Origin of the sequence: Collinsella aerofaciens, assembly GCF_039836695.1 — a bacterium.
GTDB lineage: Bacteria > Actinomycetota > Coriobacteriia > Coriobacteriales > Coriobacteriaceae > Collinsella > Collinsella aerofaciens_BD.
On record NZ_JBDPAC010000019.1, the window covers coordinates 1 to 45,785 of the forward strand.

47 protein-coding genes and 1 riboswitch are annotated in these 45,785 nt (G+C 59.1%); of the genes, 39 read left to right on the forward strand and 8 right to left on the reverse strand.

What is annotated here, in order from left to right; genetic code table 11:
* The first annotated feature begins 168 nt into the window (after nucleotides 1–168).
* Nucleotides 169–1,560 (forward strand): ATP-binding protein, encoded by a 1,392-nt coding sequence (locus ABG996_RS08490; RefSeq protein ID WP_347479598.1) that lies wholly within the window; start codon nucleotides 169–171, stop codon nucleotides 1,558–1,560.
* A gap of 295 nt (nucleotides 1,561–1,855) precedes the next feature.
* Here the strand turns inward: ABG996_RS08490 and ABG996_RS08495 are convergent, their stop codons facing one another.
* Entirely contained in the window at nucleotides 1,856–1,981 is a 126-nt protein-coding gene (locus ABG996_RS08495; protein ID WP_255360338.1) for a hypothetical protein, read from the reverse strand.
* A 258-nt stretch (nucleotides 1,982–2,239) separates the two neighbouring features.
* On the opposite strand from ABG996_RS08495, the gene ABG996_RS08500 reads away from it, so the two are divergent.
* On the forward strand, nucleotides 2,240–2,974 hold the full coding sequence (locus ABG996_RS08500; protein ID WP_347479596.1) for a 3'-5' exonuclease: 735 nt from the start codon (nucleotides 2,240–2,242) through the stop codon (nucleotides 2,972–2,974).
* Between the two features lie 75 nt (nucleotides 2,975–3,049).
* On the forward strand, nucleotides 3,050–3,217 hold the full coding sequence (locus ABG996_RS08505) for a hypothetical protein (RefSeq protein WP_270225394.1): 168 nt from the start codon (nucleotides 3,050–3,052) through the stop codon (nucleotides 3,215–3,217).
* On the opposite strand, the gene ABG996_RS08510 is transcribed toward ABG996_RS08505, so the two are convergent.
* A complete protein-coding gene (locus tag ABG996_RS08510; protein WP_270225393.1) occupies nucleotides 3,214–4,041 on the reverse strand; it encodes an abortive infection family protein in 828 nt (275 codons plus the stop codon). The two genes, ABG996_RS08505 and ABG996_RS08510, sit on opposite strands and share 4 nt — an antisense overlap.
* 484 nt (nucleotides 4,042–4,525) lie before the next feature.
* On the opposite strand from ABG996_RS08510, the gene ABG996_RS08515 reads away from it, so the two are divergent.
* Genes ABG996_RS08515 through ABG996_RS08540 form a run of 6 tightly spaced genes read left to right on the forward strand, consistent with a single transcriptional unit; the run spans nucleotide 4,526 to nucleotide 13,764 of the window.
* Nucleotides 4,526–4,732 carry a hypothetical protein gene (locus ABG996_RS08515; protein WP_270225392.1) on the forward strand — a complete coding sequence of 69 codons (207 nt, stop codon included), beginning with the start codon at nucleotides 4,526–4,528 and terminating at the stop codon, nucleotides 4,730–4,732.
* Nucleotides 4,733–4,734: 2 nt separating this feature from the next.
* The gene (locus tag ABG996_RS08520) at nucleotides 4,735–6,588 is read left to right on the forward strand and encodes a type I restriction-modification system subunit M (RefSeq protein ID WP_270225391.1); all 1,854 of its coding nucleotides are present in this window, start codon (nucleotides 4,735–4,737) and stop codon (nucleotides 6,586–6,588) included.
* Entirely contained in the window at nucleotides 6,585–7,766 is a 1,182-nt protein-coding gene (locus tag ABG996_RS08525; RefSeq protein WP_270225390.1) for a restriction endonuclease subunit S, read from the forward strand. The genes ABG996_RS08520 and ABG996_RS08525 overlap by 4 nt, the downstream gene beginning before the upstream one ends.
* A gap of 2 nt (nucleotides 7,767–7,768) precedes the next feature.
* Entirely contained in the window at nucleotides 7,769–9,094 is a 1,326-nt protein-coding gene (locus ABG996_RS08530; protein WP_347483904.1) for a hypothetical protein, read from the forward strand.
* Nucleotides 9,091–12,219 carry a type I restriction endonuclease subunit R gene (locus ABG996_RS08535; protein ID WP_347483906.1) on the forward strand — a complete coding sequence of 1,043 codons (3,129 nt, stop codon included), beginning with the start codon at nucleotides 9,091–9,093 and terminating at the stop codon, nucleotides 12,217–12,219. The genes ABG996_RS08530 and ABG996_RS08535 overlap by 4 nt, the downstream gene beginning before the upstream one ends.
* A gap of 15 nt (nucleotides 12,220–12,234) precedes the next feature.
* Nucleotides 12,235–13,764 (forward strand): restriction endonuclease subunit S domain-containing protein, encoded by a 1,530-nt coding sequence (locus tag ABG996_RS08540; protein WP_347479589.1) that lies wholly within the window; start codon nucleotides 12,235–12,237, stop codon nucleotides 13,762–13,764.
* 343 nt (nucleotides 13,765–14,107) lie between these two features.
* Here ABG996_RS08540 and ABG996_RS08545 read toward each other — a convergent pair whose 3' ends face one another.
* From ABG996_RS08545 to ABG996_RS08555, 3 genes are all read right to left on the reverse strand, one after another.
* Nucleotides 14,108–14,530 (reverse strand): hypothetical protein, encoded by a 423-nt coding sequence (locus tag ABG996_RS08545; RefSeq protein ID WP_347479587.1) that lies wholly within the window; start codon nucleotides 14,528–14,530, stop codon nucleotides 14,108–14,110.
* 8 nt (nucleotides 14,531–14,538) lie between these two features.
* Nucleotides 14,539–14,629, reverse strand: a riboswitch (SAM riboswitch).
* A 281-nt stretch (nucleotides 14,630–14,910) separates the two neighbouring features.
* Nucleotides 14,911–15,897, reverse strand: a complete 987-nt coding sequence (locus ABG996_RS08550; protein ID WP_347479585.1) for a hypothetical protein — start codon at nucleotides 15,895–15,897, stop codon at nucleotides 14,911–14,913.
* Nucleotides 15,898–16,020: 123 nt separating this feature from the next.
* A complete protein-coding gene (locus tag ABG996_RS08555) occupies nucleotides 16,021–16,674 on the reverse strand; it encodes a helix-turn-helix transcriptional regulator (RefSeq protein ID WP_347479583.1) in 654 nt (217 codons plus the stop codon).
* A gap of 277 nt (nucleotides 16,675–16,951) precedes the next feature.
* Between ABG996_RS08555 and dpaL the strand changes: the two genes are divergently transcribed.
* The 5 genes from dpaL to hydA all read left to right on the forward strand — a co-directional run bounded on the left by dpaL (nucleotide 16,952) and on the right by hydA (nucleotide 23,172).
* Nucleotides 16,952–18,166: a diaminopropionate ammonia-lyase gene (dpaL, locus tag ABG996_RS08560; protein WP_347479582.1), complete on the forward strand. Its 1,215-nt coding sequence runs from the start codon at nucleotides 16,952–16,954 to the stop codon at nucleotides 18,164–18,166.
* A 74-nt stretch (nucleotides 18,167–18,240) separates the two neighbouring features.
* Nucleotides 18,241–19,626 (forward strand): YgeY family selenium metabolism-linked hydrolase, encoded by a 1,386-nt coding sequence (locus ABG996_RS08565; protein WP_055252228.1) that lies wholly within the window; start codon nucleotides 18,241–18,243, stop codon nucleotides 19,624–19,626.
* A gap of 201 nt (nucleotides 19,627–19,827) precedes the next feature.
* Nucleotides 19,828–21,030, forward strand: a complete 1,203-nt coding sequence (gene ygeW, locus ABG996_RS08570) for a knotted carbamoyltransferase YgeW (RefSeq protein WP_055287465.1) — start codon at nucleotides 19,828–19,830, stop codon at nucleotides 21,028–21,030.
* A gap of 150 nt (nucleotides 21,031–21,180) precedes the next feature.
* Nucleotides 21,181–21,795, forward strand: coding sequence for a nucleotidyltransferase family protein (locus ABG996_RS08575; RefSeq protein WP_347479579.1), 615 nt, complete (start codon nucleotides 21,181–21,183; stop codon nucleotides 21,793–21,795).
* Nucleotides 21,796–21,804: 9 nt separating this feature from the next.
* A complete protein-coding gene (hydA, locus tag ABG996_RS08580; protein ID WP_347479577.1) occupies nucleotides 21,805–23,172 on the forward strand; it encodes a dihydropyrimidinase in 1,368 nt (455 codons plus the stop codon).
* A gap of 109 nt (nucleotides 23,173–23,281) precedes the next feature.
* On the opposite strand, the gene yqeC is transcribed toward hydA, so the two are convergent.
* Complete coding sequence (gene yqeC, locus ABG996_RS08585) at nucleotides 23,282–24,016, reverse strand: selenium cofactor biosynthesis protein YqeC (protein ID WP_347479574.1); 735 nt, start codon at nucleotides 24,014–24,016, stop codon at nucleotides 23,282–23,284.
* A 102-nt stretch (nucleotides 24,017–24,118) separates the two neighbouring features.
* Here yqeC and yqeB point away from each other — a divergent pair, with 102 nt between their 5' ends.
* From yqeB to ABG996_RS08700, 23 genes are all read left to right on the forward strand, one after another.
* The gene (gene yqeB, locus ABG996_RS08590) at nucleotides 24,119–24,913 is read left to right on the forward strand and encodes a selenium-dependent molybdenum cofactor biosynthesis protein YqeB (RefSeq protein WP_347479573.1); all 795 of its coding nucleotides are present in this window, start codon (nucleotides 24,119–24,121) and stop codon (nucleotides 24,911–24,913) included.
* A gap of 9 nt (nucleotides 24,914–24,922) precedes the next feature.
* Nucleotides 24,923–25,966: an XdhC family protein gene (locus ABG996_RS08595; protein WP_347479571.1), complete on the forward strand. Its 1,044-nt coding sequence runs from the start codon at nucleotides 24,923–24,925 to the stop codon at nucleotides 25,964–25,966.
* A 311-nt stretch (nucleotides 25,967–26,277) separates the two neighbouring features.
* Nucleotides 26,278–26,835, forward strand: a complete 558-nt coding sequence (gene rplE, locus ABG996_RS08600; RefSeq protein ID WP_006235260.1) for a 50S ribosomal protein L5 — start codon at nucleotides 26,278–26,280, stop codon at nucleotides 26,833–26,835.
* Between the two features lie 79 nt (nucleotides 26,836–26,914).
* Nucleotides 26,915–27,100 carry a type Z 30S ribosomal protein S14 gene (locus tag ABG996_RS08605; RefSeq protein ID WP_022094280.1) on the forward strand — a complete coding sequence of 62 codons (186 nt, stop codon included), beginning with the start codon at nucleotides 26,915–26,917 and terminating at the stop codon, nucleotides 27,098–27,100.
* Nucleotides 27,101–27,219: 119 nt separating this feature from the next.
* A complete protein-coding gene (gene rpsH / locus ABG996_RS08610; protein WP_006235262.1) occupies nucleotides 27,220–27,618 on the forward strand; it encodes a 30S ribosomal protein S8 in 399 nt (132 codons plus the stop codon).
* A 33-nt stretch (nucleotides 27,619–27,651) separates the two neighbouring features.
* On the forward strand, nucleotides 27,652–28,188 hold the full coding sequence (gene rplF / locus ABG996_RS08615; protein WP_006235263.1) for a 50S ribosomal protein L6: 537 nt from the start codon (nucleotides 27,652–27,654) through the stop codon (nucleotides 28,186–28,188).
* Between the two features lie 75 nt (nucleotides 28,189–28,263).
* Nucleotides 28,264–28,632: a 50S ribosomal protein L18 gene (gene rplR, locus ABG996_RS08620; RefSeq protein WP_006235264.1), complete on the forward strand. Its 369-nt coding sequence runs from the start codon at nucleotides 28,264–28,266 to the stop codon at nucleotides 28,630–28,632.
* A gap of 14 nt (nucleotides 28,633–28,646) precedes the next feature.
* Nucleotides 28,647–29,171 carry a 30S ribosomal protein S5 gene (gene rpsE / locus ABG996_RS08625; RefSeq protein WP_006235265.1) on the forward strand — a complete coding sequence of 175 codons (525 nt, stop codon included), beginning with the start codon at nucleotides 28,647–28,649 and terminating at the stop codon, nucleotides 29,169–29,171.
* A gap of 2 nt (nucleotides 29,172–29,173) precedes the next feature.
* Nucleotides 29,174–29,356 (forward strand): 50S ribosomal protein L30, encoded by a 183-nt coding sequence (rpmD, locus tag ABG996_RS08630; RefSeq protein ID WP_006235266.1) that lies wholly within the window; start codon nucleotides 29,174–29,176, stop codon nucleotides 29,354–29,356.
* 3 nt (nucleotides 29,357–29,359) lie between these two features.
* Nucleotides 29,360–29,809 (forward strand): 50S ribosomal protein L15, encoded by a 450-nt coding sequence (gene rplO, locus ABG996_RS08635; RefSeq protein WP_006235267.1) that lies wholly within the window; start codon nucleotides 29,360–29,362, stop codon nucleotides 29,807–29,809.
* Nucleotides 29,803–31,089 carry a preprotein translocase subunit SecY gene (secY, locus tag ABG996_RS08640; RefSeq protein WP_347479565.1) on the forward strand — a complete coding sequence of 429 codons (1,287 nt, stop codon included), beginning with the start codon at nucleotides 29,803–29,805 and terminating at the stop codon, nucleotides 31,087–31,089. The genes rplO and secY overlap by 7 nt, the downstream gene beginning before the upstream one ends.
* Nucleotides 31,090–31,107: 18 nt before the next feature.
* Complete coding sequence (locus ABG996_RS08645; RefSeq protein ID WP_161192216.1) at nucleotides 31,108–31,734, forward strand: adenylate kinase; 627 nt, start codon at nucleotides 31,108–31,110, stop codon at nucleotides 31,732–31,734.
* The gene (gene map / locus ABG996_RS08650) at nucleotides 31,731–32,519 is read left to right on the forward strand and encodes a type I methionyl aminopeptidase (RefSeq protein WP_161156850.1); all 789 of its coding nucleotides are present in this window, start codon (nucleotides 31,731–31,733) and stop codon (nucleotides 32,517–32,519) included. Before ABG996_RS08645 ends, map begins: the two co-directional genes overlap by 4 nt.
* A gap of 232 nt (nucleotides 32,520–32,751) precedes the next feature.
* Complete coding sequence (gene infA / locus ABG996_RS08655) at nucleotides 32,752–32,970, forward strand: translation initiation factor IF-1 (RefSeq protein ID WP_035137443.1); 219 nt, start codon at nucleotides 32,752–32,754, stop codon at nucleotides 32,968–32,970.
* A 150-nt stretch (nucleotides 32,971–33,120) separates the two neighbouring features.
* A complete protein-coding gene (gene rpmJ, locus ABG996_RS08660; protein ID WP_006363204.1) occupies nucleotides 33,121–33,234 on the forward strand; it encodes a 50S ribosomal protein L36 in 114 nt (37 codons plus the stop codon).
* A 14-nt stretch (nucleotides 33,235–33,248) separates the two neighbouring features.
* The gene (gene rpsM / locus ABG996_RS08665) at nucleotides 33,249–33,623 is read left to right on the forward strand and encodes a 30S ribosomal protein S13 (protein ID WP_022094275.1); all 375 of its coding nucleotides are present in this window, start codon (nucleotides 33,249–33,251) and stop codon (nucleotides 33,621–33,623) included.
* Nucleotides 33,624–33,637: 14 nt separating this feature from the next.
* Nucleotides 33,638–34,042 (forward strand): 30S ribosomal protein S11, encoded by a 405-nt coding sequence (gene rpsK, locus ABG996_RS08670; RefSeq protein ID WP_006235274.1) that lies wholly within the window; start codon nucleotides 33,638–33,640, stop codon nucleotides 34,040–34,042.
* A gap of 19 nt (nucleotides 34,043–34,061) precedes the next feature.
* A complete protein-coding gene (gene rpsD / locus ABG996_RS08675) occupies nucleotides 34,062–34,658 on the forward strand; it encodes a 30S ribosomal protein S4 (protein WP_006235275.1) in 597 nt (198 codons plus the stop codon).
* 32 nt (nucleotides 34,659–34,690) lie between these two features.
* On the forward strand, nucleotides 34,691–35,632 hold the full coding sequence (locus ABG996_RS08680; protein ID WP_006235276.1) for a DNA-directed RNA polymerase subunit alpha: 942 nt from the start codon (nucleotides 34,691–34,693) through the stop codon (nucleotides 35,630–35,632).
* Between the two features lie 30 nt (nucleotides 35,633–35,662).
* Complete coding sequence (rplQ, locus tag ABG996_RS08685) at nucleotides 35,663–36,130, forward strand: 50S ribosomal protein L17 (protein ID WP_055287451.1); 468 nt, start codon at nucleotides 35,663–35,665, stop codon at nucleotides 36,128–36,130.
* A 92-nt stretch (nucleotides 36,131–36,222) separates the two neighbouring features.
* A complete protein-coding gene (gene truA / locus ABG996_RS08690; RefSeq protein WP_347479559.1) occupies nucleotides 36,223–37,047 on the forward strand; it encodes a tRNA pseudouridine(38-40) synthase TruA in 825 nt (274 codons plus the stop codon).
* A 203-nt stretch (nucleotides 37,048–37,250) separates the two neighbouring features.
* Nucleotides 37,251–38,249, forward strand: a complete 999-nt coding sequence (locus ABG996_RS08695; RefSeq protein ID WP_347479556.1) for a glycosyltransferase family 2 protein — start codon at nucleotides 37,251–37,253, stop codon at nucleotides 38,247–38,249.
* A gap of 132 nt (nucleotides 38,250–38,381) precedes the next feature.
* On the forward strand, nucleotides 38,382–38,819 hold the full coding sequence (locus tag ABG996_RS08700) for an arginine repressor (RefSeq protein WP_006235280.1): 438 nt from the start codon (nucleotides 38,382–38,384) through the stop codon (nucleotides 38,817–38,819).
* A 189-nt stretch (nucleotides 38,820–39,008) separates the two neighbouring features.
* Here ABG996_RS08700 and ABG996_RS08705 read toward each other — a convergent pair whose 3' ends face one another.
* Nucleotides 39,009–41,219, reverse strand: a complete 2,211-nt coding sequence (locus ABG996_RS08705; RefSeq protein ID WP_347479555.1) for a transglycosylase domain-containing protein — start codon at nucleotides 41,217–41,219, stop codon at nucleotides 39,009–39,011.
* A 162-nt stretch (nucleotides 41,220–41,381) separates the two neighbouring features.
* Here ABG996_RS08705 and ABG996_RS08710 point away from each other — a divergent pair, with 162 nt between their 5' ends.
* Both ABG996_RS08710 and tyrS read left to right on the forward strand, forming a co-directional pair.
* Nucleotides 41,382–43,340 carry a U32 family peptidase gene (locus tag ABG996_RS08710; protein WP_347479553.1) on the forward strand — a complete coding sequence of 653 codons (1,959 nt, stop codon included), beginning with the start codon at nucleotides 41,382–41,384 and terminating at the stop codon, nucleotides 43,338–43,340.
* A 96-nt stretch (nucleotides 43,341–43,436) separates the two neighbouring features.
* Nucleotides 43,437–44,648: a tyrosine--tRNA ligase gene (tyrS, locus tag ABG996_RS08715; RefSeq protein WP_006235283.1), complete on the forward strand. Its 1,212-nt coding sequence runs from the start codon at nucleotides 43,437–43,439 to the stop codon at nucleotides 44,646–44,648.
* Between the two features lie 516 nt (nucleotides 44,649–45,164).
* Here the strand turns inward: tyrS and ABG996_RS08720 are convergent.
* Nucleotides 45,165–45,785 (reverse strand): transposase (locus ABG996_RS08720; RefSeq protein ID WP_347484031.1); only part of this gene is annotated, 621 nt, incomplete at its 5' end.

The following is a 45,785-nucleotide window of genomic DNA, read 5'->3' on the forward strand; positions in this document are numbered from 1 at the left end:
GGCCTGGCGTTAGCATGTCGCGATTCAATCTCGAAAACGGCATTGCCCAGTTGACAAAACTATAGGAACACCCCCCTTGCGTGGCCCGCTTGTCGAATTACGTTATAGCTAGCTATATTATAGGAAGATATAATATAGCTAGCTATAACGTAAAGGAAGGATGGCCCTATGTTTATCGGAAGAACAGCGGAAATGTCCGAGCTCAATCGACTGTATGGCACGGGCTCCTTTGAAATGCCTGTGATTTACGGCCGCCGTCGTGTGGGTAAAACGCGCCTTATCACAGAGTTCATCCAAGGCAAGAAGGCTATTTACTTTCAAGCTCGTCGTACCAATGCGGAGGCAAACCTGCACGGCTTTAGCCAGGCGATACTTGCAGGCTCGGTTGGTGCTGCAGGCGTGTCGTTTCGTAGTTTTGACGAAGCGTTCGATGCATTGGCCACCATGGCTCGCACGGAACGTTTGATTGCCGTGATCGACGAGTATCCCTATCTCGCCCAATCGAATCCCGAGATCAGCTCGTTGCTGCAAGACAAGATCGACCACTTATACAAAGAGACCAGGCTAATGCTGATCCTATGTGGCTCGTCTCTTTCGTTTATGGAGGAACAGGTGTTGGGCTACGAGAGCCCACTATACGGTAGGCGTACGGCCCAGTTTAAGATCATGCCGCTCGATTTTACGACGACCCTCGGGTTGTGGCAGAGCATGGGTCGCGAAGACGCTGCGGTTTGCTATGGCATGACGGGCGGCATTCCTGCATATATCGAGAAAGTCGATCCTGCCGCACCGCTCAAGGACAACATCAAACGTCTTTTTCTTACTCCTACGGGCTATCTCTTTGAGGAGCCGAGTAACCTGCTATTACAAGAGTGCCGCAATCCTGAGCAATATGATGCGATCGTGCAGGCAATTGCTCAGGGGTGCTCGAAGATTTCGGAGATTGCGAGCTCTACGGGAATCCCTGCGAGCAACGTAAAGAGCTATGTGGATAAGCTGGCATCGCTTGGGATTGTCGAGCGCGAGCTGCCCTTAAACGAGACGAGCAATAAGCGAGCCGTGTATCTGCTGAGCGATCAGATGTTTAGGTTCTGGTACCGGTTTGTGCCGCAGATCATCGGGCTGATTCAAAACGATATGGCCGAGATGGCGTATAAGCGCATTGAGCCGCACGTATCGGATTACATGGGCACGGTCTTTGAGCTTATATGCAGGCAATACGTGTACGAACTTGCGCGGGCGGGCCAGCTCGATGTGGTTCCGGCGAGCGTCGGGCGCTGGTGGGGGACGGACAATCGCACGCATACGCAGGAAGAAATCGACTTGATTGTTGACGATGGCGAGGGCACTGCGCTGTTTGCGGAGTGCAAATGGCGCAATGAGCCGGTGGGCGAGGATGTTCTGGAAAAGCTCGTGTACCGAAGCGAGCTCTTTAGACGGCAGCATAAAAGCTACGTGATCTTCTCGAAGCGTGGCTTTACGCAAGGATGTCAGGATGCTGCGGCGAGCAGGGGAGATACCAAGCTGATTTCGTTTGCCGAGATGTGCGAGCGGAGATAACCAAGCGCGCTCTGATTTGATGCTCGGAATGGGATGCGCTTTCCCTTTGCGGCCTTTGGCGGAAACTACGTCCCGGATTCCCGCTTCAGGATGGGATGCCGTTTCCGATAGAGGCATGGGGCGGAAAGTGCGTCCCAGAATCCGGCGCAACGCCGCTGGAGTAGAGGGGCGAGCTCCGGACTTCGTAACCGAAAATCCATTTGTTAAACCTGGCACCCGTGGGTAGAATAAGGTCGACGGCAGCCCAAGGGTGATAGCTGGGCAGCGCCGTTACTTCGATTAAGGGGTCAATGCCTTAGAGGCGTCGACCCCTCTTTTTCTGCTTCGTACGCTGCTTGAGTGCCTCGGTAAGTCCGATAAGCGCCGTGAGGAGCGAGACCAAAGCGGTCAGGAGCTTCACGAAATCAGTCAGATCGGTCATGGGCATCACCTCCCGTCGCATGGAGGGCGCTGCCCGGCACATGGAACTGCCGTCAACAACTGCAATTCTATCAAAGTACTGCTATAAATACGAATATATGTTCGATAATAACAGTGACATGATTCTCTCAAAGTGTGGCTTTACGCAAGGATGCCGGAAAGCCGTGCTGGGCGATTTCATGTCCGCACGGGTTCCTATCCTTACGGCAATGTAGCCGCCTATGTAACGAGCGGCGGTTGACGGAGAAAGGCCCTGACCGTGCCAGACAAAAAGACGCCGGATATTTCGGCCATCGATACGACGAACTTTGCGCGCCAGATCGTGCTCGACTTTGAGTTTGCGCCGGTGCCAAAGCAGCGCCAGCGCCGCGGACTACGTAACGAGATTATCGAGGTCGGCGCTGTTAAGCTCGATTACCACGGCAACGTGATGGGCGAGTTCTCGCAGTTTGTGCAGACAGAATTTACCGAAGGCGTTGCGTTCCCCGTCCGCGAGCTCACAGGGATATCGGCTGTGGACACTGCGATGGCTGATCCGCTCTATGTGGTGATCAAAAGACTCAGCGATTGGATCGGTCGCTACTCCGCCCAGATAGTTTGCTGGAGCGGGGCGGATCATCGACAGCTTATGACCGAGTGCCAGGCAAAGCACATGGACCTTTCCGCATTTCCTACGGACTGGGCCGACCTGCAGGCGTTTTACACCTCGATCATGAACGTGGGCAGCCACGGGCGTGTCTCTTTGAGTGACGCGGCGACGTGGTTTGGCATCGAGTTCGACGAGTCGACGGGCCACGCCCACAGCGCCTTAGCCGATGCGCGCGTGACCGCCAAGCTGCTCAAGCTGGTGATGGACGGGGACTACCACATGAGCCCGCGCGCCCAGGAAGTCCGCCAGCGGTGGGGGATGGGCGTGCGAGCTCAGACGCGCCTTTCCAGCAAGTGCTTCGAGCTGGGCGATCTGCTGCTGAAGCTGAAGGCGGAGGGGAGGTAGGGGGACGCCCTCCGCCTATGCTGGCGCGGCATCTTATTGCCTAGCAGTTCCTGATGTTGGCAAATGGCTTCCACAGTGGCCAATCGCGATCAGCTGCGCCTCATCATCAAAGCAAAAGTGCAGACGGAATGGATTGCGGCAGTTGCGACCGTCGCCCTTGACGTGCGGCAAGATGCAAATCTGGTTGCCCTTGTAAATGCGCTGGCGAAGCTGCATAAGTTCGAAGCCGATTGTGTCGGTTAACTTTGCTGGCTTTCTTTGCGCCATTCATGGGCATCCCAGAGGTATTCGACTAGCGTCGCCGAACTTCCTACAGCAAGTTTTGCGTGTCTTATGGTCAGTCCTTTATAGCTGTCGGCTTTGCCGTGACCTGTTCCATATGGGTTGCGCAGCTCGGCAATACCGCCGGCGATGTTGCCGAGGCTACTGAGGATGCGCTTTATGGTCCCTCCCGCCGGGAGGTCGGCGTTAATGTCGTCTGTCTCAATGCCGAGGCACTTCATCGTTTCCTTGACAAGCTGCGATACGCCCCAATTGCCCCCATAGTCTCTGCTGTTTTCTTCAAGGATTGTTTTGCAACAACTTTCGATCAGTTCCTTGGACTTACCAATTGCTTCAGTTGGATTGGTCTCTCGCGATGAAAAGAGAGCATCGATTTGTTGACGCATGTAGTCGCTCGTGAAATGGGTCTCAAGTTCCTCACGTTGGGCGAGAACGGAGACGCCTGCTCGTTCTCGCCTCGCAACGGGCTTGCACTTTTCATAAAGAAAATGATGGTTCTTAGCGTCGCGAGCTGTGGAAGTGCCATCCATTTCGCTGGCGTATTCAGGCTGTGCCTCATAGTAATCAAACAGGTCGCATAGCAACTTTGTTCCGCTTACATCAGATTCTTCTTCGATGTACTTGGTGAGAGATCTACCTTTCGATAGGCCGTAATGAGCGCAAAGCGCAACGCCAATGCTGCTTTTAGTAAAAGTGTCGAAGGAGCTTGTTGTGAAATTAAGAACATAGCCGCCACGGTTGAAGAGTCTGAGAAACAACCCTTTTTCAATTTCGGTCATAGCCATTTTTTCTCGCCTTGCAAAACACCTGATACTTCTTGATGAGGCATTATAAGGAGACGATGCAAACTTTCCTAGAGTGGGCGTCATCGCCCGTTGAATCGTGTCCAAGATTATCTGAACGGAAAGCTATTATGTGCAATTCTGGTAGCTCTCTTTTGAACAGCTGTCTTCGCTTGCCCAGATGGGGTCATACGCCTTGAAGCGGTTCCCCTCTGCCTCCCAACATCTCGGGAACCGTAATTGATTCATTATGGTTCCACTTCAACGATTGCCGCGCATGTCGCTGCGCGCTCAATGCAGTTCTTTTATGATGCTTTGTATTGCGTTCTCCTACACACGCTTTAATCTGCGCAAATAATGGTCTTGCTCCATTTTATTGGAGACAATTGCATTGCCTGCCTATCTGCACCAGACGGCTATTTCCCTTTCGCCCTTTGCTAGAATCGTAAGCACATTTGTATTGCATCGTGCAATCGCGGAGGTTCCCATGAAGTACGCCGACCTTATCGACGGAGAAGCCACCCCGAGCGAGCTCAGAAGCTTCCTCGTGGACGGCGAGAACGTGGCGGTAACCATCCGCATCCCCAAGAACATGCGCGATGCCGCCAAGGAGGCGGCCGCTCTCAATGGCGTCAGCTTCACGTCCCTCGTGAAGACGAGCCTCATTGAGTATCTGTCCAAGAAGGAGAACTAACGATGGCGGACATCCGCAAGCTTGAGAACGAGCTCTGGGAGGCAGCAGACGAATTACGTGCCAACTCCAAGCTGACGAGCCAGCAGTACTGCATGCCGGTTCTGGGCCTCATCTTCCTGCGCTATGCATGGGGTCGTTTCAAGCGCGCCGACGAGCAGATCGAAGCTGAGCGTGCCGCTATCACGGGTCGCAAACCGCCCAAGCAGGCAGCGGACTACTCCGCCAAAGGCGCGATGTTCATCCCCGAGGAGGCCCGCTATGACTACTTGCTCAACCTGCCCGATGGTGCCGACATCGGCAAAGCGGTCAACGAAGCCATGGCAAGTATCGCTGCCATTAACCCCTCGCTCGCGGGCGTCCTTCCTGACACCTACGCTGACCTTGGCAATGACCTGTTGCGCAGCGTTATCCGCGTCTTCAACAACCCTGCCCTCGACGAGGAGGGCGATGATATCATCGGCCGCATCTACGAGTACTTCCTCGGCAAGTTTGCTCCAGCGGTGGCAAGCGACGACGGCGTCTTCTTTACGCCCAAGTCGCTCGTCCGCATGATCATGAACGTCATCGAGCCCTCGCGTGGCAAGATGCTCGATCCTGCTTGCGGCTCGGGTGGCATGTTCGTTTCCGCCAGCGACTACGTGCGCGAGCAGGGTGACAACCCCGCTGAGACCATGATGTTCTACGGACAGGAGAAGGTCGACTACAACGCCAAGCTTTGTCTCATGAACATGGCTGTTCACGGCATGCAGGGCAACATCAAGTCGGGCGATGACGCCAACACCTTCTACAACGATGCGCACGCGCTCGACGGCAAGTGTGACTTTGTGGCCGCCAACCCGCCCTTTAACGTGGATAAGGTGAAGCACGCAAAGGCTCTGGACGCCGGTCGCCTGCCGCTTGGCGCACCGAAGTCGAACAAGAAGAAAGAAGTGTCCGCAAGCGGTGCCAACTATCTCTGGATTAATTACTTCTACTCCTACCTCAAGGACACGGGCCGCGCGGGTTTCGTCATGGCGTCCTCCGCGACCGATTCCAACGCCGAGCGCGTCCAACGTCGCAAACTCGTGGAGACCGGCCACGTGGACGTGATGCTCTACGTTGGCAACAACTTCTTCTACACCAAGAGCCTGCCGTGCACGCTGTGGTTCTTCGACAAGGGCAAGCCCGAGGCGCTGCGCGACAAGGTCTTGTTCATCGACGCCCAGCGCTACCACACCGCCGTCTCCACGACGCTTAACGAGTGGACGCCTTGGCAACTCAAGAACCTCTCGGCCATCGTCTGGCTCTATCGCGGCGAGGCGAGCAAGTACCACGATCTCATCGAGGCGTACAAGGACCGTGCGATCGAGATTGCTACGCTGTTTGGCGGCGAGGTGGCAGAGAAGCTCTTGGGTATCGGCGGTGGCGAGGACTTCTCCGCCGCGCACGAGGCGATGCTCGCTGCCATCGAGGGGCAGAAGGCCGCGGCCAAGGCCGAGGTCGATGCCCTGCCCAAGCGCGAGCAGAAGAAGCGCCGTGAGGCCCTTACTGAGGTGACGGCGCGGATGGAGTCCGCGGCTACTGAGATCGGCGAGGCCGTCTGGCTTGTCGAGAAGTTCGGCGAGGGCGAGTACGCGGATGTGCCGGGGCTGTGCAAGGTGGCCACGCGTAATGAGATTCAGGGCGACCAGCCTGCCGAGAAGAGCTCTTGGAGCCTGACGCCGGGTGCCTACGTGGGCGTGCCTCCTGTAGAGGACGACGGCGTGGACTTCCATGAGCGCATGGCCGAGATTCACTCGGAGTTGCTGGAGCTGCAGAAGCAGGGTAACGACCTCATGGCCACTATCGACCGCAACTTCCAGGAGCTGGGACTATGAGCTGCAAACTAAATGATGTCTGCGAGCTGATCGTCGATTGCCCACATTCAACAGAGCCTGACGAGGGCGAGGGATATCCGATTATTCGCACTCCAAACATCGGAGTCGGCTACCTTGATCTCGAGGGTGTTCAACGAGTTTCCAAGGCTGCATACGATAGGCGAAATATTCGCGCCGTTCCACGTCCGAATGATTTGATACTCGCCAGGGAGGCTCCTGCTGGCAATGTTGGCATCATTAGAGAGGGCATGGAGGTGTGCCTCGGGCAAAGAACCGTTCTCATTCGCCCTAAAGCCGAGAAGGTTAGCCCTCTATTCTTGAACTACTATCTCAATGCTCCGAAGCAGAGACATGCGCTGCTTAGCAACTCAAACGGAGCAACTGTCTCCCACGTCAACATGCCGATTATTCGCAACCTGGTAATTGGGCTTCCTGACCGTGAGACCCAAGATCGCATTGCTGACGTGCTCTCTGCTTATGACGAGCTAATCGAGAATAACCGCAGGCAGATCAAGCTCCTGGAGGAGGCCGCCCAGCGCCTCTACAAGGAGTGGTTCATCGACCTCAAGTTCCCCGGTCACGAGACCACGCCCATTGTCGATGGTCTTCCTGAGGGGTGGCGTATGGGCTGTCTTGGTGAATGCTGTGCTCTTATCAAAACGATATCGAAACAAGATGAACGCACGGGCAATGAGCTATATATCGGACTTGAGCATATGCCAAAGGACTCTATATGCCTTCGCGCCCATGGCGTTGCCGCCGACGTTGTCGGGAATAAAACCGAATTTAGAAAGGGCGATGTCCTGTTTGGGAAAATTCGACCGTACTTCCATAAGGTTGGATTTGCGCAATTTGATGGGGTCACTTCAACCGATGCGATTGTCATGCGGGCGGTTGAAGGCAAACAGGCGTTCCTGCTCGCGGTTGCATCTTCCGATGAGTTTGTCTCCTATGCAACTGCTACCAGTAAAACCGGGACGAAAATGCCCCGTGCCGATTGGGCCGCAATGAAGTCCTATCAGGTCCCTATTCCTTCCGCCGATGTTGCTTCTCGTTTCGAAAACATTTGCGAATCGTTCCTTTCGGCTATTGCGCAGTGCAGCAGTCTGATTGTTGCTGCTCGCGAGGCGCGCGACCGCTTGCTTCCCAAACTTATGTCTGGGGAAATCGAGGTGTAGCGATGGAGTGCGAAAAGACGTTCCAGATACATCTCGACCCTGCTCTTATCGAGCGGTTCCATGACTTGCTCGGAAGACATGAACATATTTCGGAGCAGATTTCGTTTGTGGAAAAGGCTTTCGAGAAGAAGAAATTTCGGGGCCTTCCCGCATGGGATTGCATCTGCTCGTGCGAGCACAGGATTCGTGATACGGTCGCTTACCTGAATGAACAGGTACTTGGGACGGCTACGTATGAGTACGGGAGCGCGTTCGACTTTATTAACTTCATCAACAATGCCGCTACCGTGATTGATTGTGTTGATATGCTCGCAAGAATTTTTGGAGTTGACCTCTCCGAGGAGAATGACCGCACCGGAGCGTTCTCCCAGCTTGGTAGGAACGGGAAGGGCACAGACCAAAAATATTTCAGGTTCATTCGTTCCCTTTGCGCGGTTCATCCAGTGGAGACAAGTCGCTATGCCGGTGAGTACCAAAGTTCGGGGCTCGTTACCTGCCCGTACATCACATGGGTAAAGGAGCCAATTTTCAAGACAATGTGGGATTGCGACTTGCACGCCCATGCGTTCACGAATGCGCCCAACAGCTGGGGCGATGACGTTTGTATCCATATGGACCAGGTCTTTGACTATATCGAGTTTCGTTATGGATTGCTGGAAAAGGTCATCGAGGGTCTCGGACGCTTTCAGCGGGAGGCCATTGCTAGGTTTTGCTCTATCCCGGTTCCCGACAGGGGAGGGAACGAGACGGAGGGGGAATTTATTGATCGCTTGAAGAGTGCCGAGCTTGAGCGCTTTGGCTCCAGTAACGACTTCATTTACGACTTCGCCAAGAAGGCAGTGTCTTTCGTCCCTTCGAACGAGGTAAACCTTTCGGCTGCCCGCCGTTATGCGGAGGCGTGGCGTCATGCCTTGGGGCTGCAGCTCAACATACTTCGTGACATGTCGAGGGAAGGTCTGGAACATGCCGGTATCGAAGGCGATGAAACGGACTGGATTCTGTTTGAGCACCTGCTTTTCTCTCATTCGGGTGCCCAGGAGCTGAGGGGGTTCGAATACAACCTCGAGAAGATCCATTATCTCGACGGCGAGCATGGCCCAAGTGACGCGAATTGGGGGCGCATCAAACTCCGCGAGATGGACGACGTTCTCGGTAGGCGAGTCGTTTTCGACTATGAGAGCGACAGCGACGATGAGCTGTACATGCTTTCGCGCATCGCCCTGTACGAAATCGCCCTCATGCACCCGTGCGAGATCAATGACGCGATCCCGCTTGATTTGAAATACCGTCCGGCAGACGCCATGACACGAGATGGAGGAAGGCTATGACCAGCCGTTACTCCGAAGAGGAGGCTGTCCAGAAGCCCACGGGCGAGCTGCTTCGTCGCATGGGGTGGGACGTCCATTACTGCTTCGACGATGAGGTTCTCGGCCCCTGTGGTACGCTGGGTCGTGACTCCTATAAGGACGTCCTTCTCAAGCGCGATCTCATGAACGCGTTGGTTGAACTGAACGAGCACCTTACCGAGGCCGAATGCGCCGAAGCCGTGGCGACCCTGGAACAGGTCTTTGTCGGCGACTCGCTGCTGCAGACCAACGAAGCAAAGTATAAGATGCTTCGCGATGGCATACCGGTGAAGAAGGTTCAGCCCGATGGCTCCATGCGTACTGAGCTCGCGCGGGCTTTCGACTTTGAGCATCCAAAGTTGAACCGCTTCGTGGCGGCAGAGGAACTGTGGGTGAAGGGCCCCATGCATCGACGCCGCTGCGACCTCGTAGGCTTCGTCAACGGTGTGCCGCTGCTGTTCGTCGAATTCAAGCGCCACGACAAGGACGTGCTGCGCGCATACGAGGACAACTACACCGACTACCAGGATACCATTCCCCAGATCTTCTATTACAACGCCTTTGTGATGCTCTCCAACGGGCTGGAGTCCAAGATCGGAACGTTGGGCAGCTCCTATGAGTTCTTCGGCGAATGGAAACGTCTGAGTGAGGGTGACGTTGGAAGTGTTGCGCTCGAGACCATGATGAGGGGTGTGTGCAACAAAGAGACGCTGCTCGACCTCTTCCAGAACTTCATCCTGTTCGACCACTTCGACTCGCCGGCCGCCAAAATCCTTGCGCGCAACCACCAGTACCTAGGCGTGAACGATGCCGTGCGCGCCTACTCCGAGCGCGAGCTGCGCAACGGAAAACTCGGCGTCTTCTGGCACACGCAGGGCTCGGGCAAGAGCTACTCGATGGTTTTCTTGGCCGAGAAGATTCGCCGAACGCAGCCGGGCTCGCCGACCTTCCTGGTGCTCACGGACCGCGACGAGCTCAACAAACAGATTAGCGAGACGTTCGAGAGTTGCGGGTGCCTTGCGGGTGTCCCCGCCGAGCGCTGCCGCGCCACGAGCGGCAAGGACCTGGTGGAGAAGCTCGAGGGCAATCCAAGCTATATCTTTTCGCTAATCCAGAAGTTCAACCAGCCTGACGTCGAGCCCATCGTGCCCGACCACGATATCGTCGTGCTCTCCGACGAGGCGCATCGGTCCAACAACGGTGTCTTTGCCGAGAACATGGTGAAGTTGCTGCCAACGGCGTCGCGCTTGGGCTTTACGGGAACGCCAATTCTTGCTTACGACAACCTAACGGCCAGGACCTTTGGCGGCTATGTTTCGGTCTACGACTTCAAGCGCGCCGTCGAGGACGGTGCTACAGTGCCGCTCTTCTATGAGAACCGTAGCGACAAGCTCGGCATCGAGAATCCGGAGATCAACGACGAGCTGCTCCGAGCCGTTGAAGATGCCGACCTCGACGCCGACCAGACCGAGAAGGTGCAAGCCCAGCTCAACCATGGCGTTCACATCATCATGGCCGAGCCGCGCCTGAGAGCCGTGGCCCGCGACTTTGTCTCCCATTACACGAACGTCTGGCAGTCGGGCAAGGCCATGTTCATCTGTGTGAACAAGGTCACCTGCGTGATGATGTACAACTACGTGCAGGAGTATTGGGCCGAGACACTCGACGAGGAGCGCGCAAGGCTCGCTGGCATGGACCAGCAGCAGGCCATGGAGCAGCGCCGTAAAATCGCCTGGATGGAATCCACCGAGATGGCGGTCGTAGTGAGCCAGGAACAGAACGAGATCGACCGCTTCCGCAAGTGGGGGCTCGACATAGCACCACACCGCCAAAAGATGGAGGAGCGCCAGCTAGATGACGAGTTCAAGGATGCCAACAACCCGTTCCGCATCGTCTTCGTATGCGCCATGTGGCTCACCGGCTTCGACGTGAAGTCGCTCTCGGCCATGTACTTTGACAAGCCGCTCAAGGCCCACGGCCTCATGCAGGCCATCGCGCGCGCCAACCGCGTGAGCAAGGGAAAGAGCAACGGCCTTATCATCGACTACATTGGCGTCGTGAAGGCTTTGAGGAAAGCCCTGGCCGATTATACCGAGAATCCCTGCGGCGGGGATGGAGTCGACCCGGTGGTCGACAAGGATGAGCTGCTTGCGAGGATTTCTGAGCTCACGGACAGCACCGTTTCGTTCGTGTCGTCGCTGGGCTACGAGCTCGAATCCCTACTGACGGCCGAGGGCTTCGACAAGGTGGCGGAAATCAAGAACGCCGCAGACTGCGTGTCTCAGTGCGACGAGACTAAGAAACGCTATGGTGCAATGTGCCGCGAGCTGTTCACCTTGTACAAATACGTGAGCCGACAAGAGGTGGGCGAGGAGCTGCTGGCCAAGCGCGACGCTCTGCGAGCTGTCTTCAACCATATCAACGCCCACAGGGCCAGCGCCGACACAACCGAGCTCATGGTCCAGTTGCAGGGCATCGTGAGCGATCATGTAGTGGTCAGCGAGGCCTCCGAGGGACTCAAGACGGCTACTAAGTTTGATATCAGCAGCATTGACTTCAACAGGCTCTCGCAGGAGTTCGCCAGGGCCAAGCGCAAGCACCTCATCATTGACGACCTGCGTTCTGTCATAGAAGCGCGCCTTGAGACCGCGCTGAGGGGCAATCCCAGACGCATCGACTACTTCGAACGCTACGAGCGGATTATCGAGAGCTACAACTCCGAGCAGGACAAGGCGATGATCGAGAAGACGTTCAACGATCTCATCAACCTGTCCCGCGACCTTGATGACAAACAGAAGGAATGGGTACGCGAGGGCTTCCAGAACCAGCAGCAGATGACCGTGTTTGAGATGCTATTCAAGGACACGCTGACGCCTGCTGAGATCAAGCAGGTCAAGTGTGTCGCCATCGAGATGGTATCTATTATTGAAGAACGGCTTGCCAACATGGTGCGCTGGACGGAGAAGACTGAGACTCGCGACATTGTGAGGCTTATCGTGCGCAACGAGGTATACAAGCTTCCTGAGTCTAGTTATCCCGATGAAGCATTGCCCGGATGTATTGAGGAGATATTTAATTACTTCTATGGCATGGACCGCGCGGCATAGTTGTTGGAGGATGCGATGACGATTGACTTGCAAAAGTGTTTAGATAACCGCGAGGGCTTTCTCGTTACGGGAAATCATGACGAGCTGGCCGAGCTCGTATTCTCAGATGAGTCGGATGAGTACGCCTTTGTGGGCGCTCGCGGTTTCTTCGACACCGGCAAGAAGCGCAGTCTTATTCCGGATGGTTACATCCTGCGCGGCGCCTTTGAGCTCGGGGACATCTTGTCTGGGACCTCGCTTTTTCTCATGCTTTATGTTTTCGCACGACCCGGCTTCGGAGAGTGTCGATTTTCGACGCTCAAGCTCAAGAAACCGCTTGTCGCCAAGGCACGTGGCTCGCGTAAGGCTGACGGTCTCTGCAAGATTCCGGTCGATCGCTTCAGTGACGATTTCCTCGCATATCTTCGGGCGGTCGAAGACTATGCAAATGGAGGGGCTCCTGACTGTCCATCCAAGTGCGGAGCTTTTTTCGGTATGCCTCCAAGCGAACTTATAGAAGGAAGATTCACCCCCGCGTTCTATTCTCCTCGAAATCGTAAGATACGTAGCACGCTTGCGAGTTCAAAGACCGTAGAGCTTTCGGAAGTCGCCAACATTCTTATGCCGCGAAAGGTTACTGACGCCGCCAGAAACGTCTTGGTTCTCAGGCCAAGAAACATTAGATTCCCAGTTGATCTTGACTCATTGGAGCGGGGCGAGGCAACAACGGTGCCCCTGCGCAAGGGTGATATTGTTATGTGCCTCATCGGCGAGGAGAATCACGCCATCGTCTTTGAGCGCGATGGGGAAGAGCCCGTTTATGCGGGCACGAGCATGGCTGTTATTCGTGCCAACGGGATATCTCCGGAGTATCTCTGCTTCTACCTTTCCAGCGATATCGCAAAGCAGGCCCTGTCATCGTTGGCTGGCGGCGTCATCATGAAGCGTCTAGCGCTTCGCGACCTCAGCGTTTTTCCCGTTGTCGAACCATCGATGGACGAGCAGTACTATCTCACCGAATATGCCATCCTGTCCGGACGTGCACCGAGGAACTACCAAGACCTCGAAGGCCTAAAGGGTGCGGAGCCGTCTGCGGCGGAAGAGATTCTTAACGCCGAAATCGCCGATAGGATTCAGGCGTATAACGAGGAACAGTTGCGCTCCTTCCTTTCCTCGGACATCCGTGAGCTAAATACCTGTTTTTCACACGGCGCTTATAAGGCGGCAATCATCCTTGCCGGTTCCATTCTTGAGGCGGTTCTTATCGACTGGATTTCCGAAATCAAGCACGTTAACTACTTTGCGGAAAAGTATATGGTGCGGGACAGGAAGAGCGGCAAGATGAAACCCGCGGCCCTTATCGACTACATCAACGAGATTAAGTATCTGGAGAGGCCTCGTTGGATGAAGGAGGCGGACATGGCTCACCAGATTCGCAAGAAGAGGAATCTGGTTCATGCGAAACTTTGCATCGCTGCGGATGAGGTGAACGAAGAAACCGCGCGTATGGTTATCGAGTATCTCGACAAGGTTCTTCGAACCAGAGGGGCACACTGTCTAGGCTGATTTCGCTGAACTACACTCTCTCGTACCAAGCATTCAGCCATCTCTCATCAGCCCTTCCAAGCCGCATGTCGCTCGAAATGTCGACGCAATCGTTGCTGGGTGCCGGTATTTTGGCAATCAGGTCGCGGAAGGCGGGCATGTCGTGATTGGCGAGCTATCGGCCGTTGCATATGCCGTTGTGGTTGCCCAGTTTAGATCACTGACACTTGTGTATGTCAAAAGGCATACACAAGTGTCAGTTTTTTGACACCGTGTGGCCTATGTGGCCGCGCGCGACGGTGGCTAAGGGCTACGGTATTGTCGTTTTGGCGACATTGGGGTGCGCAAGTCTATTTCCGCCTGTCTACATCCTCGCAATCCCGCGGGTGGCACTCAGCAGCTCATACTCCCTCTGGCTCCGCTGGCGCAGTTCGGCAGTCTCGACGGCATCGCGACACAGATCCAGGAACACCTCGGCTCCCTCGCAGAAGCACTCACGGGCAAAGGGGCCAGATCCGTCCGCAACGCACACGCCGTCGGCGAAGAGCTTCCAGCTGGACGGCTCACGCGAGTCGTCTCCGAGCAGCTTGATCTGCAACACATGTGGATTGCCAACAGCACAGAGCTCTTCCTCGAGCTTCTGTACCGTAAAGCGCATCTGGTGGGAGAGGCTGCTCTTGACCATGGCCGAGGCATAGCCGTTCGGCTTGTCCAGAAGATGCATGTGATTCGGTTTGACGACCAGATTGTGGAAGTTGCGCTCACTGCGCACGGAGAAATTGTCCATACGGACTCCTTTCATCGATGTTGGCAGGGCCACCGTGCCTTTTGGCCGGTTGGCGTCGGGATCGTGGAGCCAACTCTCTACCCCGACTCTGGATAAAACGTGCCCGCTCCTTGCGGGCAAGAGGAAGTCTATCAACGTGTACGGACTCAACGTGTACGGACAGAAATCAAGCGCCATCCGCGAAATGACGCGCGGATGGCGTTGGTTTCCCAAGTGATTATTCGGCTTTCATCCGGAAAAGTGTCGAAATCAGCCGTGTAAAAGTACGGAAAAGTGTCGAAATAGGCACCTTAAAACTTCGGAAAAGTGTGGCTGGATGACAAAACAGCACTTAGAAGCCGGCGCTGGATGCGGAATCCTGTGGCCGCCTTCAGCCCTCGCTACTCGTCGTCCCCGTCGTTGGGGTCGCCCTTGAGGGTGTTGATGTCCAGGTACTGGTTGTCGTCCTCTTTTTGCTGGGTTTCCGACTCCGCTTGGGTGGGGCCGCGGAACAGCTGGAATCCCTCAAACGCAATGACGCCGAGCAGGGCGATGATAATGGCGATAAAGGCAACCTTGACTGCCTGCGGAAATTCCGAGAAACGCAGCGCCTTTTCCTCGGCGTAATAATCGGCGAAACGCTCTTCGCCCGTGCTTTTGGTATACGCCGGTGCGGATGCGGCCTCCGGGTCATATTCCGGTGCAGGCGTGGCAGCGTACGGATCGTTGAGATAATCGCTCGATGCGGTGCCATAATCCTCGGTCTCGATGCGACCGTTGCCAGCATAGCCATCGGAATAATCGGAATATGCCGCACCGCCCTCATAGTCCGCGGCGCTCGTGTTGGCGGCAAAAAGCGGATTAACTGGAACGTCGAGCGCCGGCATGCCGGTAGAGGTCTCATCCAGATCGGCTGCAGCCCAGGAATCGTAGGCAACCTGATGGGCAACGGGCCCATCGAGCCTTGCGACCGGAGGCTTGCGTGCCGCAGGAACAGGCAACTGCTGGGCGCTGTACATAACGGTGCTGTCGGCCGATTTGCCCTGCGTCGCTGCAGCGAGAAATGCCGCCGTCTCGGACGGGTCGCTTGCGGGGCGGGGAGCGGGCGTGGACGCCGAAGTGGGTGCGGGCGTAGGCGCGGGCGTCGAAACAGGCGACTGCGCAGGAGTCGGCGCAGATGCGGGCTTAGGCGCAAGTGTGGGATCGGGGCTTGACGGGCGAGCCCCGCCGCCCATGAGTTCGTCGGCGGTCCACGGGCGATCATCCATCACGTCGTCAAGGCTTAGCGAAAACAGGTCGTCTTCACCCTCATCGAACATGCGGTGCACATGTCCACCAATTGCCGGAATCAATCCGCGACCGGTGCATGATGCCTTGCTCAACGCCATTCTGTTCCATCCTTTCGAAATACTAATGACATCGATTATATGGAACTTCCCAAGCGGCCCGGTCTTGGATTCGTGCTTTCCAGAACTCGCACCCAAAAGGGGAGGGGCAATCCAGGCGAGTGCCTACTTGTCGCCGGCCGCCGCCTTGGCCTCATTGAGGTAGCTATAGAAGCTGTACTTGGAGATGCCAAAGAACTCGCAGGCGCGCTCGCTCGACTTGGAAATGAGGAAGGCGCCGCGACGGTCGAGGTAGCCAATGGCACGAATGCGCTCGTCTTTGGTCATGAGTGCCGCGGGCTTGCCCACAAACTGCTCGCACTCGTGCAGCAGGTCCTCGAGCAGGTCGCCGATGTTCTTGGTAATGGGCTCGGGCTCGGTATAGCCCGTGCCGCCGATGCCGGTAAAGGCGTCGAGCGAACGCTCAAAAGCCTTCATAAGCGTAATGTCAAAGTTGATGCCCAAAATGCCGACGGGTTTGCCCTCATCGTTGCGGATAAAGATCGTCGACGATTTGAGCAGCTTACCGTCGGTGGTTTTAGTGAGGTACGGCTCGCGGTCGTGTACGTCGGTGGCGCCTTCGTGCATGGACTCAAACACGATATGGCTGGGGCCGTCACCCAGTTTGCGCCCGCTGACGTGGCCGTTTTCGATCACTACGATGGAGTGGTCCACGTCCTCGGTCTCCAGATCGTGGACGACGACTTCGCAGTTGGGGCCAAATTGGAGCGCCAGACCGTGTGCGAGGCGCTTGTAAAACTCAATCTGTGCGGGGGTCATGGGTACCTTCCTAAAAATTAGTTTGGGCTCACTGTGCCATAAACCACACATGACCGCAAACAAATCCATCAACAAGGCAATTCATGACCGTTCGGCGGCGAAAAAGTACCGATTACGGCAACAAACAATTCGTTAGATATACCAATCAAAAAGTGTGATAGAACATTACTAACAAACTTTTTGTTTGGCATCCACATAAAAGTTCAGTCGTGTGAATGGGATCGGGCTGAAACGCGTATGCGGGGGCCGGCAAGAGAGGACTTAAGGAGTTCACCGTATGGCCGATAAGATCCAGTGGGCGGGCAACACGATGCCCAAGAGCGATGACAAGCACTTGGGAATCATGAGTCTCGACCACGTGAAGAAGGCCCGCGCCTTCCACCAGTCGTTCCCTCAATATACCGTCACCCCGCTTGCCCGCCTGGACGGTCAGGCTGCGCGCTTGGGTCTGTCCAACCTGTGCGTTAAGGACGAGAGCTATCGCTTTGGCCTCAACGCCTTTAAGGTTCTGGGCGGTTCGTTTGCCATGGCCAACTATATTGCCGACGAGACCGGCAAGGACGTTGCCGACTGCACCTTCGATTACCTGACCTCCGATCAGCTGGCCGAGGACTTTGGCCAGGCTACCTTCTTTACCGCCACCGACGGCAACCATGGTCGCGGCGTGGCATGGGCTGCCAACAAGCTGGGCCAGAAGGCTGTCGTGCACATGCCCAAGGGTTCCACCAAGCCCCGCTTCGATAACATCGCCGCCGAGGGCGCCACGGTGACCATCGAAGAGGTCAACTACGACGAGTGCGTGCGCATGGCCGCCGCCGAGGCCGACGCCTGTGAGCGCGGCGTTGTCGTTCAGGACACCGCCTGGGAGGGCTACGAGAAGATCCCGTCTTGGATCATGGAGGGCTACGGCACCATGGCTTCCGAGGCTGCCGAGCAGCTGCGCGAGATGGCCATCAACCGCCCGACGCACGTGTTTGTCCAGGCTGGCGTGGGTTCGCTCGCCGGCGCCGTGGTGGGCTACTTCACCAACCTGTATCCCGATAACCCGCCCACCTTCGTCGTGGTTGAGTGCGCGCCTGCCGCCTGCCTGTACAAGGGCGCTGCCGCCGGCGACGGCGATCCGCGTATCGTGGACGGTGACATGCCCTCCATCATGGCCGGCCTGTGCTGCGGCGAGCCCAACATCCTGGGCTGGGATATCCTGCGCAACCACACCACCGCCTTCGTGTCCTGCCCCGACTGGGTCACCGCTCGCGGCATGCGCACCCTGGGCGCTCCCGAGAAGGGCGACCCGCGCGTCATCTCCGGCGAGTCCGGCGCTGTGACCACCGGCCTGGTCGAGACTCTCATGCTCGATCCCGAGTACGCCGAGCTCAAGGAGCTCATCGGCCTGGATAAGACGAGCTCTGTGCTCTGCTTCTCCACGGAAGGTGACACGGACCCCGATCAGTATCGTCGAATTGTTTGGGAAGGCGAATATCCCACTTGCTAATCGTTGGGGCGGAGTAAATAGGTATCGCTCCGCCACCTCACAGGTAGATTCCTTCGTTTGAAAGGTTATGAACAATGGCTAAAGAACTCGATTTCGACGCTATCAAGGCTGCTGCTGAGTCTCATCGTGCTGATATGACTCGCTTCCTGCGCGCCATGATCTCCCATCCCTCTGAGTCCTGCGAGGAGGGCGAGGTTGTCGCTTGCATCAAGGCCGAGATGGAGAGCCTTGGCTATGACGAGGTCAAGGTCGACGGCCTGGGCAACGTCATGGGCTTTATGGGCGAGGGCGACAAGATCATCGCCATCGACTCCCACATCGACACCGTCGGCATCGGCAACATCGAGAACTGGGACGCCGATCCCTATGAGGGCTACGAGACCGACGAGATCATCTACGGCCGCGGCGGCTCTGACCAGGAGGGCGGCATGGCTTCCGCTACCTACGCTGCCAAGATGATGAAGGACATGGGCCTCATCCCCGAGGGTTACAAGATCATGGTCGTCGGCACCGTCCAGGAAGAGGACTGCGACGGCATGTGCTGGCAGTACATCTACAACAAGGACGGCATTAAGCCCGAGTTCGTCATTTCCACCGAGCCCACCGACGGCGGCATCTATCGCGGTCACCGCGGCCGCATGGAGATCCGTGTCGACGTTCACGGCACCTCCTGCCACGGCTCCGCTCCCGACCGCGGCGACAACGCCATCTACAAGATGGCCGACATCATCGCCGACGTCCGCGCCCTCAACAACAACGGCTGCGACGAGTCGACCGACATCAAGGGTCTCGTCAAGATGCTCGACCCCAAGTACAACCCCGAGCACTTCGAGGATGCCCGCTTCCTAGGCCGCGGCACCTGCACCGTCAGCCAGATCTTCTACACCAGCCCCAGCCGCTGCGCTGTCGCTGACTCCTGCGCCATCTCCATCGACCGTCGCATGACCGCCGGTGAGACCTGGGAGTCCTGCCTGGACGAGATCCGCAACCTGCCGGCCGCCAAGAAGTACGGCGACGACGTGAAGGTCTCCATGTACATGTACGACCGTCCGTCCTGGACCGGCGAGGTCTACGAGACCGAGGCTTACTTCCCCACGTGGATCAACAAGGAGACCGCTCCGCACGTCAAGGCCCTCGTCGACGCCCACAAGGCCATGTTTGGTGACGAGCGCATCGGCTGCGAGCCCAGCATGGACAAGCGCACCGGTCGCCCGCTGTGCGACAAGTGGACCTTCTCCACGAACTGCGTCTCCATCCAGGGCCGCTACGGCATCCCCTGCGTGGGCTTTGGCCCGGGTGCCGAGTCTCAGGCTCACGCTCCCAACGAGGTCACCTACAAGGACGACCTGGTCACCGCTGCCGCCATGTATGTGGCTGCCCTGAACCTCTACGATCCGAGCCAGGCCGATGGCGACGCCACCGTGTTCCGCGCCGGTCTGACCAACAACAAGATCGACTAGTCCCATTCCTCGATTTTGTTGAGCCGGGGACAGTTTATGCCCCCGGCGCCTCCTGTTGACTTGGGGCCCGCGGTCGTTATCTCCCATGCTTCCTCAACGGTAGCGGGTCCTCGTCATAGCGCTCTGCATGTTCTAGCCACACGCGCATGCCGGAGCACATCTACTCATTGCGATCGTTTCACCTTTAGAAAGGACATTTACATGGACGCCAAGTTTACCGAGCTCGTCGAGCAGCTGAACGGCCTCGATTTTAAGGGTATGTACGGCAGCGACTTCCTGCACACCTGGGATAAGACCACCGATGAGCTCAAGGCTCTCTACATCGTCGCCGACGCCCTGCGCGAGCTGCGCGAGAACAACGTCTCGTCCAAGATCTTCGACTCGGGCCTGGCCGTCTCCCTGTTCCGCGATAACTCCACCCGTACGCGCTTCTCCTTCTCTAAGGCCGCCAACCTGCTCGGCCTTGAGCTGCAGGACCTGGACGAGAAGAAGTCCCAGATCGCTCACGGCGAGACCGTCCGCGAGACCGCTACCATGATCTCCTTCATGGCCGACGTCATCGGCATCCGCGACGACATGTACATCGGCAAGGGCGACGCCTACATGGCCGAGGTCTCCGAGTCTGTCCAGCAGGCTTACGAGGACGGCGTTCTGGATCACCGTCCCACGCTCATCTCCCTGCAGTCCGATTCCGACCACCCCACGCAGTCCTCTGCCGACATGCTTTACCTCATCAACGAGTTTGGCGGCCTTGAGAACCTCAAGGGCAAGAAGGTTGCCGTCACCTGGGCTTATTCGCCCTCTTACGGCAAGCCGCTGTCCTGCCCGCAGTCGCTGATCAGCCTGCTGCCCCGCTTTGGCATGGACGTCACCCTGGCCCACCCCGAGGGCTACGACCTCATGCCCGAGGTCGTCGAGCGCGCCAAGGGCTATGCCGCCGAGTCCGGCACTACCTTTAAGCAGGTCAACACCATGGCCGAGGCCTTCGAGGGCGCCGACATCGTGATCCCCAAGAGCTGGGCTCCGTTTGCCGCCATGGAGAAGCGCACCAACCTGTACGCCGAGGGCGACGACGCCGGCATCGCCGCGCTCGAGAAGGAGCTGCTCGCCCAGAACGCCACCCATCAGGACTGGTGCTCTACGACCGAGCTCATGGAGAAGACTGCCAACGGCCAGGACACCATCTTTATGCACCCGCTGCCCGCCGACATCTCCGGTGTCTCTTGCGAGCACGGCGAGGTTAACGCCGACGTCTTCGACATGCACCGCGTGGGCATGTACAAGGAGGCCAGCTACAAGCCGTACGCCATCGCTGCCATGATGTTCCTGCAGAAGGTTGCCGATCCCGCCGCTACCCTCAAGGCCCTCGACGAGCGTAACACCGCCCGTTGGCTCCAGGCCTAAAGCCGGGCTGAGGTAAGCCATGTAAAGGGGGCCCTCTGCCAACCGGCGGGGTGCCCCCTTTTTGCATCGTGGGCGTGCGGGATAAGCGCTTTCGATGTGGATGCCCGCGGCGCGAGTTATGGGTACGATGGTTTCAGGGGAGGTATCACCATGAAACTAGGATGCGTCATTATGGCTTCGGGCGAGGGCAAGCGGTTTGGCTCTAACAAGATGCTTGCCGATATCTATGGCGAGCCGCTGATTGCCCGGACCATCGATTCGGTTCCCCGGGGCTTTGACGTCGTGGTTTCGACGCGTTGGCCCGAGGTCGCCCAGATTTGCGAGGACAAGCATTGCCCGTGCGTGCTGCACGATGGCGAGCTGCGCAGCGAAAGCGTCCGTGCGGGCCTTTCATGGGGAGTCGAACGCAACTGGAAAGGTTGCCTCTTTTTGCCGGGCGACCAGCCGCTCGTGAGTTCGGGTTCTTTTGAGGCTATGGTTCGTGCGTTTGACGAGTGTGGCCGCAAGCATCCGGTGCGTCTTGCGTGCAACGGTGAGCCTTCGAGCCCGGTGCTCTTTCCGGCGGAACTGTTCGATGCACTCATGTGTCTTGAGGGCAAGGACGGCGGCGGTTCGATCCTCAAGGACCGTACCGACGTGGTGCTGGTCGAGGCGCGTGCATACGAGCTGTGGGACGTCGATACCGCCAAGGGACAGCAACGCATAACGGAGCATATCGCCGCCTGCTCGTATTTTGATCGCGTGGCCAACTGCAACAATCAATAAGGAGCAATTATGATCATCATCAAAAACGGCGCGCTCGTGACGCCCCAGGGGCTTCGCCGCGCCGATCTTGCCATGGATGGCGATAAGATCGTGCGGATCGCCGCAGCGATTGAGCCGGCCGAGGGCGATACCGTCGAGGATGCCGCGGGCTGCTGGGTGTTCCCGGGCTTTATCGATGGGCACACGCACATGCAGTGCTGGACCGGCATGGACTGGACGGCCGATAGCTTTGAGACCGGCACACGTGCGGCTGCCTGCGGCGGTACCACGACCATCGTCGACTACGCGACGGCCGATCGCGGCGTGACCATGCCCGATGCCTTGGTCGAGTGGCATCATCGCGCCGACGGCACCTGCACCGCCAACTACGCCTTTCATATGGCGCTCGCCGAGTGGAATGAGCGCAACCGCGCCGATCTTTCGGCCATGCGCGAGGCGGGCGTGTCGTCGTTTAAGACCTACTTTGCCTATGACCACCTGCGCTTGGACGATGCCGAGACGCTCGAGGTGTTGGAGGAGCTCAAGCGCGTGGGCGGTATCCTGTGCGTGCATTGCGAGAACGGCACGCTGGTGAATGCGCTGCAGAAGCGCGTGTTTGAGCAGGGCATCCACGGGCCCGAGGGCCATGCGCTCAGCCGTCCGGACGTGTGCGAGGGTGAGGCCGTGAGCCGCCTGCTGTATCTGGCGCACCTGGCCGGGGACGCTCCGGTCAACGTGGTGCACCTTTCGACCAAGCTGGGGCTCGAGGCCATCCGTGCTGCCAAAGCGCGCGGGCAGAAGAATATCTATGTCGAGACCTGCCCCCAGTATCTGATGCTCGACGACACCTGCTATCTGGAACAGGGCGAGGACGGCTTTGCGGGCGCCAAGTACGTGATGAGCCCGCCGCTGCGCCATGCCGGTGACCGTGCCGCGTTGCGCGAGGCGCTTGTGGCTGGCGAGATCGATACTATTGCAACCGATCATTGCAGCTTTAACCTGCACGGGCAAAAGGACCGCGGGCGCGACGATTTCCGCGCGATTCCCAACGGCGGGCCCGGCGTGGAGCATCGTCCCGTCGCGATCGCCACGAGCTTTGAGGGGCAACTGGGCCCCGAGGACCTCTGCCGCCTGATGAGCGAGAACCCGGCGCGCGTGTTTGGCATGTACCCGCGCAAGGGCTGTCTTGCCGAGGGCTCCGACGCCGACGTGTGCGTGTGGGATCCGTGCGCGCGTTGGACGATCAGCGCCGCGACACAGCATCAGGCCGTGGACTACACGCCGCTCGAGGGCTTTGAGGCACATGGCCGCGCCAAGGCCGTGTTTGTGAACGGCGTGCTGGTGGCGCGCGATGGCGAGCCCACCGGAGCCCAGCCTGGCCGCTACGTGCCCCGCTAGCAGCAAAGATGCCGTGTCCCCTCCGCAGTTGCGGTGAAATACGGACTGTTTGCGGCCGTCAGGCGGCCAAACAGTCCGTATTTCACCGCAACTGACGAGATGGGGCCGGCTACTTGAGGCTGCTGGCGACGACGGGGCGGCCGAGGGCTGCCTCGAAGCGGTCGGCCATCGTGGGGTCGCTGAGCGTGTCGACTTGGTTGAGCATGACGCGTGCGGTGCTGAGTTTCAGCGCCTGCATCTCGGAATTGAGCACCTGGGCGACGCGCTCGGGCGTGGCGATGTCGGTGAGCTCGCAGCCGCAACGCTCGCAAAAGAGCTCGGGGCGGTGGACAACCTCGGCGACGGGTTTGCCCAGTCCCGAGGCGCCGACGACCCAGACAACGTTTGCCGTGGCGGCGGGAATTACCGGCTCCCAGGCGGCATGCGCTTTGAGCGGGAGTCGCTTGCTGCCATCTGCCTCGGCCAACACATAGTCAAAGCGCTGCGCCAGCTCGTTGAGCGGCTCAGCGGGGGCGGAGAGCTTGCCTGTCTCCGGGTCCAAAACACCCGCCTGGCAGATACTTCCGCGGTTCATGCCCGCGCATGCCTCGCAGGTGCAGCCGGGAACATGCAGGGCCCCCGGCTTCCAAGGCGCGGCGTCCAGGCGACGGCACGACCCGTCCCATGGCACGCCGGCGACGGGAAACATATGCGTGGTGGTGCAGAGGAGCACGCGGCCTCCAGCGCGCATAAGCTCAAGGCCCAGCGTCTTTAGCAAGGTCGACTTGCCGCCACTGCCGATAATTGCGGTAATGCCCGGCTCGATCTTGAGCGCGGAGGCAAGGTTTCCGCTCGTCGTTTCCATCTGTTCACCGCCGTATAATACTGTGATAATAAATAATCATCAGAGTAGCGGTCGAACCGCTTTTGCTCTGCTCAAACCGTAGCACAGGGAGGTGCCCCGGGAATGCTCGTATATGTTCGCGGCGCCGGCGATATCGCCACGGGCGTCGCCGCTCGCTTGGTGCGCGCCGGCGTGTCGGTTGTCATGGCCGATATCGCGGTTCCCACGTGCATCCGTCGCACAATCAGTTTTTGCGAGGCCATTCGCCTGGGCGAGGTCGAGGTTGAGGGCATTCGCGCTCGCTTGGCGCGGACGCCGGCAGAGGCGCTTGCAATTACCGAGGCCGGAGACGTCGCCGTCGTGGTAGACCCCCAGGCCAAGATGCTCGACGAACTGAAACCCGCTGCCGTGGTCGACGCGATTCTGGCTAAGCGCAACTTGGGCACCACGCGCGATATGGCGCCTACCGTCATCGCCGTGGGGCCGGGCTTTACCGCGCCGGTCGATTGCGACGCCGTGGTCGAGACCATGCGCGGGCATTTCCTGGGCCGTGTCATTACCCAAGGTTCACCCCAGCCCAACACGGGCGTGCCGGGCATTATCGCTGGCTATGGCAAAGAGCGTGTTATCCACAGCCCCGCCGCCGGCGTGTTTCGGTCCGACCGCGCAATCGGCGACATCGTGCGCGCCGGAGACGTGATTGGCTACGCGGGCGATACGCCCATGCGCACGCAGATCGATGGCTGTCTGCGCGGGCTTTTGGCGAACGGCGTGCAGGTGACCGAGGGCTTTAAATGCGCCGATGTCGATCCGCGCGGCGATGCCAGCTATATCAACTACATTTCGGACAAGGCGACGTCGGTCGGCGGCGGCGTGCTCGAGGCACTCGCTATGCTCACCGATATCTTTAGAGGATAGAAGGCGGCAATGGAAAAGCTCGATGTTGTGAATGCGGCGCTTGTCGCCCTGCGTGCTGGCGAGACGTGCGAGCTCGTGGTCGTGGCCGGCACGGCGGGGTCGTCGCCGCGCGGCGTGGGCGCCTGGATGGCCGTCTTTGCCGACGGTAGCCAGGCGGGCACCATCGGCGGCGGCAAGATCGAGCTTTTTGCGCTGGACGAGGCGCGAGAGCTGCTGGCCGCGGGGCAATCGCGTCTGGTCCGCTACACCATGGGCGGCGAGAACTCCGATACCGGTATGATCTGCGGCGGAGCCATCTGCCTGTGCTATCTGCATCTGGATGCGATCCAGGCACAGTTGTTCCAGGAAATTGCCGACGTCTTGACGTATCGACGTATCGGCGACTTCGTCATCGACTTTGAGCCGTTTATCGCAAGCGCGCTCGAAAGCGACGCTACTGAATACCATGGCGAGGAATCGCGCCGCACCATTGCGGGTTGCCCCGGGCTTTCGCTGGTGGAGGAGGGGAGTAAGGTTACCTATACAAACGCCGCCTCCGAGATTCCTCCCGCGCACATCGAGACGCTCTGCCCCGAGGGCCTGACCTATATCTTTGGCTGCGGCCACGTGGGCGCCGCGACGGCGCGGGTGCTCACGGCGGCGGGCTTTGCCGTCGTGGCGTGCGACGACCGCCCCGGCACGCTGACCCCCGATTGGGTGCCCGGTGTCTACGATCGTCGCTTGGTCGATTACAAGAACCTGAGCGAGCTGTGCCCCATCGGCCCGCGCGACCTGGTGGTCGTCGCCACGGCGGGTCACAAGTCCGATATCGACGTGGTGATTCAGGCCATGCGCGCCAAGCCTGCCTACCTGGGCTGTCTGGGCTCGCGCCGAAAGACGGCCTTTGTGCGTGCCCGCCTGGAGCAGGAAGGCTTTACGCAGGACCAGATCGACGAGCTGCACCTTCCGATCGGCGTTGCCATCGAGGCCGAGGACCCCGATGAGATCGCCATCTCCATCGCCGCCGAGATGATCCACCTGCGCCGCACCAAACTCGTCCCCCGCAAGCGCTAATCGCATCCCCACCAATAAGTTGCGGTGAAATACGGACTGTTTAAGCCGTTTAGGCCGCCAAACAGTCCCTATTTCACCGCAACTGCTTTTTGGGATCCATTTGTGCGGGGGAGTTGTGGAGTTGTGCAGGCAGACGAGGTTTTTCTGGAAATACGCACCCAATACGCGTATAGTACCGATTGTTTTGTCGGCTCCTGCTGCGTCGAGTCCAAACCGCAAAATGCCATGAGCGGTGCGGATGCAGTCAGGAGGCACGAGGACAACCCACCGTGGCCACGCCCCGTGCTTAAAACCCCAAGAAGGAGTGAACAATGGCAGAAGAGAAGTATGTGCCGCGTCTGAAGACCAAGTACAACAACGAGGTCAAGCAGCAGCTTCAGGACAAGTTCCAGTACGAGAACGTCATGATGATCCCCAAGTTTGAGAAGATCGTCGTGAACATGGGTGTCGGCGAGGCCGCTACCGATTCCAAGGCCATCGACGGTGCCGTGCGCGACCTGCGCGCCATCACCGGCCAGCAGCCGATGATCACCCGTGCCCGTAAGTCCATCGCTACCTTCCGCCTGCGCGCTGGTATGCCGATCGGCTGCAAGGTTACCCTGCGTGGCGACCGTATGTGGGAGTTCTTCGATCGTCTGACCTCCGTCGCGATCCCCCGTATCCGCGACTTCCGCGGCATCTCCGCCAAGAGCTTCGACGGCCGTGGTAACTTCTCCATGGGCGTCACCGAGCAGCTCATCTTCCCCGAGATCGACTTCGATTCCGTCGATCACCAGCGTGGTATGGACATCACTTTCGTGACCACCGCCAACACCGATGAGGAGGCCAAGGCCCTTCTGGACGCCTTCGGTTTCCCGTTCAAGAAATAGGTTCACCTGCCCTATAAGCGCCGTTCCCACAAGGGGGCGGCGCTTGGGGCGAACAATACTCTATGTGAGGAGGATATAAGTGGCTAAGACATCGATGATCGTCAAGTGCAATCGCAAGCAGAAGTTCTCTACTCGTGAGTACACGCGCTGCCAGCGCTGCGGCCGTCCGCACTCTGTGTACCGCAAGTTCGGCCTGTGCCGTGTCTGCTTCCGTGAGCTTGCACTCAAGGGCGAGCTTCCCGGCGTTAAGAAGGCCAGCTGGTAAGTCACTACCAGCGTTTCAAGCATCCGTTTGGAACAGGGAAAACGCGCTAAAAAGGCTTTGCCGTTAAGGGCGGTGAAGAACCAAGAGCACGTGTTCATCAAGAACGAAGGAGAATCTGTATGAACCTTACAGACCCGATCGCAGATATGCTTACGCGCATCCGTAACGCTAACTCTGTGAACAAGGCCACGGTCTCCATGCCGAGCAGCAAGAAGCTCGTCGAGATCGCTCGTGTTCTGCACGAGGAGGGCTACATCGAGGGCTACGATGTCGAGGACACCGTTCCCCAGAAGACTCTGCACATCACGCTTAAGTATGGTCCCAAGAAGGCTAAGGTCATCAACGGCATCCGCCGCATTTCCAAGCCGGGCCTGCGTAAGTACACCGGCGTTGCCGACATGCCCCGCGTCCGCGGTGGCCTTGGTACCGCCATTATTTCCACCAGCCATGGCGTCATGACCGACCGCGATGCTCGCAAGCACAACGTCGGCGGCGAGATCATCGCTTACGTCTGGTAATTCGCTCGGTAGGTAGAAGGAAAGGAGATCACCGTGTCTCGTATCGGTAATAAGCCTGTCCAGATTCCCGCCGGAGTCGAAGTGGCAGTCAACGGCAACAACGTTGTCGTCAAGGGCCCCAAGGGCCAGCTCGAGCTCGATGTCTTTGAGAAGCTCGCTATCAACGTCGAGGACAATGTTCTCACCGTTTCCCGTCCCGACGACGAGCGTGAGACCCGTGCCCGCCACGGCCTCACCCGCGCCCTCATCCACAACATGGTTGTTGGCGTTTCCGAGGGCTTCGAGAAGAAGCTCGAGCTCGCCGGCGTCGGTTACCGCGTGCAGCAGAAGGGCAAGAACCTCGAGTTCTCCCTGGGCTTCTCGCACCCCGTGATCGTCGAGGCTCCCGAGGGCATCACCTTCGAGGTTCCCGACAACACCCACGTGAACGTCAAGGGTATCAACAAGCAGCAGGTCGGTCAGATCGCCGCTGAGATCCGCGGCCATCGTCCTCCCGAGCCTTACAAGGGCAAGGGTATCCACTACGTTGGCGAGCACATCCGCCGCAAGCTGGGTAAGGCCGCCAAGTAGTCGTAACCGACTCACTCGCATAAGACCAGCACCCCGTCAGGTGCTGGCAAGATCAACCTTTTTAGGAGTTTACGTATGAACAAGCATAAGGCGAAGCTGGAAGGCCTCAAGCGTCGTCAGCGTCGTGTTCGCGGCAAGGTCTCGGGTACCTCCGAGCGTCCGCGTCTTCGCGTGACCCGTACTAACGCCAACATCTATGCCCAGATCATCGACGACAGCAAGGGCTCCAGCCTGACGCTCGTCTCTGCCTCGACCCTCGAGGCCGAGTTCAAGGGCACCCACACCTCGAACAAGGAGGCTGCGGAGAAGGTCGGTCAGCTCGTTGGCAAGCGTGCCATCGAGGCCGGCATCACCAAGGTCGCCTTCGATCGCGGTGGCCGTATCTACCATGGCCGCGTCAAGGCCCTCGCCGACGGTGCTCGTGCCGCCGGTCTCGAGTTCTAGGAGGTATGTAGCACATGGCTCGTAATCAGAAGCAGCAGCGCGAGGCCTCCGAGTTCGAGGAGCGCGTCGTTTACATCAACCGCGTGTCGAAGACCGTCAAGGGTGGTCGTCGCATGAGCCTCGTCGCTCTCGTCGTCGTTGGCGACGGCAAGGGCAACGTCGGCGTTGGCATGGGAAAGTCCGCTGAGGTGCCCATGGCCATCTCCAAGGCATCTCTCGATGCCAAGAAGAACATGTTCCACGTGCCGGTGACCGAGCAGGGCACCATCCCGCACGAGGTTCTCGGCCACTTTGGTGCCGGCCGCATCATCATCAAGCCCGCTGTCGAGGGTACCGGCGTTATCGCCGGCGGCGCTGTGCGTCCCCTCTTTGAGCTTGCTGGCATCAAGAACGTCCTGTCCAAGTCCCTCGGTACCGACAACGGCCTCAACATCATCAAGGCTGCCGTCGAGGGCCTCAAGGAGCTCTCCAGCCCTGAGGACGTCGCGGCTCGCCGTGGCCTGACGGTCTCCGAGATGTTCGTCGGTAAGGAGAACTAAGCATGGCTGACACCATCAAGATCAAGCAGGTCCGCAGCACCAACGGTTGCAAGCAGGACCAGGTCCGTACTGTCCGTGCCCTCGGTCTCCACAGGATCCGCGAGGTTCGCGAGATTGCTGACAACGAGTCCGTCCGCGGCATGATCTTCAAGGTCAAGCACCTTGTCGAGATTGTAGAGGAGTAGCAAATGCAGCTTCACGATCTTACTCCCGCGCCCGGTTCCACCAAGAACCGCAAGCGCGTCGGCCGTGGCAATTCTTCGGGTCACGGCACCACTTCTGGCCGCGGTCAGAAGGGCCAGGGTTCCCGCTCTGGTGGCACCAAGGGTGCCGGCTTCGAGGGTGGCCAGACTCCGCTGGCTATGCGCCTGCCCAAGCTTCCGGGCTTCCGTAACCCCCGTCGTATCGAGTACACCGCTGTTAACGTTGAGCGTCTCGAGCGCAAGTTCGAGGACGGCGCTGTGATCGACGGTGCCGCTCTTAAGGCCGCTCGCATCACCAAGAGCGAGTTCGAGCCCGTCAAGGTGCTCGGCAATGGTGAGCTCACCAAGAAGTTCACGGTCAAGGTCGACAAGGTCAGCGCTTCTGCGCAGGCCAAGATCGAGGCCGCCGGCGGAAAGGTCGAGCTGCCGTGCTAAATGGTCTTAAGAATGCTTTCCGCATCAAAGAATTGCGCGAAAAGATTCTTTTTACCATAGCTATGCTCGTCGTGTACCGCATTGGTGCGCACGTTCCTGTGCCCGGCATTCCCTTCCAGGGGATGCTGGGCCTTTTCTCGACCGATAACAATTCGGTCGCCGCAGGTGCTATGGCCCTCCTGAATCTTTTCTCTGGCGGCGCGTTGAGCTATGTGTCGGTGTTTTCGCTGGGCATCATGCCTTACATCACCAGCTCGATCATCCTCCAGATGCTCCAGGCCGTCGTGCCTTCCCTGCATGAGCTTGCCCGCGAGGGCGAGGTCGGTCAGACCAAGATTACGCAGTATTCGCGTTACCTCACCCTTGCTCTGGCAATCCTCAACTCCGTGGGTTACCTCTTCCTCTTTAAGAGCTTCGGCATCAGCTTCAATGGCGCCGGCGCTCCCGAGATCATCTTCGACCTCATGATCGTCGGTACGCTCACCGCGGGCGCCATGCTGATCATGTGGATTGGTGAGCTCATCACCCAGCGCGGTATCGGCAATGGCATGTCGCTGATCATCTTCGCGAACATCATGGCCGGTCTGCCGCAGGCTATCTTCTCCAGCACCGAGGGCAATGCCGGTGGCATCATCACCATGGTGATCATCTGCGCCATCATCCTGCTGGTTATCCCGCTGATTGTTTTCCTTGAGCGCGGCCAGCGCCGCATCCCGGTCTCCTACGCTAAGCGCGTCGTGGGCCGTCGCATGATGGGTGGCCAGACCACCTACCTGCCCATCAAGGTCAACACCGCGGGTGTCGTGCCGATCATCTTCGCTTCGGCGCTGCTGTACTTCCCGGCTCAGATTGCCGTGTTCTTCCCCGGCATCGGCTGGATTCAGGCAGTTGCCTCCGCGCTTTCGACCGGTTGGCTCAACTGGGTGCTTAACGTTGTCCTCATCGTGTTCTTCGCGTACTTCTACACCTCCATGGTGTTCAACCCCGATGACACGGCCGATAACCTTAAGAAGCAGGGCGGCTTTATTCCGGGCGTCCGTCCGGGTAGGGCTACCGCGGCCTACATCAAGAACGCGCTCAACAAGATCACGCTTCCCAGCGCTGTCTTTTTGGCGCTCATCGCCATCGTGCCTTCGATCATCTTCTCCTTCACGGGTAACCATCTGATTCAGGCATTTGGCGGCACGTCCATCCTCATCATGGTCGGCGTCGTGCTCGACACGGTCGATAAGCTCGAAGGCCAGATCAAGATGTTTGATTACGATGGTTTCTTTAAATAGGCTAGAGGAGGATTGCTCATGAACCTCGTATTGCTCGGAGCTCCGGGTGCCGGTAAGGGCACCGTTGCACAGGAGCTCGTCGCCGAGTTTGGCGTCGCCCATATTTCCACGGGCGACCTGCTGCGTGCTGCCGTCAAGAGTGGCACCGAGCTTGGTATTCAGGCTAAGAAGTACATGGACGCTGGCGAGCTCGTTCCCGACCAGCTCGTGATCGACCTTGTCAAGGAGCGCCTTGCCGCCGATGACGCCCAGCAGGGCTTCATCCTCGACGGCTTCCCGCGCAACACCGCCCAGGCTGTGACGCTCGATTCCGAGCTCTCCGCCATGGGTCGCGAGATCGACTGCGCCCTTCTGGTCGACGTGGCCCCCGAGGTCATCATCGACCGTCTGTCTTCGCGTCGCACCTGCCGCGCCTGCGGTTACACCGGCACCGCTGCCGATGCTACCTGCCCCAAGTGTGGTGGCGAGATGTATCAGCGCGACGACGACAAGCCCGAGACCATTAAGAACCGTCTCGACGTCTACGAGAAGTCCACGAGCCCGCTCGTTGACTACTATCGTGGCCAGGGTCTGCTCAAGTCGGTCAACGGTGACCAGGCTCGCGAGACCGTGTACGGGGATGTCAAAGAGGCTCTCGGTCTATGATCAAGATTAAGTCTGCAACGCAAATCGAGCAGATGAAGAAGGCAGGAGCGCTATCTAAGATGGCGCTCCGCCACGTTGGAGCCATGGTGCGCCCCGGCGTTTCGACTTTTGAGCTCGATCAGCTCGCGGAGCAGATTATCCGCATGCATGGCGGCACCCCGGCCTTTAAGGGTTATGGCGGGTTCCCGGGGACCATTTGCGCATCGATCAACGATGCCGTGGTCCACGGTATTCCCAACCCCGACATGATCCTGCGCGATGGCGATATCATCTCCATCGATACGGGAGCCGTTGTCGACGGTTGGGTCGGCGATAACGCTTGGACGTTTTTCGTCGGCACCCCCACGCCCGAAGCCAAGGCTTTGTGCGAGGTCACGCGTGATTGCCTTAAGGCTGCCATCGAGCAGGCTGTTCCCGGTAACCATATCGGGGACGTCGGTTATGCCGTTCAGTTCCTCGCCGAGTCTCACGGTTACGGCGTGCTTCGTGATTATGTGGGCCATGGCATTGGCCGCGTGATGCACGAGGACCCCAATGTTCCTAACTATGGAAAGAAGGGGAGGGGCGTTCGCCTCCAGGCCGGCATGGTCATTGCCATCGAGCCGATGGTTACGATGGGTTCCAACCATGTGAGCACGGGCTCCGACGGTTGGATTGTTACGACCAACGATCACCTGCCCGCCGCGCACTACGAGAACACCGTCGCCATTACCAATGACGGTCCGGTGATTCTCACCACGGATGCCCAAGGTGCTTGGTGTTCCTTGCAAGGCGGTGAAATGTAAAAGTCGCCGCCCCCTGATGCCCAACCTCGCCTTTCAATTTCGAAGGCATGACCCCAAGGTCTATGCCTTCTCATTTCAAGGCGATCTTGGGCATCAGGGAACGGCTTTGTTTTACATTTCAAATGTAACAAGTTCCACTTAGTTGTGGAGCCATTACGAAGTTATTACGATGCGTGCATACGTGTTGTAGAATACTCAATCGCTGTCGTTTTCTAGAGAAAGATGATTGCTTGTGAAGAAGGAAGACGCAATTGAGCTCGAGGGTACGGTAAAGGAACCGTTGCCCAACGCCATGTTTAAGGTCGAGCTCGAGAACGGTCATTCGGTTCTGTGCAACATTTCTGGCAAGATCCGAATGAATTACATCCGTATTCTCCCCGGTGACAGGGTTGTCGTGGAGCTTTCCCCGTACGACCTGACCCGCGGCCGCATCACCTATCGCTACAAATAGCGGCACGCATACACGCACTCCATTTCCGACTGCAGGCTTAGCTCAACCTACGGTCGGATTGTGTGTGAAGACCAGCCATAGTTTTAAACGCCTGCGGCTGGGCGAGTAGATAGTAGGGAAGTAGTTTGAGCGCTACCGAAAGGAAGAACGATGAAGGTACGTCCTTCGGTCAAGAAGATGTGCGATAAGTGCAAAATCATTAGGCGCCATGGCAAGGTCCTCGTCATTTGCGAGAACCCCCGTCATAAGCAGCGTCAGGGTTAAGAGAGGAGACTACGTTGGCCCGTATTAATGGTGTCGACCTCCCGCGTGAGAAGCGCGTTGAGATCGGTCTGACCTACATTTACGGCATCGGCCGCACCACTGCGACGAAGATTTGCGTCGAGTGCAACGTTAACGTGGATACGCGCGTTAAGGACCTCACCGAGGATGAGGTTAACGCCATCCGCGATTATATCGATAAGAACCAGATCATGGTTGAGGGCGACCTCCGCCGTGAGCGCAACCAGAACGTCAAGCGCCTTATGGACATCGGCTGCAACCGCGGCCTTCGTCACCGCAAGGGCCTCCCGGTCCGCGGCCAGCGCACCCACACTAACGCTCGTACCCGCAAGGGCCCGAAGCGTCAGATCGGTGCTAAGAAGAAGAAATAAGGAGCGCTAGATAGATGGCTACTGCTAAGAAGAACGTTCGCGCTGCCCGTCTGAAGCGCGCGGACCGTAAGAACATTTCCGTGGGCCAGGCTCACATTCGTTCTACGTTCAACAACACGATCGTTTCGATCACCGATCCCCAGGGCAATGTCATTTCCTGGAAGTCGGCTGGCCAGGTGGGCTTCAAGGGCTCCCGTAAGTCCACGCCGTTCGCTGCCCAGATGGCTGCCGAGGCTGCTGCCAAGCAGGCCATGGAGCACGGTATGAAGAAGGTTTCCGTCTTCGTCAAGGGCCCCGGCTCCGGTCGTGAGACCGCCATCCGCTCCCTCCAGGCTGCTGGCCTCGAGGTCTCGAGCATCCAGGACAAGACCCCCATTCCGCACAACGGCTGCCGCCCCAAGAAGCGTCGCCGCGTGTAACTGAAAGGATCGTATCAATATGGCAATCGACAGGACTCCTGTTCTTAAGCGCTGCCGTCAGCTCGGGATCGATCCCGCTGAGCTCGGTTACAGCAGCAAGAAGGAATCTATCCGTCAGCCCAAGCGCCGTCGCAAGGAATCTGAGTACGGCATGCAGCTGCGCGAGAAGCAGAAGGTCAAGTTTATTTATGGCGTTCTGGAGAAGCAGTTCCACGGCTACTTCAACAAGGCCCGTAAGATGAACGGCGTCACCGGTGAGAACCTCATGATCATCCTTGAGTCTCGCCTCGACAACGTCGTCTTCCGTCTTGGCTTCGCCCGCACCCGCAAAGAGGCTCGTCAGTCCGTCCGTCACGGTCACTTCACCGTGAACGGCAAGCGCGTGGACATCCCGTCCTACCGCGTCAAGGCCGGCGACGTCGTCGCTGTCGGCGAGAAGTTCCGTGACCTCCTCCCCATCAAGGAGGCTCTGATTTCCTCCGAGCGCTTTGAGGTCCCTGGCTGGCTCGAGGTCGATATCGAGAAGCTGTCTGGTAACGTGCTCGCTCTGCCGACGCGTGAGCAGATCAGCGGTGATATCAACGAGCAGCTCATCGTCGAGCTCTACTCTAAGTAGTCCATCCGGGCTGCTGAGGCTGGAGGTAATACATGTCAGAATTCATTAGGCCTCAGGTTCAGGTCGAAGAGATCAACGAGACGTCTGCTCGTGTCTCCGTCGAGCCGCTCGAGCGTGGCTACGGCGATACGCTGGGTAACTCCCTTCGTCGCGTTCTTCTGTCCTCGCTCGAGGGTGCCGCCGTCGAGGCTATTCAGATCGATGGCGCGCAGCACGAGTTCATGACCATCCCTAACATGGTCGAGGATGTCACCGACATCGTCCTGAATGTCAAGGGTCTTGTCTTCAGGGCTCTCGGCACGACCGACGAGGCGACCGCCACCATTTCGGTTGACGGCCCCTGCGAGGTCACCGGTGCGGACTTCTTTATTCCGTCCGAGTTTGAGCTGGTCAACCCCGAGCAGCACATCGCTACGCTCACCGAGGGTGGCCATCTCACCATGAGCATGCGCATCGGCTATGGCCGCGGCTATGTTTCTGGCGAGGCCAACAAGCGCGACAACGATCCCATCGGTGTGATCCACGTCGACTCGCTGTACTCGCCGGTTTCCCGTTGCGCCAAGCTCGTTGAGGCTTGCCGTGTCGGTCAGCACACCGACTACGACCGCCTTGTCCTCGAGATCGAGACCAACGGCTCCATCGCCCCGCGCGACGCCGTGGTCCAGGCTGCCAATATCATCAACCAGCATATGGCCGCCTTTATGAACCTTGCCGAGACCCCCGAGGTCGAGGAGGAGGCTTCGATCTTCGCTCCCGAGGTCACCAACGACAACGCCGAGCTGGACAAGCAAATCGAGGATTTGGACCTTTCCGTCCGTTCCTACAACTGCCTTAAGCGCGCCAGCATTCACTCGGTCCGTCAGCTCGTTGAGTTCTCGGAGAACGATCTGCTCAACATCCGTAACTTCGGTGTTAAGTCGATCGAGGAAGTGAAGGACAAGCTTGAGTCCATGGGCCTGAGCCTGAAGGCTTAATGCTTCGCATATTTGAGGAGAAACTAGACCATGCGTCACAACGTTAAGAAGGGCCTGAAGCTCGGCACCGATGCGAGCCACACCAAGGCCATGAAGAAGAGCCTTGCTAAGGCCCTCTTCGAGAACGACCGCATCAAGACCACCGAGACCCGCGCTAAGGCGCTGCGTTCGGTCGTCGATCCGATCATCACCTGGGCCAAGAAGGGCGACCTGCACTCTCGTCGTCTGGCTATCGCCAAGCTCGGCGATAAGCAGCTCGTTGCCGAGATTTTCGACAAGGCTGCCCAGGGTATGTGGCAGGACCGCAACGGCGGTTACACCCGCATCATGAAGCTCGGTAACCGCAAGGGCGACAACGCTCCCATCGTTATCATGGAGCTCGTCACCGAGCCTTGCACGCCTAAGGCCAAGAAGGCTGCTCCGGCCCCCAAGAAGGCCGCTGCTCCCAAGAAGGTCGAGGCTGCCGAGGAGGCTCCTGCTGAGGAGACCGCTGAGTAGACAATCCGTCTGCATAGGCTATATTCGAGGGGTACGTTCGCGTACCCCTCTTTTTTTGTCGAAATGCCATTGCCTGTTTGTTGGGAGCGCCCATGACCGCGCCGTCTGATTTCAATTCGATTTCTGAGCTCGATGCCACGCTCGTTTTCCGCGTGGCCTACGATGGCTCGTCCTACAGCGGCTTTGCCGAGCAGCCCGGTCAGACGACGGTTGCGGGCGAGTTGCGCCGCGCTATCGAGACGCTCCTGCGCCGCCCGATCGACCTGACGTGTGCGGGGCGTACCGATGCCGGCGTGCATGCGGTGGCACAGTTCATCAGCGTGCCCGTAACGGACGCTGAGTTGGCTTTGACGCGCCGTAGGTGGCTGAGGGCTATGGATGCCCTCCTGCCCAAAGATATCGCCATAAACGAGGTCTACAAGGCCCGTAAAGGCTTTTCTGCACGCTTTGATGCGCGTTCCCGTACGTATACGTACCGTATTGCCGATCGCGACGCGCGCCCTGTGCTTTCGCGCGGTGCGGTGTGGTGGCACCGCTACCCATTGGATGTTGAGGCGATGTCTGCGGCCTGTCCCGCGCTGCTGGGCGAGCAGGACTTCAAGAGCTTTTGCAAGGTGGCGTCTGCCGTTGGCAAGCCCACGCATCGCTGCGTGATGCGTGCCGAGTTTGGCCATGAGGTTGCGTTTGGCGAGGACATCCTGACGTTTACCATCGAGGGCAATGCGTTTCTGCATTCGATGGTCCGCACGATCGTGGGCACGCTTGTCGAGATTGGCATGCATCGCCGTGAACCCGAGTGGATGCGCGAGGTCATCGATGCTTGCGACCGTACCGCTGCGGGCCCCACGGCTCCTGCCTGCGGCCTTACGTTTATGGGCGTGGATTACGATCCCGCCGAGCTTATCGTGCTCGACTAGGGGAGGGCTCGACGCGTCGTGCGTCGACACCTGTCATCTGTGGGCTGCGCGTGTGCAGCATCTGTTCTTGGCGTGCAATACAACCGGTGTCTCATTGCTTTTATTGCCGGGGTGTACCATGAACGACAGTTTGATTCACTGCTGTCGAGAGGACGGATAACTTGGTTCGACGTGGCTCGCATCCGCGACTTTCGGTGATCCTTGTGGCAGAAGGTTCGCCCAGCTATGCGATGCGTGCGCTCGAGAGTATCCAGAACCAAGACCTCTACGATTTGCAGATTGTCGTTGTCTGCCGCGATGCTGCGCCCGGTGTGCGACATTCGCTTCAAGTTGCTGCCGACAGGGACATCCATATTGATTTGATTGACGTCGAGGACGCGAAGCGCGGCGCTTGTCTTCGTGCCGGTTTTGCTGCCTCGCGCGGCTCTCAAATCATCGCTATGAACGCCGATGAGTGGTTTGCTCCGCAGTCCCTTTCCAAGATGGTCGATATCGCGTGCGATACTACGGCAGACATAGTGCTCCCCACGGTGTCGCTCGACCGCTATGATGCACATCGAGAGCGCCATTCGCGCGTCTTGGATGCTGCTCATATTTCCATTGATAGCAAATCTTCGATGGTGGCCGGGCTGCCTCAGTTGATTTTAGGCGGCCTAGTCGTTCAGACCTCTGGCGTGATGTACAGCCGCTCGCTGTTTGAGGCATGCTTTTTGTGCGACAAGGTGTTTCGCACAGTTGGGTTTATGGCATACGCGCTTTCGCAGACACGATGCGTGTCCGGCTGCGGCGATGCTTGTTTCCACACGGCGGCACCTAAACTTACAGATGCCTTTGATCCCACCATGTATGCCAAGGTATCCGATGACACTCGAGCGCTCGACGAGCTTGCGGACTCACTCTCGGAAGCAGACAGCGGTGGTCGGCTCAAGCTGGCAAGCCAAAAGTTCTACTTTGCCGGACTGGTCGCCTGCATCGAGAATTTGTGTCTGAGCCCGCATGGGGTGTCGTCAATCGAGCGTTCCGCCCGCATGCGTGATATGCTCGATGCGCCTCGAACCCGTCAGATGGTCGCCGCGCTCAAGGATAACCATCGGGGGCTCGGTCTGTTGTTTGGGCCGATCGCCAGCGCCAAGCCCGCGCGCTGCGTGATGTGTACGCATCTGGCAGCTTTTCTTAACCGGACGGGCGCAAAAACCGCCTAAACGGCTCATTTCGAAACAAACTTGCATAGAATTGTTTCGAAATGCGTTCTTATACACAAAAGCCTTCAAATAGCGTTAAACTATTCAATCACTGATTGATTGTCTCCGCCATCTTTTGGAGAGAGGGTTTGTATGGCTAAAAAACGCAATGGGCGCCAGGATGCCATTAGAGATATTGTGCGCAATAAGGACGTCCGTACGCAGCGCGTGCTGGTCGATGAGCTCCGCGCTATGGGCTTTGATTGCACGCAGGCGACTGTCTCTCGCGATATTGCCGATATGGGGCTGCGTAAGCTCCCTGAGGGCATCTATGTTCTGGCAGAGGACCTGCACCTGCAGCGTATGGTTTCCGAGCTCGTAACGGGCGTTCTGCGCACCGATAATCTGGTTATGATCAAGGCTCAGCCTGGCACGGCTTCCGGTATCGCCGCCGCCGTTGATGCGGCAGAGCTGCCCGATGTGCTTGGCTCGCTTGCCGGCAACGATACGATTTTGGTTATTGCCCAGACGGCCGAGGACGGCGAGCGTCTTGAGGCACTGATCAATAAGCTGAGCAATTCTCGCAAGTAGGCGTGCGGGTCGTGCGCTCGGCACCGTGCGCGCTGACATAGTGGCTTGTAAGGGGTATCGACGTTGGTCGGTACCCCCCTTTTTTGTTCGCCGGTATAAAGACCGCCCACCAGGTCGCTTCAAACTAAAAGGCCCCCGAGCAGTTCAATAGGCTGCTCGGGGGCCTTGTTGCTTATGGCCGGATGATTTCTAGCCGACCGTATCGTCAGGCGTGGGCGAGGGGTCGGGAGTGGGCGTAGGCGTAGGCGTAGGCGTAGGCGTAGGCGTGCCGCCATCGCCGCCGGTCGAACCACCAGTGGAGCCGCCCGTCGAGCCACCGGTCGTACCGGTGCCGCCGGTGGTGTCGCCGCCCGTGGTCTCGGTGGTCGTGGTCGTCGTGGTAGTCGTTGTGGTGGTTTCCTCTTCGTCCTCGTTCTCGTCCTTGTCGTCGTTCTCCGTCTTCTTGGAGTTGTTGGTGCCGTAGAACTTCCAGACGCTGTTGTTCTTGTAGGTGGGCGCCGTTCCGGTCGCAAACTCCTCGCGCTCGGTACCGGTCAGAACGGTGTTCATAAACCGCTTAAAGACAGGCAGGTTGGTGCTGTCGCCCAGCAGGTCTGTGCCGTATTTTTGGATGGGGATCTCGCCCGCGGAATAGCCGGTCCACAGGGCGCACGCCAGCTGCGGGGTATAGCCGCAGAACCACAGGTTGGTGGTGTTGTCGGTGGTGCCCGTCTTGCCGGCATAGGGCTGGTTGACGCTCAGGGCACCGGCAGCACCCGTACCGCCGCCCTGCATGACGCCGGACAGAACATCGGTGACCGCGGCGGCCTCGCCCTCGGTAAGCACCTGTGAGGGATTGTCGGTGTGCTGGTACAGCACCGAACCGGTACGAGAGTCAATCTCGGTGATGGCGATCGGCTGGCGATAGTAGCCGCCGTTGGCAAACGTCGCGTAGGCGGCGGCCATCTCGAGCGGCGAGATCGAGCCGGTGCCGAGCGTCATGACGGGAACGTCCTCGATGTTGTCCTTGGCGGGGTCGATGCCGAGCTTTTTGACGAGCGAGATGATCTTGCTGTTGCCGACGGCTTCCGCCACCTGGATGTAGCCGGTGTTGGAGGAGTATGCCGTCGCCTGCTTAAGCGTGATGTTGCCATAGCTATGGTTGGCGTAGTTTTGGACCTCGGTCGTGGTGCCCTTGGCCTTGAGCGGCGAGTTGCAGTTGAGGGTGACGTTGGGGTTCATGCCGTTTTGGATGGCAGTTGCCAGTGTAAAGGCCTTAAAGGTGGAGCCGACGGGACGCTTGGCCGTGGCATGGTTTACGTGGTTCTCGTCGGCGTTGTAGTCGTAGCCGCCCACCATGCACTTGATGTAGCCGGTCTTGGGATCGACGACGACCATGCCCATGTCCAGGCCGTCGAGCGAGAGCGTGTCGAGCTGCTCGCGAACGGCATTCTCTGCCACCTGCTGCATCGTGGGGTCGATGGTGGTCTTGACGGTCAGGCCGCCCTTAAAGAGCACGTCGGTCGAGAACTCCTGCTCCAGCAGCTGCTTAACATAGGCGACAAAGTAGGGCTGCGAGTATACGTCGACGCCGCTGCCCGAAATCTCGGTCACGTTGAGGGTGATGGGCTCGGCCTGTGCGGCATCGTGTTCCTCCTGCGTGATGTGGCCCAGGCGCAACATGTTGTCGAGGACCTTGTTGCGACGGGACAGCGCTAGGTCGGGGTTGACCGTGGGGTCGTACTGCGAGGGCGAGTTGGGAAGGCCGATGAGCAGCGCGGCCTCGCTGAGGGTGAGATCGGCGGCGCTCTTGGACAGATAGGTCTCGGCTGCGGCCTCGATGCCGTAGGCACCGTGGCCGTAATAGATGGTGTTGAGGTACATCATGAGGATCTCGTCTTTGGAGTACATGTCCTCCATCTTGACGGCGATGTAGGCCTCGCGCACCTTACGCTCGATGGTCGAGTCGAACTGCTCCTCCTGCAGGATGGTGTTGCGCACCAGCTGCTGGGTGATAGTCGAGGCGCCTTCGTGCCCGCCGCCGAGGGTTGCCACCGCAGCACGCGCGATACCCCACAGGTCGATACCGCCGTGCTCGTAGAAGCGCTCGTCCTCGACGTCAACGGTGCCCTGCAGCACGTAGGGGGAGACCTCGTCCTTGGTGATGGACTTGCGGTTTTGCGTGTAGAAGCTCGCGATCTTGTTGCCGTTGCAGTCGACGATCTCGGTGGGCTCGCTCACCAGATACGCGTTGGCGTCGGTGTAGTCGGGCAGATCGGACAGCCAGCGGTTGACGTTGCCGACCATGCCGATGCCAAACGCCACGCCCGCAATCAGCAGAAAGCCCAAAAACGAGAGCAGGATTATGGGCAGGGCATGCGTCTTTGAACGGCTGCGTCCCTGTCGTTGGCGAGGACCCATATATTGACCTCCAGGTATGTCGTGCCCGACGGCGGATGTGTCGTCGAGGCAGGATGGACATAAGTTATTACACGATAAACCAAACGGGGCGCGCGAGGCCTCGTGTATGCTGGAAGACGGCATTTTTCAGAGTGAATGCATACCTTGGTAAGGAGTTTGCCGATGGCGATTCGGGCGATGGGGCCGAGCGGACAATACGAGACTGGATTGGATGCTGCCAGTGCGGCGCTGCCCGAGCTGCTGGCGCCGGCGGGCGGGCTCGACCAGATGCTTGCGGCCATCGCCGCGGGTGCCGATGCCATCTATGCGGGGTTGGGCGGCTTTAACGCCCGCGTGAGCGCGCATGGTTTTACGGATGACGAGTTTGCGCGCGGCTGCGCCGTGGCGCATGCCCATGGCGTGCGCGTGTACGTGACGCTCAACGTGTTCGTGTTTGACGATGAGCTGTCCGATGCGGTGGCGCTGGGAGCTCATGCACTGGAGCTGGGCGCCGATGCTCTGATTGTGGCCGATGCCGGGTTGGCCTGCGCGCTGCATGCGGCAATTCCGGGGGTCGAGATTCATCTGTCCACCCAAGCGGGCGTCCATAGCAAGGGCGCCGTGCGTTTGGCGGCTGACGAGCTGGGGGTCGAGCGCGTGACGACGGCGCGCGAGCTGACCGTGGCAGAGATTGCGACGCTCTGCGCTACCGGTGTGCCCATCGAGGTGTTCTGCCATGGCGCCATATGCATTGGCTATTCGGGTGCGTGCGAGTTTTCGGCCCTGCGGCGCGGACGGTCGGCGATGCGCGGCGACTGCACGCAGCCGTGCCGTCTGACGTACGACCTAGTGGACGAGGCGGGGCAGAGCGTTGTCGCCGTCGAGGGAGATCGCCTGCTGTGCCCGCGCGACTATCTGGGCATTGCACATCTGCCCGAGCTTGTAGATGCCGGCGTGGCGTCGCTCAAGATCGAGGGGCGCATGAAGAACCCCGATTACGTATTCAACGTGGTGCGGGTGTGGCGCCGGGCACTCGATATGCTGTGCGACGGCGCGTGGGACCCCGGTGCCGTGGAAGAGCTTGAGCGCGAGCTGGGAAGGTCGTTTAACCGTGGGTTTACCGATGCGTACCTGCGAGGGCGTTCGGGTGCCGAGCTGATGAGCTTTGAGCGCGCAATTAACCAGGGCGTGCGCGTGGGGCGTTTGGTCGCTGTGGGCCACGAAGAGGTGACCGTTGAGCTCGACGCCGCCGTGGCGGCGGGCGACACGCTCGAGATTCGGTTCTATCCGGGTGTCGACGCGCGTCCCGATGTGCCCAAGCGCTGGCCGCAGGTGCCCTGCCCGGTGGATGCCGCAGCGGGGAAGCGCGTCGTCGTGCATTGCAAGCGTAAGGTGGACACGGGCTGCGAGGTATACCTGATTCGCAGCGCCGGCATGTTGGGTCAGACGGCGGCGGTGTTGGAGCGCATGCGGGCCGAGGCGGATGCGATTGCGCCCGTTGCACGTGCCGTTGAGGTACTGCCCTTTGAGGACGTTGTGGTGGATGGCGGTGCGTCGACGGAGTTGGTGGAGTGCGCGGTTCCCGCTCGCATGGTTTTTGCTTGGCAGCTGATGGATGCCGACCTGCGCGGAGAGCTCGATTTGTCCGACGCCGTTGTGGTGCTTGACGAGGTGTGCCGCACGGGTGACGCTGACCGGACCCGCTCACTGATGCAGCGTGCCGGGCGCGTCGTCTGCCGCAACCTAGGACAGGTGGTGATCGCTCGCGAGCTGGGCGTGACGTTTGACGTGGCGGCGCCGGTGTTCTGCGCGAATCGGGCCACGCTTACCTGGCTGCGCGGACTCGGTGCGGGGCGGGTGTACTTGCCGGCCGAGTTACTCGGCAATGATGCGGAGCGTATTGCCGAACTGGCTGCTGAACCCGGCGTCTTGGGTCCGGTCGACGCCGACCGTCCCGAGCTTATGGTGTGCGAGCACTGCCTGCTGACCGCCGAGGGCGTCTGCGCCACCGATGCGACGGGACAGGTTCGTTGCCGCGACTGTTTGCGTCGTCGGCAGGTACGCTATCTGGTCGAGCGTGACGGTACACGTCTGCCAGTTGCCATTGACGCATGCGGCAGGACGAGGATTTTCCTGTCGTAGGTGCCGCGTCGCGTCAGTTTGTTATCATAAGAGAGTTTATGGACTTCCAGCACCGCCGTTTTCGGCGAGGGTGCTATAGCAAAAGGAGGATACCCAATGCTGTCTGTTGACGAGCAAATGCGTATCATCACCTCGGGCGCAGCGCAGATCGTCCCCGAGGCCGACCTTCGCAAGAAGCTTGAGAAGGGCGAGCCCCTCAACATCAAGCTCGGCGTCGATCCCACTAGCCCCGATCTGCACCTGGGCCATGCCGTGCCGCTGCGCAAGATGCGCCAGTTCCAGGACCTGGGCCACAACGTCACCCTTATCATCGGCAACGGCACCGCGCTGATCGGCGATCCCTCGGGCAAGAACTCCACGCGTCCGCAGCTTTCGCAGGAGCAGATCGAGGCCAACGCCGAGACCTACGTGAGCCAGGCCATGAAGATCCTGGATCCCGAGAAGACCACCATTGTGCACAACGGCGACTGGATCCTTTCGATGGACCTGGCCGGCCTGCTGCAGGTGTGCTCCAAGTTCACCGTCGCCCGCATCCTTGAGCGCGACGACTTTACCAAGCGCTACCAGTCTCAGACGCCGATCGCCCTGCACGAGTTCCTGTACCCCGTGATGCAGGCCTTCGACTCCGTTCAGATCAAGGCCGACGTGGAGATGGGCGGCACCGACCAGCTCTTTAACCTGCTCGCTGGTCGCGAGCTCATGGAGAAGATGGGCATGGAGCCGCAGATCGCGCTTACCATGCCGCTGCTCGAGGGCACCGATGGCGTGCGCAAGATGTCCAAGTCATACGGCAACTACATCGGCCTGACCGACGCTCCCAAGGATATGTTCGGCAAGACCATGTCTATCCCCGACGAGATGATTGGCAAGTACTATCGTCTGGCCAGTTCGCTCACCCCGGCCGAGGTCGACAAGATCGACGCCGCCCTGGCCGACGGTTCCGCTGACCCCTACGAGCTCAAGCGCGCTCTGGGCCGCGACCTGTGCGATACCTACCACGGCGCCGGCGCCGGCGACGAGGCTCAGGCCGAGTTCGACCGCGTGTTCAAGGAGGGCCAGCTTGCCGATTTCCCCGAGAAGCACGTCGAGCTGACCGTCAACGACGAGGGCCAGATCTACCTCGCAGGCCTGCTTAAGGACCTGGGCCTTTCGGCGAGCGCCGGCCAGGCCCGTCGCGACATTGACGGTGGCGGCGTCAAGATCAACGGCAAGGCCGTGGCTCCCAAGAGCTACAACATCGACCCCAGCGCCCTTAAGCTGGGCGACACCCTCTCCGTAGGCAAGCGCAAGGGCTTTAAGTTGATTTAGTTCCACCGTTCTAACGAACGGCGGACCGGCCGACGCTGCGCGGGCCGCATTTGGACAATCTGACGTTCAACTTCAAGGGCGCGACCAGAAGGTCAGCGCCCTTTCGTTTCACGTCACCTTGTCTCAAATGCGGCCCGCTCGCTGTCGTTGCCAAAACATCGGCGCTTCCGTTGTTGGCACTTGGGGACGTTCCTTTTAATATGAGCAGGACATTGTCAAGAGGCAAAATCGGGCCTGGCCCCAACGATATGGGGTCAGGCCCTCTCCCTATATCAACCCGTCCGCGGCGACCTCGGCGTGTCTTCCCGACGCTCGTCTTTGCAGTTTAATATCCGCCCGCGGCGATCTCTCGCTGGGCAATCCGTTGCTACGGCTGAGGCTTCTACGTCGAACCGACAGTCTGTGCACGCGTGTGGCGCCCTGGGCGCTCGCAGAAAAGGGACCTGAGGTTCGCCTCAACGGCTTCGGATCGAACCGCTTCCGGGGTGATCGGCTTATGTGCGGGGGACCGCCCCCCTACGCCTCCTCGGCCATGAGGCCGACCGCCCATACCCAGCAGGCGAGCTCGCGCGCCGTGGCCACGTTCGCCTTGTTGCCGTGGACCCCGCGCGCGAGCAGCGCCTCCCGCCTCTCGACCAGCCTCCGCACGCCCTTGGCGGCATGCCTCCGGGCGACCCGGTCCGGGGCCTGGCCCCTGGCGAGGTCCTTCGGCCGCCCCGAGCACGTCAGGTAGTGCCACGCGGCCTCGACCAGCGCCTTCCTCAGGTGCTTGTTGCCAGCCTTGGTGATCGCGCCCCTGCGGTCGCTCTCCCCGCTGGAGTGCTCGGAGGGCGTCAGGCCGACCCATGCGGCGAACGACCGGGCATTCCTGAACCTCGAGAACTCGCCGGCCTCGAACACGAGGTCGGCGGCGGACGCGGTGTCTACGCCCTTGAGGCAGCGGAGGGAGTCGACCCTCCTCCTCCACCTGGGCTTGCGGGCCTCGGCCTCGACGAGCCCCTCGAGCCTCGCCTTGTCCTCCGCCGCCCGCCTGACCGCGTCGACGTAGTAGGCGAGCACGTCGTTGTCGGCCCCCTCCGCGAACCTTATCGACTCGATCCAGGACCAGTGCGCCCGGGTCCAGTTGCCCTTCCTGCG

Coding starts and splice junctions, on each gene's coding strand:
- ABG996_RS08515 (WP_270225392.1), top strand. CDS start 4,526: ATGAAGTACGCCGACCTTATCGACGGAGAAGCCACCCCGAGCGAGCTC.
- ABG996_RS08510 (WP_270225393.1), bottom strand. CDS start 4,041: ATGGCTATGACCGAAATTGAAAAAGGGTTGTTTCTCAGACTCTTCAAC.
- ABG996_RS08530 (WP_347483904.1), top strand. CDS start 7,769: ATGGAGTGCGAAAAGACGTTCCAGATACATCTCGACCCTGCTCTTATC.
- ABG996_RS08555 (WP_347479583.1), bottom strand. CDS start 16,674: ATGACCCCCGCACAGATTGAGTTTTACAAGCGCCTCGCACACGGTCTG.
- yqeC (WP_347479574.1), bottom strand. CDS start 24,016: ATGGAAACGACGAGCGGAAACCTTGCCTCCGCGCTCAAGATCGAGCCG.
- yqeB (WP_347479573.1), top strand. CDS start 24,119: ATGCTCGTATATGTTCGCGGCGCCGGCGATATCGCCACGGGCGTCGCC.
- rplO (WP_006235267.1), top strand. CDS start 29,360: ATGCAGCTTCACGATCTTACTCCCGCGCCCGGTTCCACCAAGAACCGC.
- ABG996_RS08645 (WP_161192216.1), top strand. CDS start 31,108: ATGAACCTCGTATTGCTCGGAGCTCCGGGTGCCGGTAAGGGCACCGTT.
- map (WP_161156850.1), top strand. CDS start 31,731: ATGATCAAGATTAAGTCTGCAACGCAAATCGAGCAGATGAAGAAGGCA.
- ABG996_RS08575 (WP_347479579.1), top strand. CDS start 21,181: ATGAAACTAGGATGCGTCATTATGGCTTCGGGCGAGGGCAAGCGGTTT.
- rplQ (WP_055287451.1), top strand. CDS start 35,663: ATGCGTCACAACGTTAAGAAGGGCCTGAAGCTCGGCACCGATGCGAGC.
- dpaL (WP_347479582.1), top strand. CDS start 16,952: ATGGCCGATAAGATCCAGTGGGCGGGCAACACGATGCCCAAGAGCGAT.
- rpmD (WP_006235266.1), top strand. CDS start 29,174: ATGGCTGACACCATCAAGATCAAGCAGGTCCGCAGCACCAACGGTTGC.
- rpsD (WP_006235275.1), top strand. CDS start 34,062: ATGGCAATCGACAGGACTCCTGTTCTTAAGCGCTGCCGTCAGCTCGGG.
- rpsK (WP_006235274.1), top strand. CDS start 33,638: ATGGCTACTGCTAAGAAGAACGTTCGCGCTGCCCGTCTGAAGCGCGCG.
- ABG996_RS08495 (WP_255360338.1), bottom strand. CDS start 1,981: ATGACCGATCTGACTGATTTCGTGAAGCTCCTGACCGCTTTGGTCTCG.
- ABG996_RS08490 (WP_347479598.1), top strand. CDS start 169: ATGTTTATCGGAAGAACAGCGGAAATGTCCGAGCTCAATCGACTGTAT.
- rplR (WP_006235264.1), top strand. CDS start 28,264: ATGAACAAGCATAAGGCGAAGCTGGAAGGCCTCAAGCGTCGTCAGCGT.
- rpsE (WP_006235265.1), top strand. CDS start 28,647: ATGGCTCGTAATCAGAAGCAGCAGCGCGAGGCCTCCGAGTTCGAGGAG.
- ABG996_RS08705 (WP_347479555.1), bottom strand. CDS start 41,219: ATGGGTCCTCGCCAACGACAGGGACGCAGCCGTTCAAAGACGCATGCC.
- ABG996_RS08545 (WP_347479587.1), bottom strand. CDS start 14,530: ATGGACAATTTCTCCGTGCGCAGTGAGCGCAACTTCCACAATCTGGTC.
- ABG996_RS08710 (WP_347479553.1), top strand. CDS start 41,382: ATGGCGATTCGGGCGATGGGGCCGAGCGGACAATACGAGACTGGATTG.
- rpmJ (WP_006363204.1), top strand. CDS start 33,121: ATGAAGGTACGTCCTTCGGTCAAGAAGATGTGCGATAAGTGCAAAATC.
- ABG996_RS08595 (WP_347479571.1), top strand. CDS start 24,923: ATGGAAAAGCTCGATGTTGTGAATGCGGCGCTTGTCGCCCTGCGTGCT.
- hydA (WP_347479577.1), top strand. CDS start 21,805: ATGATCATCATCAAAAACGGCGCGCTCGTGACGCCCCAGGGGCTTCGC.
- ygeW (WP_055287465.1), top strand. CDS start 19,828: ATGGACGCCAAGTTTACCGAGCTCGTCGAGCAGCTGAACGGCCTCGAT.
- ABG996_RS08550 (WP_347479585.1), bottom strand. CDS start 15,897: ATGGCGTTGAGCAAGGCATCATGCACCGGTCGCGGATTGATTCCGGCA.
- ABG996_RS08520 (WP_270225391.1), top strand. CDS start 4,735: ATGGCGGACATCCGCAAGCTTGAGAACGAGCTCTGGGAGGCAGCAGAC.
- ABG996_RS08680 (WP_006235276.1), top strand. CDS start 34,691: ATGTCAGAATTCATTAGGCCTCAGGTTCAGGTCGAAGAGATCAACGAG.
- truA (WP_347479559.1), top strand. CDS start 36,223: ATGACCGCGCCGTCTGATTTCAATTCGATTTCTGAGCTCGATGCCACG.
- tyrS (WP_006235283.1), top strand. CDS start 43,437: ATGCTGTCTGTTGACGAGCAAATGCGTATCATCACCTCGGGCGCAGCG.
- ABG996_RS08700 (WP_006235280.1), top strand. CDS start 38,382: ATGGCTAAAAAACGCAATGGGCGCCAGGATGCCATTAGAGATATTGTG.
- rplE (WP_006235260.1), top strand. CDS start 26,278: ATGGCAGAAGAGAAGTATGTGCCGCGTCTGAAGACCAAGTACAACAAC.
- ABG996_RS08565 (WP_055252228.1), top strand. CDS start 18,241: ATGGCTAAAGAACTCGATTTCGACGCTATCAAGGCTGCTGCTGAGTCT.
- ABG996_RS08525 (WP_270225390.1), top strand. CDS start 6,585: ATGAGCTGCAAACTAAATGATGTCTGCGAGCTGATCGTCGATTGCCCA.
- ABG996_RS08535 (WP_347483906.1), top strand. CDS start 9,091: ATGACCAGCCGTTACTCCGAAGAGGAGGCTGTCCAGAAGCCCACGGGC.
- ABG996_RS08540 (WP_347479589.1), top strand. CDS start 12,235: ATGACGATTGACTTGCAAAAGTGTTTAGATAACCGCGAGGGCTTTCTC.
- rpsH (WP_006235262.1), top strand. CDS start 27,220: ATGAACCTTACAGACCCGATCGCAGATATGCTTACGCGCATCCGTAAC.